The organism is Pseudomonas sp. zfem002 (assembly GCF_032621685.1).
In the GTDB taxonomy this organism is placed as follows: domain Bacteria; phylum Pseudomonadota; class Gammaproteobacteria; order Pseudomonadales; family Pseudomonadaceae; genus Aquipseudomonas; species Aquipseudomonas japonica.
In genome coordinates, this window is sequence record NZ_JAVYJH010000022.1 from 57672 (window position 1) to 113030 (window position 55359).

Annotated in this window: 53 protein-coding genes (2 of these 53 running past the window's edge); 27 read left to right on the forward strand and 26 right to left on the reverse strand. The window is 64.9% G+C overall.

Annotated elements, in window-relative coordinates; translation table 11 throughout:
* Nucleotides 1-6: the start of an adenosylmethionine decarboxylase gene (speD, locus tag RTI28_RS22630; protein WP_316922517.1), read on the reverse strand. The gene continues 354 nt to the left of window position 1, outside the view; only the first 6 of its 360 coding nucleotides appear in the window; the start codon lies at nucleotides 4-6; its stop codon lies beyond the left edge, outside the window.
* A 741-nt stretch (nucleotides 7-747) separates the two neighbouring features.
* Between speD and RTI28_RS22635 the strand changes: the two genes are divergently transcribed.
* Nucleotides 748-1470, forward strand: a complete 723-nt coding sequence (locus RTI28_RS22635; protein ID WP_316922518.1) for a carbonic anhydrase — start codon at nucleotides 748-750, stop codon at nucleotides 1468-1470.
* A 206-nt stretch (nucleotides 1471-1676) separates the two neighbouring features.
* Nucleotides 1677-3209, forward strand: coding sequence for a SulP family inorganic anion transporter (locus RTI28_RS22640; RefSeq protein ID WP_316922519.1), 1533 nt, complete (start codon nucleotides 1677-1679; stop codon nucleotides 3207-3209).
* 69 nt (nucleotides 3210-3278) lie between these two features.
* On the opposite strand, the gene RTI28_RS22645 is transcribed toward RTI28_RS22640, so the two are convergent.
* Entirely contained in the window at nucleotides 3279-3932 is a 654-nt protein-coding gene (locus RTI28_RS22645) for a hypothetical protein (protein WP_316922520.1), read from the reverse strand.
* Between the two features lie 368 nt (nucleotides 3933-4300).
* On the opposite strand from RTI28_RS22645, the gene coxB reads away from it, so the two are divergent.
* Genes coxB through RTI28_RS22665 form a run of 4 tightly spaced genes read left to right on the forward strand, consistent with a single transcriptional unit; the run spans nucleotide 4301 to nucleotide 8528 of the window.
* Nucleotides 4301-5428, forward strand: a complete 1128-nt coding sequence (coxB, locus tag RTI28_RS22650) for a cytochrome c oxidase subunit II (RefSeq protein ID WP_316922521.1) — start codon at nucleotides 4301-4303, stop codon at nucleotides 5426-5428.
* Between the two features lie 22 nt (nucleotides 5429-5450).
* Nucleotides 5451-7043: a cytochrome c oxidase subunit I gene (gene ctaD / locus RTI28_RS22655; protein ID WP_316922522.1), complete on the forward strand. Its 1593-nt coding sequence runs from the start codon at nucleotides 5451-5453 to the stop codon at nucleotides 7041-7043.
* A gap of 15 nt (nucleotides 7044-7058) precedes the next feature.
* Entirely contained in the window at nucleotides 7059-7628 is a 570-nt protein-coding gene (locus RTI28_RS22660) for a cytochrome c oxidase assembly protein (protein ID WP_316922523.1), read from the forward strand.
* A 12-nt stretch (nucleotides 7629-7640) separates the two neighbouring features.
* Complete coding sequence (locus tag RTI28_RS22665) at nucleotides 7641-8528, forward strand: cytochrome c oxidase subunit 3 (protein WP_316922524.1); 888 nt, start codon at nucleotides 7641-7643, stop codon at nucleotides 8526-8528.
* Between the two features lie 9 nt (nucleotides 8529-8537).
* Here the strand turns inward: RTI28_RS22665 and RTI28_RS22670 are convergent, their stop codons facing one another.
* Complete coding sequence (locus RTI28_RS22670) at nucleotides 8538-8741, reverse strand: twin transmembrane helix small protein (protein ID WP_042127616.1); 204 nt, start codon at nucleotides 8739-8741, stop codon at nucleotides 8538-8540.
* 60 nt (nucleotides 8742-8801) lie between these two features.
* Here RTI28_RS22670 and RTI28_RS22675 point away from each other — a divergent pair, with 60 nt between their 5' ends.
* From RTI28_RS22675 to RTI28_RS22695, 5 genes are read left to right on the forward strand one after another with little or no spacing between them, the layout of a single operon-like run.
* The gene (locus RTI28_RS22675) at nucleotides 8802-9548 is read left to right on the forward strand and encodes an SURF1 family protein (RefSeq protein WP_316922525.1); all 747 of its coding nucleotides are present in this window, start codon (nucleotides 8802-8804) and stop codon (nucleotides 9546-9548) included.
* Nucleotides 9514-10107, forward strand: a complete 594-nt coding sequence (locus RTI28_RS22680) for a hypothetical protein (protein WP_316922526.1) — start codon at nucleotides 9514-9516, stop codon at nucleotides 10105-10107. Before RTI28_RS22675 ends, RTI28_RS22680 begins: the two co-directional genes overlap by 35 nt.
* Nucleotides 10108-10116: 9 nt before the next feature.
* Nucleotides 10117-11199: a COX15/CtaA family protein gene (locus tag RTI28_RS22685; RefSeq protein ID WP_316922527.1), complete on the forward strand. Its 1083-nt coding sequence runs from the start codon at nucleotides 10117-10119 to the stop codon at nucleotides 11197-11199.
* On the forward strand, nucleotides 11184-12083 hold the full coding sequence (gene cyoE / locus RTI28_RS22690; RefSeq protein ID WP_316922528.1) for a heme o synthase: 900 nt from the start codon (nucleotides 11184-11186) through the stop codon (nucleotides 12081-12083). Before RTI28_RS22685 ends, cyoE begins: the two co-directional genes overlap by 16 nt.
* Nucleotides 12080-12712, forward strand: a complete 633-nt coding sequence (locus RTI28_RS22695; RefSeq protein WP_042127626.1) for an SCO family protein — start codon at nucleotides 12080-12082, stop codon at nucleotides 12710-12712. The genes cyoE and RTI28_RS22695 overlap by 4 nt, the downstream gene beginning before the upstream one ends.
* A 132-nt stretch (nucleotides 12713-12844) precedes the next feature.
* On the opposite strand, the gene RTI28_RS22700 is transcribed toward RTI28_RS22695, so the two are convergent.
* From RTI28_RS22700 to RTI28_RS22710, 3 genes are read right to left on the reverse strand one after another with little or no spacing between them, the layout of a single operon-like run.
* The gene (locus RTI28_RS22700) at nucleotides 12845-13618 is read right to left on the reverse strand and encodes a MetQ/NlpA family ABC transporter substrate-binding protein (protein ID WP_316922529.1); all 774 of its coding nucleotides are present in this window, start codon (nucleotides 13616-13618) and stop codon (nucleotides 12845-12847) included.
* Between the two features lie 55 nt (nucleotides 13619-13673).
* The gene (locus tag RTI28_RS22705; protein WP_042127630.1) at nucleotides 13674-14345 is read right to left on the reverse strand and encodes a methionine ABC transporter permease; all 672 of its coding nucleotides are present in this window, start codon (nucleotides 14343-14345) and stop codon (nucleotides 13674-13676) included.
* On the reverse strand, nucleotides 14345-15352 hold the full coding sequence (locus RTI28_RS22710) for a methionine ABC transporter ATP-binding protein (protein WP_316922530.1): 1008 nt from the start codon (nucleotides 15350-15352) through the stop codon (nucleotides 14345-14347). Before RTI28_RS22710 ends, RTI28_RS22705 begins: the two co-directional genes overlap by 1 nt.
* A 223-nt stretch (nucleotides 15353-15575) precedes the next feature.
* Here RTI28_RS22710 and katE point away from each other — a divergent pair, with 223 nt between their 5' ends.
* On the forward strand, nucleotides 15576-17714 hold the full coding sequence (katE, locus tag RTI28_RS22715; RefSeq protein ID WP_316922531.1) for a catalase HPII: 2139 nt from the start codon (nucleotides 15576-15578) through the stop codon (nucleotides 17712-17714).
* Between the two features lie 118 nt (nucleotides 17715-17832).
* On the opposite strand, the gene RTI28_RS22720 is transcribed toward katE, so the two are convergent.
* The 4 genes from RTI28_RS22720 to zur form a co-directional block, all read right to left on the reverse strand.
* Complete coding sequence (locus RTI28_RS22720) at nucleotides 17833-18549, reverse strand: PA5502 family lipoprotein (protein WP_316922532.1); 717 nt, start codon at nucleotides 18547-18549, stop codon at nucleotides 17833-17835.
* A gap of 101 nt (nucleotides 18550-18650) precedes the next feature.
* On the reverse strand, nucleotides 18651-19433 hold the full coding sequence (gene znuB / locus RTI28_RS22725) for a zinc ABC transporter permease subunit ZnuB (protein WP_316922533.1): 783 nt from the start codon (nucleotides 19431-19433) through the stop codon (nucleotides 18651-18653).
* The gene (gene znuC / locus RTI28_RS22730; protein WP_042127637.1) at nucleotides 19426-20193 is read right to left on the reverse strand and encodes a zinc ABC transporter ATP-binding protein ZnuC; all 768 of its coding nucleotides are present in this window, start codon (nucleotides 20191-20193) and stop codon (nucleotides 19426-19428) included. Before znuC ends, znuB begins: the two co-directional genes overlap by 8 nt.
* Nucleotides 20193-20675 (reverse strand): zinc uptake transcriptional repressor Zur, encoded by a 483-nt coding sequence (zur, locus tag RTI28_RS22735; RefSeq protein WP_316922534.1) that lies wholly within the window; start codon nucleotides 20673-20675, stop codon nucleotides 20193-20195. Before zur ends, znuC begins: the two co-directional genes overlap by 1 nt.
* 66 nt (nucleotides 20676-20741) lie before the next feature.
* On the opposite strand from zur, the gene RTI28_RS22740 reads away from it, so the two are divergent.
* Nucleotides 20742-21680, forward strand: a complete 939-nt coding sequence (locus RTI28_RS22740) for a zinc ABC transporter substrate-binding protein (RefSeq protein WP_316922535.1) — start codon at nucleotides 20742-20744, stop codon at nucleotides 21678-21680.
* 35 nt (nucleotides 21681-21715) lie between these two features.
* Here the strand turns inward: RTI28_RS22740 and RTI28_RS22745 are convergent, their stop codons facing one another.
* Together RTI28_RS22745 and RTI28_RS22750 are read right to left on the reverse strand one after the other, a co-directional pair.
* The gene (locus tag RTI28_RS22745) at nucleotides 21716-22666 is read right to left on the reverse strand and encodes a homoserine kinase (RefSeq protein WP_316922536.1); all 951 of its coding nucleotides are present in this window, start codon (nucleotides 22664-22666) and stop codon (nucleotides 21716-21718) included.
* A gap of 63 nt (nucleotides 22667-22729) precedes the next feature.
* A complete protein-coding gene (locus tag RTI28_RS22750) occupies nucleotides 22730-23017 on the reverse strand; it encodes a DUF2782 domain-containing protein (protein WP_316922537.1) in 288 nt (95 codons plus the stop codon).
* Between the two features lie 74 nt (nucleotides 23018-23091).
* Between RTI28_RS22750 and polA the strand changes: the two genes are divergently transcribed.
* Nucleotides 23092-25905 (forward strand): DNA polymerase I, encoded by a 2814-nt coding sequence (polA, locus tag RTI28_RS22755; protein ID WP_316922538.1) that lies wholly within the window; start codon nucleotides 23092-23094, stop codon nucleotides 25903-25905.
* Between the two features lie 291 nt (nucleotides 25906-26196).
* Here the strand turns inward: polA and yihA are convergent, their stop codons facing one another.
* A complete protein-coding gene (gene yihA, locus RTI28_RS22760; protein ID WP_316922539.1) occupies nucleotides 26197-26829 on the reverse strand; it encodes a ribosome biogenesis GTP-binding protein YihA/YsxC in 633 nt (210 codons plus the stop codon).
* A gap of 192 nt (nucleotides 26830-27021) precedes the next feature.
* On the opposite strand from yihA, the gene RTI28_RS22765 reads away from it, so the two are divergent.
* From RTI28_RS22765 to RTI28_RS22795, 7 genes are all read left to right on the forward strand, one after another.
* Nucleotides 27022-27312 (forward strand): c-type cytochrome, encoded by a 291-nt coding sequence (locus RTI28_RS22765; RefSeq protein WP_316922540.1) that lies wholly within the window; start codon nucleotides 27022-27024, stop codon nucleotides 27310-27312.
* A 46-nt stretch (nucleotides 27313-27358) separates the two neighbouring features.
* Nucleotides 27359-27976 carry a c-type cytochrome gene (locus RTI28_RS22770; protein ID WP_316922541.1) on the forward strand — a complete coding sequence of 206 codons (618 nt, stop codon included), beginning with the start codon at nucleotides 27359-27361 and terminating at the stop codon, nucleotides 27974-27976.
* A gap of 172 nt (nucleotides 27977-28148) precedes the next feature.
* The gene (dsbA, locus tag RTI28_RS22775) at nucleotides 28149-28778 is read left to right on the forward strand and encodes a thiol:disulfide interchange protein DsbA (protein ID WP_316922542.1); all 630 of its coding nucleotides are present in this window, start codon (nucleotides 28149-28151) and stop codon (nucleotides 28776-28778) included.
* 12 nt (nucleotides 28779-28790) lie between these two features.
* The gene (locus RTI28_RS22780) at nucleotides 28791-29654 is read left to right on the forward strand and encodes an endonuclease/exonuclease/phosphatase family protein (RefSeq protein WP_316922543.1); all 864 of its coding nucleotides are present in this window, start codon (nucleotides 28791-28793) and stop codon (nucleotides 29652-29654) included.
* Between the two features lie 14 nt (nucleotides 29655-29668).
* A complete protein-coding gene (locus RTI28_RS22785; protein ID WP_316922544.1) occupies nucleotides 29669-31645 on the forward strand; it encodes a diguanylate cyclase in 1977 nt (658 codons plus the stop codon).
* Between the two features lie 64 nt (nucleotides 31646-31709).
* Nucleotides 31710-32495: an N-acetylmuramoyl-L-alanine amidase gene (locus tag RTI28_RS22790; RefSeq protein WP_316922545.1), complete on the forward strand. Its 786-nt coding sequence runs from the start codon at nucleotides 31710-31712 to the stop codon at nucleotides 32493-32495.
* A gap of 81 nt (nucleotides 32496-32576) precedes the next feature.
* Complete coding sequence (locus tag RTI28_RS22795) at nucleotides 32577-34196, forward strand: EAL domain-containing protein (RefSeq protein WP_316922546.1); 1620 nt, start codon at nucleotides 32577-32579, stop codon at nucleotides 34194-34196.
* Here the strand turns inward: RTI28_RS22795 and RTI28_RS22800 are convergent, their stop codons facing one another.
* Both RTI28_RS22800 and algB read right to left on the reverse strand, forming a co-directional pair.
* On the reverse strand, nucleotides 34197-35984 hold the full coding sequence (locus RTI28_RS22800; protein WP_316922547.1) for an ATP-binding protein: 1788 nt from the start codon (nucleotides 35982-35984) through the stop codon (nucleotides 34197-34199).
* A complete protein-coding gene (algB, locus tag RTI28_RS22805; RefSeq protein ID WP_316922548.1) occupies nucleotides 35981-37327 on the reverse strand; it encodes a sigma-54-dependent response regulator transcription factor AlgB in 1347 nt (448 codons plus the stop codon). The genes RTI28_RS22800 and algB overlap by 4 nt, the downstream gene beginning before the upstream one ends.
* 324 nt (nucleotides 37328-37651) lie before the next feature.
* Between algB and RTI28_RS22810 the strand changes: the two genes are divergently transcribed.
* The 5 genes from RTI28_RS22810 to RTI28_RS22830 all read left to right on the forward strand — a co-directional run bounded on the left by RTI28_RS22810 (nucleotide 37652) and on the right by RTI28_RS22830 (nucleotide 42147).
* Nucleotides 37652-37924 (forward strand): hypothetical protein, encoded by a 273-nt coding sequence (locus tag RTI28_RS22810; protein WP_316922549.1) that lies wholly within the window; start codon nucleotides 37652-37654, stop codon nucleotides 37922-37924.
* Between the two features lie 45 nt (nucleotides 37925-37969).
* A complete protein-coding gene (locus RTI28_RS22815) occupies nucleotides 37970-38134 on the forward strand; it encodes a DUF1328 domain-containing protein (protein WP_042127667.1) in 165 nt (54 codons plus the stop codon).
* A 4-nt stretch (nucleotides 38135-38138) separates the two neighbouring features.
* The gene (locus tag RTI28_RS22820) at nucleotides 38139-38609 is read left to right on the forward strand and encodes an inhibitor of vertebrate lysozyme family protein (protein ID WP_316922550.1); all 471 of its coding nucleotides are present in this window, start codon (nucleotides 38139-38141) and stop codon (nucleotides 38607-38609) included.
* Nucleotides 38610-39343: 734 nt separating this feature from the next.
* Nucleotides 39344-40675, forward strand: coding sequence for a glutamate/aspartate:proton symporter GltP (gene gltP / locus RTI28_RS22825; RefSeq protein ID WP_316922551.1), 1332 nt, complete (start codon nucleotides 39344-39346; stop codon nucleotides 40673-40675).
* Nucleotides 40676-40917: 242 nt separating this feature from the next.
* Nucleotides 40918-42147, forward strand: a complete 1230-nt coding sequence (locus RTI28_RS22830) for a nucleoside recognition domain-containing protein (RefSeq protein ID WP_316922552.1) — start codon at nucleotides 40918-40920, stop codon at nucleotides 42145-42147.
* On the opposite strand, the gene RTI28_RS22835 is transcribed toward RTI28_RS22830, so the two are convergent.
* The 9 genes from RTI28_RS22835 to RTI28_RS22875 all read right to left on the reverse strand — a co-directional run bounded on the left by RTI28_RS22835 (nucleotide 42129) and on the right by RTI28_RS22875 (nucleotide 52368).
* Nucleotides 42129-42767: an ABC-type transport auxiliary lipoprotein family protein gene (locus RTI28_RS22835; RefSeq protein ID WP_316922553.1), complete on the reverse strand. Its 639-nt coding sequence runs from the start codon at nucleotides 42765-42767 to the stop codon at nucleotides 42129-42131. The two genes, RTI28_RS22830 and RTI28_RS22835, sit on opposite strands and share 19 nt — an antisense overlap.
* The gene (locus RTI28_RS22840) at nucleotides 42764-43702 is read right to left on the reverse strand and encodes an MlaD family protein (RefSeq protein WP_316922554.1); all 939 of its coding nucleotides are present in this window, start codon (nucleotides 43700-43702) and stop codon (nucleotides 42764-42766) included. Before RTI28_RS22840 ends, RTI28_RS22835 begins: the two co-directional genes overlap by 4 nt.
* Before the next feature lies 1 nt (nucleotide 43703).
* A complete protein-coding gene (locus RTI28_RS22845) occupies nucleotides 43704-44498 on the reverse strand; it encodes an ABC transporter ATP-binding protein (RefSeq protein ID WP_316922555.1) in 795 nt (264 codons plus the stop codon).
* The gene (locus RTI28_RS22850; protein WP_410479032.1) at nucleotides 44495-45637 is read right to left on the reverse strand and encodes an MlaE family lipid ABC transporter permease subunit; all 1143 of its coding nucleotides are present in this window, start codon (nucleotides 45635-45637) and stop codon (nucleotides 44495-44497) included. The genes RTI28_RS22845 and RTI28_RS22850 overlap by 4 nt, the downstream gene beginning before the upstream one ends.
* A gap of 54 nt (nucleotides 45638-45691) precedes the next feature.
* Nucleotides 45692-46711, reverse strand: a complete 1020-nt coding sequence (locus RTI28_RS22855) for a DUF5924 family protein (protein WP_316922556.1) — start codon at nucleotides 46709-46711, stop codon at nucleotides 45692-45694.
* Nucleotides 46712-46944: 233 nt separating this feature from the next.
* On the reverse strand, nucleotides 46945-48324 hold the full coding sequence (locus RTI28_RS22860) for a pitrilysin family protein (protein WP_316922557.1): 1380 nt from the start codon (nucleotides 48322-48324) through the stop codon (nucleotides 46945-46947).
* Nucleotides 48325-48361: 37 nt separating this feature from the next.
* A complete protein-coding gene (locus RTI28_RS22865) occupies nucleotides 48362-50020 on the reverse strand; it encodes a Na/Pi cotransporter family protein (RefSeq protein WP_316922558.1) in 1659 nt (552 codons plus the stop codon).
* A 193-nt stretch (nucleotides 50021-50213) separates the two neighbouring features.
* Nucleotides 50214-50990, reverse strand: coding sequence for a TerC family protein (locus RTI28_RS22870; protein ID WP_316922559.1), 777 nt, complete (start codon nucleotides 50988-50990; stop codon nucleotides 50214-50216).
* Nucleotides 50991-51057: 67 nt separating this feature from the next.
* Nucleotides 51058-52368, reverse strand: coding sequence for a CitMHS family transporter (locus RTI28_RS22875; RefSeq protein ID WP_316922560.1), 1311 nt, complete (start codon nucleotides 52366-52368; stop codon nucleotides 51058-51060).
* Between the two features lie 413 nt (nucleotides 52369-52781).
* Between RTI28_RS22875 and RTI28_RS22880 the strand changes: the two genes are divergently transcribed.
* The gene (locus tag RTI28_RS22880) at nucleotides 52782-53183 is read left to right on the forward strand and encodes a GFA family protein (protein ID WP_316922561.1); all 402 of its coding nucleotides are present in this window, start codon (nucleotides 52782-52784) and stop codon (nucleotides 53181-53183) included.
* 2 nt (nucleotides 53184-53185) lie between these two features.
* Here the strand turns inward: RTI28_RS22880 and RTI28_RS22885 are convergent, their stop codons facing one another.
* Nucleotides 53186-55144 (reverse strand): DUF4105 domain-containing protein, encoded by a 1959-nt coding sequence (locus RTI28_RS22885; RefSeq protein ID WP_316922562.1) that lies wholly within the window; start codon nucleotides 55142-55144, stop codon nucleotides 53186-53188.
* A protein-coding gene (locus tag RTI28_RS22890; RefSeq protein ID WP_042127693.1) for a DUF2388 domain-containing protein crosses the window boundary here: on the reverse strand, nucleotides 55141-55359 show its 3' portion. Its footprint extends 102 nt past the window's final position; 219 of the gene's 321 nt are visible here — the last part of the coding sequence; the start codon falls outside the window, past its right edge; the stop codon is at nucleotides 55141-55143. The genes RTI28_RS22885 and RTI28_RS22890 overlap by 4 nt, the downstream gene beginning before the upstream one ends.

Sequence of the window (55359 nt, forward strand, 5' to 3'; positions counted from 1 at the left end):
TTCCATGTCCCGTCATCTCCTTGAATAAATTAATTTGACCACTGGTGAGCAAGAGAGGGAGGAACCTCCCCCCCTCTCCCTTACTCAATCACCACATACAAAAGCCTTTGGTGGTGACGCCGGTTACTTTGGTTTCGAATAGTTCGATAGCAGACTTCATACTATATCCTTTTAGATTTTTTGGTTTTGGTTGCGTCGACGTCAATGGACGACGCAATTGAAGTTAGCTGAGTGCAGTTTTATCGCGAAACTTTCCCGTGTTACGGCATATGTCATTTTATTTCTGATATGTTTCTGCAAACATTTTGTTTGGCCTGCCGCATTCATTTCGCTCTACCTAGAGCCTTTCGGCAGGTGACCCTGTTCGGCTATAACCGCACTGTCTTAACGGGTTTAGGAATTTTCCTACTCAATTATTTTCTGATCTGCAGTGCACTTCCGTCGGAAACGCGAAGGGTTTTACCGCTGAAGCCCCCAGTCATTACTACGAGGCGCAGGGGGAAGAAAGATCAATTCGGAGATCAAGGAGGCTTCCGCTAGTGGCGATCTGATGGTGTCTATCTGGCTGGAACCCCCGTCCTAGAGCCTTCAAATTCAGTTTCAGTTAAGTTTTCACCCGTAGCGTAGGAATTCAGTCACGGCTTCTTGTGATTTCTCGCGTAAAGCTGTCATCCAAGTGACGTAAGCCTGTCTGAATCCAACCCGGTAAAATGGACTTACCTTCGAACCCGTCACAGAGGATCAATCATGTCTAACAAGGAACCCTCTCCGACCGGCCCGGCTGCTCCCGAAGCCGAGACTGCCGATGGCGCCCTGAAACATATCGTCGATGGCTTTCTGCATTTCCATCACGAGGTCTTCCCGCAACAGGAAGAGCTGTTCAAGAAACTGGCCAACGCCCAGAAGCCACGGGCCATGTTCATTACCTGCGCCGACTCGCGGATCGTTCCCGAACTGATTACCCAGAGCTCGCCCGGCGATCTGTTCGTCACCCGTAACGTGGGCAACGTGGTCCCGCCCTACGGGCAGATGAACGGCGGCGTGTCGACGGCGATCGAGTACGCGGTGATGGCGCTGGGCGTGCACCACATCATCATTTGCGGTCACTCCGATTGCGGTGCGATGCGCGCGGTACTCAACCCGCACACGCTGGAGAAGATGCCGACGGTCAAGGCCTGGCTGCGTCATGCCGAAGTGGCCCGGACCGTGGTCGAGGACAACTGCCATTGCGGCACCGAGCACGAGAGCATGCAGGTCCTGACCCGGGAAAACGTCATCGCCCAGTTGCACCACCTGCGCACCCACCCCTCGGTGGCCTCGCGCCTGGCGGCCGGTCAGTTGTATATCCACGGCTGGATCTACAACATCGAGACCAGCGAGATCTCCGCCTACGACGCCGAAAGCGACGCCTTCCTGCCGCTGACCCGCGGCCAGCCGATTCCAAGCGCTACCCCCAAAGGCCGTTTCTAAGCCTTTATCGCGACACCTGAACATCGCTGACTGACCCTCCACGGACCGCTGCCCGCGGTCCTGTGGACGGGTGTCGGCTGCCTTCGAAAACGTGTTGACAGCTTGCCACGACGTTGGCGGCCTGCGCCTGCCCGGGATCCGGGCGGGAGGCCGACGCCTGGGCACATGCGGCCAGAGGAACGGGCCGGGAAGAACAGGAGAACAGGATGAACATGACGCACTTCAAAGCGGCCTTGCCGCGGGATCTGTTGGCTTCGGTGGTGGTATTCCTGGTGGCGCTGCCGCTGTGCATGGGCATCGCCATCGCTTCGGGCATGCCTCCGGCCAAGGGCCTGGTCACCGGGATCGTCGGCGGTCTGCTGGTGGGCTGGCTGGCCGGTTCGCCGTTGCAGGTCAGCGGGCCGGCGGCGGGGCTGGCGGTACTGGTCTTCGAGCTGGTGCGCCAGCACGGGATGGCCATGCTCGGGCCGATCCTGCTGCTGGCGGGGTTGCTGCAACTGCTAGCCGGGCGCTTTCGCCTCGGCTGCTGGTTCCGGGTCACGGCGCCGGCGGTGGTCTATGGCATGCTCGCCGGGATCGGCGTACTGATCGTGCTGTCGCAGATCCATGTGATGTTCGACCACTCGCCCCTGCCCTCGGGCCTGGAAAACCTGCTGGGCTTTCCCGCGGTGCTGGCTGAGGCGCTGCCTGTGGAAAACCCCGGCAACGGCTGGCAGGCCGGGGCGCTCGGGTTGGGCACCATCGCCGTGATGTGGGGCTGGGAGCGCTGCAAGCCCCACGCCCTGCGCTTCGTCCCGGGTGCCTTGCTCGGGGTGAGCCTGATGACCCTGCTGAGCATCGCGCTGGCCCTGCCGGTGCAGCGCGTGGTGGTGCCGGACAACCTGAGCGAGGCCATCGACTGGCTGCAGCCGGCGGACCTGCTGGCCCTGGCCGATCCGGCGCTGCTGGTCGCGGCCTTCGCCCTGGCCTTCATCGCCAGTGCCGAAACCCTGCTCTCGGCGGCGGCGGTGGACCGCATGCACAGCGGCCAGCGTTCCGATTTCGACCGCGAACTGTCGGCCCAGGGGGTAGGCAACATGATCTGCGGCGTCCTCGGTGCGCTGCCGATGACCGGGGTGATCGTGCGCAGTTCGGCCAACGTGCAGGCCGGGGCCAGGACGCGCTTGTCGGCGGTGTTCCATGGTCTCTGGTTGCTGGCTTTCGTCGTGCTGCTGGGCAGCGTGCTGCAGCAGATCCCGGTGGCGAGCCTGGCCGGCGTGCTGGTGTTCACCGGGGTGAAACTGGTGGACCTGAAGGCCTTCCGCGGCCTGGGGCGCTATGGACGGATGCCGATGTTCACCTACGCGGCGACGGCGCTGGCGATCGTCTTCAGTGATCTGCTCACCGGTGTGCTGCTGGGCTTCGCCCTGACCCTGGTGAAGCTGGCGCTGAAGGCGGCGCGGTTGAAGATCAGTGTCGCCAGCCTGGAAAAACCGGGGCACATGGAGCTGCGCCTGAGCGGGGCGGCGACCTTCCTCAAGGTGCCGGCACTGACCCAGGCGCTGGATGGCGTGCCGCCAGGAACCACCTTGCACGTGCCGCTGGCCAACCTGAGCTACATCGACCATGCCTGCCTTGAGTTGCTGGAGGATTGGGGACGGGCCAATGCGGGCAGCGGCTCGCGGCTGATGATCGAGTCGCGGCGCCTGAAGCGGCGGGTCGAGGGGCGGTTGCGTACTACCGGGGGATTGGGCGCTTAGCGGTTGGGGCTGCTCTGCGGCCCTTCGCGACGCAGCGGCGCGAAAGGCGGCGAAGCAGCCGAAGGATGATCAGGCAGTCTGTTCCTGCCCCAGTTCCAGGCCGACGCCCAGTTGTCGCGACAGGCACGGCCAGCGCTTCCACGCCGCCCCCGTCGTCGGGCTGCTCAGCTTCTCGCGGTAGGCTTCCACCGACTCCAGGGCGAAGCTTGCGTCGTCGAGCATGTTGTCCAGCGAGTGATGCACCACTTCATCCAGCTGGTTGGCGAAGTCCTCGCCGATCAGCTGGTGGGCAATCAGGTTGGCTACCGTGGTATCCAGCGGAATCAGCGGCTGCTGGAAGTGCTTGATGTACAGGTCGTTGACTTCTTCTACCAGGCGGTGGGCCAGGTAGGCTTCGTCGAGCAGGCAATCGAGGCCGACATGGCCGTGCATGATCTGCGGTGGGGTAATGAAATACTCTTCGGCGATTTTCAGGACCGGCTTGATCTGCGACTCGATACCCGCTTCGCGGGCAACGGCGTTCGCGGCTTCCAGCATTTCCGGTACCTGGTCGATGTAGGCGTTGACGAAACGGTTCAACGCACCCTGAGCGTCCTGCTCGGGTAACTGGATCAACGGATGAAGATGAGGCAACTGGTGGATGAGCTGTTGTTGCAGTTGGCCGGTTTCGGATTCGTGTTGTTGGGCTCGGGTGATCTGCTCGCGCAATGCGGCAATGTTCATGACAACTCCAGGGACAAGCGATGACAAACGGAAGACACTAAGTTAGCCAAGTTTTTCTGTGCGCTAATACTCATTTCTCATAACCGATATGGCCCTTTGCATAACAGGGTTATATCGAATTGCCATCACCATTATAAGTCAATGTCTTACAGCATTTCGGGCGGATCGATTAAGGCCCGAAAGACGTTTGCAGAGAGCGCATTGCGTGGTCGAGACCCCTGTCTATACTCCGCTGTGAGTGAGTTTTGGCTGATGAGGCCCGCCTGAAGTGCAGCGGGGGGCCGCCGTCGAAGTCCGCAGTCTTGACGTCGTGCCCCCTTCCGCAGGTCCCGCCTCCGGGATAACAAGAACGATAAGGGGAACCCGCAATGATGCGACATCCACACGTCTGGATGGGCCTCCTGTTGTGGTCGCTATTCACCCCGGCGCATGCCGCCTGGACGGTGAACATGGCGCCGGGGGCGACCGTCGTCAGCAACGCCGTGTTCGATCTGCACATGACCATCTTCTGGATCTGCGTGGTGATCGGCCTCGTGGTGTTCGGGGCGATGTTCTGGTCGATGATCGTCCACCGCCGTTCCACCGGCCAGCAGCCGGCGCATTTCCACGAGCACACCTGGGTGGAAATCATGTGGACCGTGGTGCCTTTCCTGATCCTGGTGGCCATGGCCATTCCAGCGACCAAGACGCTGATCGAGATCTACGATGCCAGCGAATCGGACGTGGATATCCAGGTCACCGGCTACCAGTGGAAATGGCACTACAAGTACCTGGGCCAGGACGTCGAGTTCTTCAGCAACCTGGCGACGCCGGCCGAGCAGATCCACGGCAAGGCGCCCAAGGACGAACACTACCTGCTTGAAGTCGACCAGCCGCTGGTGTTGCCGGTGGGCGCCAAGGTGCGCTTCCTGGTCACCGCCGCCGACGTCATCCATTCCTGGTGGGTGCCGGCCTTCGCGGTCAAGCGCGACGCCATCCCCGGCTTCGTCAACGAAGCCTGGACCCGCATCGAGAAACCCGGCATCTACCGCGGCCAGTGCACCGAGCTGTGCGGCAAGGACCACGGCTTCATGCCGGTGGTGGTCGAGGTCAAGTCGAAGGCCGACTACGAGACCTGGCTCGGCGAACGCAAGGCCGAGGCGGCCAAGCTCAAGGAGCTGACCAGCAAGGAATGGACCCTGCAGGAGCTGGTCGAGCGCGGCGACAAGGTCTACCACACCACCTGCGTCGCCTGTCACCAGGCCGAAGGCCAGGGCCTGCCGCCGATGTTCCCGGCGCTGAAGGGCTCGAAGATCGCCACCGGGCCGAAAGAGGATCACTTGAGCATCGTCTTCCACGGCAAGCCCGGCACCGCCATGGCGGCGTTCGGCAAGCAACTCTCGGAAGTCGATATCGCTGCGGTCGTCACCTACGAACGCAACGCCTGGGGCAACAACAAGGGCGACATGGTCACGCCGAAAGACGTGCTGGCGATCAAGCAGGCGGAAAGCAAATGAGCCGCTTTTCAGGAGACAGGACATGAGCACAGTGATCGACGACCACGGTCATGCCGGGCATGACCACGCCCACGGCCCGGCCAAGGGCCTGATGCGCTGGGTGCTGACCACCAACCACAAGGACATCGGCTCGATGTACCTGTGGTTCGCCTTCTGCGCGTTTCTGCTGGGTGGTTCCTTCGCCATGGTGATCCGTGCCGAGCTGTTCCAGCCCGGCCTGCAGATCGTCCAGCCGGAGTTCTTCAACCAGATGACCACCATGCACGGCCTGGTGATGGTCTTCGGCGCGGTCATGCCGGCCTTCGTCGGCCTGGCCAACTGGATGATCCCGCTGATGATCGGCGCGCCGGACATGGCCCTGCCACGGATGAACAACTTCAGCTTCTGGCTGCTGCCGGCGGCGTTCCTGCTGCTGGTCTCGACCCTGTTCATGCCCGGCGGCGGACCGAACTTCGGCTGGACCTTCTATGCGCCGCTGTCCACCACCTATGCGCCGGAAAGCGTGACCTTCTTCATCTTCGCCATCCACCTGATGGGCATCAGCTCGATCATGGGCGCGATCAACGTCATCGCCACCATCCTCAACCTGCGCGCCCCCGGCATGACCCTGATGAAGATGCCGCTGTTCGTCTGGACCTGGCTGATCACCGCGTTCCTGCTGATCGCGGTGATGCCGGTGCTGGCCGGGGTGGTGACCATGATGCTGATGGACATCCACTTCGGCACCAGCTTCTTCAGTGCCGCCGGCGGCGGCGACCCGGTGCTGTTCCAGCACGTGTTCTGGTTCTTCGGCCATCCCGAGGTGTACATCATGATCCTGCCCGCCTTCGGCGCGGTCAGTTCGATCATCCCGGCGTTCTCGCGCAAGCCGCTGTTCGGCTACACCTCGATGGTCTACGCCACCGGGGCGATCGCCTTCCTTTCGTTCATCGTCTGGGCCCACCACATGTTCGTGGTCGGCATCCCGGTGGTGGGCGAGCTGTTCTTCATGTACGCCACCATGCTGATCGCCGTGCCCACCGGGGTGAAGGTGTTCAACTGGGTGAGCACCATGTGGGAAGGCTCGCTGACCTTCGAAACGCCGATGCTGTTCGCCATCGCCTTCGTCATCCTGTTCACCATCGGCGGCTTCTCCGGGCTGATGCTCGCCATCGCCCCGGCGGACTTCCAGTACCACGACACCTACTTCGTGGTCGCGCACTTCCACTACGTGCTGGTGCCCGGGGCGATCTTCGGCATCTTCGCCTCGGCCTACTACTGGCTGCCGAAGTGGACCGGATACATGTACGACGAAACCCTGGGCAAGCTGCACTTCTGGCTGTCCTTCGTCGGCATGAACCTGGCGTTCTTCCCCATGCACTTCGTCGGCCTGGCCGGCATGCCGCGGCGCATTCCCGACTACAACCTGCAGTTCGCCGACTTCAACATGATCAGCTCGATCGGCGCCTTCATGTTCGGCACCACGCAGTTGCTGTTCCTGTTCATCGTCATCAAGTGCATCCGGGGTGGCGTGCCGGCCCCGGCCAAGCCGTGGGATGGTGCCGATGGCCTGGAGTGGACGGTTCCGTCGCCGGCGCCGTACCACACCTTCCAGACGCCACCGGACGTGAAATAAAGGAGGGCCGCGGTCATGAGCGAGGGCATCTCGATCAAGCGCCTGGTCAGCCGCCTGCTGTTGCTGGCGGTGCTGATGTTCGCCTTCGGCTTCGCCCTGGTGCCGATCTACGACGTGATGTGCCGCGCCTTTGGCATCAACGGCAAGACCGGCGGCCAGTACCAGGGCACGCAGATGGTCGACCCGGAGCGTTCGGTGAAGGTGCAGTTCCTCTCCACCAACGCCATCGACATGGCCTGGGATTTCTACTCCAGTGCCGACCAGATCGACGTCAACCCGGGGGCGGTGAACCAGATGATCTTCGTCGCCCACAACCCGACCGACAAACCCATGACCGCCCAGGCCATCCCGAGCATTTCCCCGGCCGAGGCGGCGGCGTATTTCCACAAGACCGAATGCTTCTGCTTCAGCCAGCAGGTGCTGCAGCCGGGTGAGCGCATCGAGATGCCGGTGCGCTTCATCGTCGACCGCGACCTGCCCAGGGATGTGAAACACCTGACGCTTGCCTACACGCTGTTCGATATCACCGCTCGCCAACCGCCGGTCGCCCACGTGGCCAGCACGAACCCGCAGAGCGCCCGATAAGGAGAACAATCCATGGCCTCTCACGAGCACTACTACGTACCGGCGCAAAGCAAGTGGCCGATCATCGCCACCATCGGCATGTTCATCACGGTGTTCGGTCTCGGCACCTGGTTCAACGACATGAAGGCCGGGCGCCCGGACTCCCATGGCCCGCTGATCTTCTTCGTCGGCGCCCTGTGCCTGGCCTACATGCTGTTCGGCTGGTTCGGCGCGGTGATCAAGGAAAGCCACGCCGGCCTGTACAGCCCGCAGATGGACCGCTCGTTCCGCTGGGGCATGTCGTGGTTCATCTTCTCCGAGGTGATGTTCTTCATCGCCTTCTTCGGCACGCTGTTCTACGTGCGTCACCTGGCCGGACCCTGGCTCGGCGGCGAAGGGGCGAAAGGCGTGACGCACATGCTCTGGCCGAACTTCCAGTTCACCTGGCCGCTGTTGCACACCCCGGACCCGAAACTGTTCCCGCCGCCGAAGGAGGTCATCGATCCCTGGCACCTGCCGCTGATCAACACCATCCTGCTGGTCAGCTCCAGCGTGACCATCACCTTTGCCCACCATGCCCTGCGCAAGGATCATCGCGGTCCGCTGAAATTCTGGCTGGCCCTGACCATCGCCCTCGGCGTGGCGTTCCTCATCCTGCAGGCCTACGAGTACCACGAGGCCTACACCCAGCTGGGCCTGACCCTTGGCTCGGGGATCTACGGCGCGACCTTCTTCATGCTCACGGGCTTCCACGGTGCCCACGTGACCATGGGCACCCTGATTCTGTTCGTGATGTTGATGCGGATCCTGCGCGGTCACTTCAACGCGGACAAGCACTTCGGTTTCGAGGCGGCCAGCTGGTACTGGCACTTCGTCGATGTGGTCTGGGTGGGACTGTTCATCTTCGTCTACGTGCTGTGACGGGAGGCTTTACCAGGGCGCGTGCGACACCAGCTGGCCGCTGACGAAACCCCAGGTGATCAGGCCGAGGGTCACGGCGGCCAGGCAGACGCGAAGGGTCAGGGCTTTCAACAGGCGAGTGGACTGCCCGTCGTCCTTGACCAGAAACACCAGGCCGCTGAACAGACTGGCGATGGTAGCCAGCAACATCACAACGATCGCGGCTTTGAGCATGGCGAATACTCCGGGGGAAGTGATGCCTTTCAGTATAGCGACAGCCCTTGCGGGGGCCCGATGAGACCCTTTCGTCCCGGCCTGGTGCCGACCCTGGTGGTGCTGGCGTTGCTGCCGCTGCTGGTCGGCCTGGGTCTCTGGCAGCTTGGCCGCGCCGAGCAGAAGCGCGCGCTGCTGGAGGTCTATGCCGAGCGCGAAATAGAAGCGCCGGTGCCGGCCGGGCAATTGCCGGATGTGGCCGACCCGGCGTATCGCCGCGTGCACCTGCACGGCCATTTCGACGGCGACCACAGCCTGCTGCTGGACAGTCGCATGCGCGACGGCCAGGCCGGTGTCGAACTGCTGCAACCCTTCCTCGACGAACCCAGCGGACGCTGGTGGCTGGTCAACCGCGGCTGGCTGCCATGGCCGGACCGCCGCGTGGCGGTGAGTTTCGCCACCCCGCACGCCACGCTCGATTTGACCGCCTGGATCTACATCGCCCCCGGCGCCAGCTTCCTGCTGCGCGCCGATGCACCCGCCGGCGAGTTTCCGCGCCTGCTCAACAGCGCCGAGCCGACGCACCTCTGGGAACAACTGGCCCGCGACGGCTACGCCCACGAACTGCGCCTGGAGGCGGGTCCGGCCAGCTACCGGGTGGACTGGCCGCCGGTCGCCCTCGGCCCGGAAAAACACCTGGGCTACGCCGTGCAGTGGTTCGCCCTGGCGACGGCCCTGATCGCGCTCTACCTGTACTTCGGATGGCATCGACACGATAAAAAGGAGAAATCGCATGGGAGTCGCCACGGGACCACTCGACATGTCTGACGGCAAGGCCCCGCGTGGCCGGGCCAGGGGGCGCCTGCAACTGATCCTGATCCTGCTGGTGGTGATCGGGCCGATGATGCTCGCCACCGGCATGTACAAACTGCAGTTCTGGGTGCCGGACGGTCGCAGCTATCACGGCGAGATGATCGGCAACGGCCAGACCCTCGCCGACCTCGGTGTGCAGGCCGAGGACGCGCGCTGGCAACTGCTGGTCAGCGCGCCGAAGGACTGCGCGGTGGATTGCCAGCAGCTGGTCTACCTGGCGCGGCAGATCAATATCGGCCTGGGTCGTGACGCCAGCCGCGCCGCGCATGCCCTGGCCAGCGTCGAGCCGGTGAGCGGCGACTACCTGGCCAGGCTGCAGAGCGAATACCCGCAGCTGCAGCGCTATCCGCTGGACGCCCTGCGCTATGGCGCGCTGGCGCCCAAGCGCGACGAGGCGCAGCTGTGGATCGTCGATCCCCACGGCAACCTGGTGCTGCGCTACGACGCGCGGGTCAAGGGCAAGGATGTGCTCAACGACCTGCGCCACCTGCTCAAACTGTCCAATATCGGTTAGGAGCGCGCCATGACCCGACCTGGATATCGCCTCGCCGTGTTCGCCACCGGGCTGGCGCTGCTGGTGGTGCTGCTCGGTGCCTACACCCGCCTGACCCACGCCGGTCTCGGTTGTCCGGACTGGCCGGGTTGCTACGGTTTCATCAGCGTGCCGAAGACCGAGGCGCAGCTGGCCCATGCCGAGCTGCATTACCCCGATTCGCCGGTGGAGGCGCACAAGGGCCGCAACGAGATGGTCCACCGCTACTTTGCCGGCACCCTGGCCCTGGTCATCGCTATGCTGGCGGTACAGGCGCTGCGCCGCCACGGGCGTGACGGCCAGCCCTATCGCCTGCCGCTGCTGGTGCTCGGGGTAGTGTTCGTGCAGGCGGCGTTCGGCATGTGGACGGTGACCCTGCAACTGTGGCCGCAGGTGGTCACTGCGCATTTGCTGGGCGGCTTCGCGACCTTGAGCCTGTTGTTTCTCCTTAGCCTGCGGCTGTCCCGTGCCTATATGCCATTGCCCGGGCTGCCGCGGCGGTTGCGCCGCCTGGCGGCGCTGGGGTTGCTGCTGGTAATCGGCCAGATCGCCCTGGGCGGCTGGGTCAGCGCCAACTACGCGGCGGTGGCCTGCATCGACCTGCCGACCTGCCATGGCGAGTGGTGGCCGCAGGCGGACTTCGCCAACGGCTTCCACCTGACCCAGCATATCGGCCCCAACTACCTCGGCGGCCAGCTCGACAGCGAGGCCCGTACCGCGATCCATATCACCCACCGGCTCGGTGCGCTGATCGTGACCTGCGTGCTGCTGACCCTGGCCTGGCAGCTGCACCGCTTCGGCCTGCGCCGCCTGGCCAGGCTGGTGGTCGCGGCGCTGCTGCTGCAGGTCGCCCTGGGCGTCAGCAACGTGCTGTTCCACCTGCCGCTGGCGGTGGCGGTGGCGCACAACGCCGGTGGCGCCGGGCTGCTGCTGAGCATGGTCCTGGTCAACTACCGCACGCGCCTGGCCATGCAGCCGCGGGCACGGCGGGTCAGCCCTGGCTGGCGCCTCACGCCGCTGCGCCTGGCGGGTGACGTTCACTATCTGGGAGACAATCCATGGCAGCGCTTCTGAGCGAAAGCCAGGCCCGCGCCGGCTGGCGCGATTACCTGGAACTGACCAAGCCCAAGGTGGTGGTGCTGATGCTGATCACCTCGCTGGTCGGCATGTTCCTCGCCACCCGCGCGGGTGTGCCGTGGACCGTGCTGCTGTTCGGCAACCTCGGCATCGGCTGCTGCGCCGGCGCGGCGGCGGCGGTCAATCATGTGGTGGACCGGCGCATCGACGCGCTGATGGCGCGCACCCACAAGCGTCCGCTGGCCGAGGGCAGGGTCGCGCCGCTGCCGGCGCTGCTGTTCGCCTTGCTGCTGGCGCTGCTCGGAATGGCCCTGCTGCTGGCCTTCACCAATCCCCTCACCGCCTGGCTGACCCTGGCCTCGCTGCTGGGCTACGCGGTGATCTACACCGGCTTTCTCAAGCGCGCCACGCCGCAGAACATCGTGATCGGCGGCCTGGCCGGGGCGGCGCCGCCGCTGCTCGGCTGGGTGGCGGTCAGCGGCCACCTGAGCGCCGAACCGCTGCTGCTGGTGCTGATCATCTTCGCCTGGACCCCGCCGCATTTCTGGGCCCTGGCCATCCATCGCAAGGCCGAATACGCCAAGGCCGACATCCCCATGCTGCCGGTGACCCATGGCGAGCACTACACCAAGGTGCACATCCTGCTCTACACCTGTGCATTGCTTGCGGTGAGCCTGCTGCCGTTCGCTATCCATATGAGTGGGCCGCTCTATCTCGCCTGCGCCGTGCTCCTGGGGCTGCGCTTCCTGCAGTGGGCCTGGGTGTTGTACCGTGGCGTTCGGCCGCACGCGGCGATCAAGACCTTCAAGTACTCTGTCTGGTACCTGTTCCTGCTCTTCATCGCGCTGCTCGTAGACCACTACCTGTTGTTGAATCTATGACTCGAACCCAGAAAACCGTCTTCATCCTCGTCGCCCTGGTCGCATTGATTCTCGGGCTTACCATCAACAAGGTGCTCAATGGCCGCAGCCAGGGCAATCCGGCCGAGCTGATCGATGCCGGCATCATCCTCCTGCCGCAGAGCCGCGCGGTACCCGAGCTGGAAATGAGCGACGCGGACGGCCAGCCGGTGCGGGTCGACCAGCTGAAGGGCAAGTGGTCGCTGGTGTTCTTCGGCTACACCTTCTGCCCGGACATCTGCCCGACCACCCTGGCGCAGTTGCGCCAGGTGAAGAGTGAATTGCCGAAGGAGGCGCTGGAGCGCATGCAGGTGGTGCTGGTCAGTGTCGACCCGAACCGCGACACGCCGGCGCAGCTCAAGCAGTACCTGGGCTATTTCGACAAGGATTTCCGCGGCCTGACCGGCTCGCTGGACGCCACGCAGAAACTGGCCAATGCCCTGAGCATTCCGTTCATTCCGGCCGATACCAGCAAGCCGGGGTATACCGTGGATCACAGCGGCAACCTGGCGATCATCGGGCCGGATGGAGCGCAGCGGGGGTTCATTCGGGCGCCGTTCAACAACCAGAAGCTGGTGGCGCAATTGCCGGGGTTGGTGAAGCGGGATTGAGACACCGTAGGAGCGCGGCTTGCCCGCGAAAGGACCGCATGGCGGTCCCCAATCTCGAATTCCAGGACCGCTATGCGGTCCTTTCGCGGGCAAGCCACGCTCCTACGGGATAGCGTGGCGGCCGCGAATGCATCAGAACGCCGGAATCACCGCGCCCTTGTACTTCTCGACGATGAACTGCTTCACCTCTGGCGAGTGCAGGGCACTGACCAGCTTCTGCAGGGCCTGGGAGTCCTTGTTGTCAGGACGGGCCACCAGGATGTTCACGTAAGGCGAGTCGCTGCCTTCGATGACCAGCGCGTCCTTCTCCGGGTTCAGCTTGGCTTCCAGCGCGTAGTTGGTGTTGATCAGCGCCAGGTCGACCTGGGTCAGCACGCGCGGCAGGGTGGCGGCTTCCAGTTCGCGGATCTTCAGGCCTTTCGGGTTCTCGGCGATGTCCTTCGGCGTCGACAGGATGTTCGCGGCGTCCTTCAGCTTGATCAGACCGGCCTTCTGCAGCAGCAGCAGGGCACGACCGCCGTTGGTGGCGTCGTTCGGGATCACCACGTTGGCACCGGACGGGATCTCGTCCAGCTTCTTGAACTTGCTCGAGTAGGCGCCCAGCGGCTCCAGGTGCACGCCGGCCACGCTGACCAGGTTGGTGCCCTTGCCCTTGTTGAATTCATCCAGGTACGGCTGGTGCTGGAAGAAGTTGGCGTCCAGGCGCTTTTCCGCGACCTGCACGTTGGGCTGGATGTAGTCGGTGAAGACCTTGACCTTGAGGTCCACGCCTTCCTTGGCCAGGGTCGGCTTGATGAACTCGAGGATCTCGGCGTGCGGCACCGCGGTGGCGGCGACGCTCAGGGTTTCCGCAGCGTTGGCGGAAATGGCCGCGAAGGCGGCGACAGCAGCAAGCAGTTTTTTCATTCCATCACTCCTTGAGGGGGCCCTGCGACCCCCGGTGTGTCGGTCACGCCGACCCTTATTTACGAGAAAAATGCACAACCAGTTTGTCGCCGACGCTCTGCAGAACTTGAACCAGGATCAGCAGCAGGACCACGGTGACGATCATCACGTCGGTCTGGAAACGCTGGTAACCGAAGCGGATCGCCAGGTCACCGAGGCCGCCCGCGCCCACCACACCGGCCATGGCGGTGTAGGACACCAAGGTGATGGCGGTGACGGTGATGGCGGCGAAGATGCCCGGCCGGGCCTCCGGCAACAGCGCGTTCATGATGATCTGCCGGGTGCTGGCGCCCATCGACTGGGTCGCCTCGATGATGCCGCGGTCCACTTCGCGCAGCGCGGTTTCCACCAGGCGCGCGAAGAAGGGCGTGGCCCCCACCACCAGCGGCGGGATGGCGCCCTGGACACCCAGCGAGGTGCCGGTGATCAGCACGGTGATCGGGATCATCACGATCAGCAGGATGATGAACGGCAGCGAGCGCAGGATGTTCACCACCAGCGACAGCAGGGCGTAGATGCCCTTCTGCTCGAACATCTGCCGCGGGCCGAACATGAACAGCAGCACGCCCAGCGGCAGGCCCAGCAGCACGGTGAAGAACAGCGAGCCGAACAGCATGATGAAGGTGTCGCCGGTGGCCAGCCAGATCTCGGACCAGTCGACGTTGGCGAAGAAACTCAGGGCGTCCATCAGCGCAGTACCTCCATATGAACGTCGGCCGCGCTGAAGCGGGCGAAGGCGGCGTCCATGTCGCCGCCGGTGACGGCCAGGGTCAGCTGCCCGTAGGGGGTGTCCTTGATGCGGTCGATGCGTCCGGCGAGGATGCTGTAGTCCACACCCGTCTCACGGGCGACGGTACCCAGCAGCGGCGCGTAGGTGGCGTCGCCCTGGAAGGTCAGGCGGACGATGCGGCCCGGGACATGGGCGAAGTCGTCGCGCTGTTCGGCTTCGTCGATCTGCTCGTCTTCCTGGACGAAGCGCCGGGTGGTCGGGTGCTTCGGATGCAGGAACACCTCGGCCACCGGGCCCTGCTCGACGATGCGCCCGGCATCCATCACCGCGACCTGGTCGCAGACGCGACGGATCACGTCCATTTCATGGGTGATGAGGACGATGGTCAGCTTCAGTTCGCGGTTGATTTCCGCCAGCAGTTGCAGGACCGCGGCGGTGGTCTGTGGATCGAGGGCGCTGGTGGCCTCGTCGCACAGCAGGATCTTCGGCCGGGTCGACAGGGCGCGGGCGATGCCGACGCGCTGCTTCTGCCCGCCGGACAGTTGCGCCGGGTATTTCTTCGCATGCTCGGCCAGGCCGACCCGTTGCAGCAGCTCGGCAACACGCGCGTCGATTTCCTTGCGCGACAGCTCGCCGGCCAGGGTCAGCGGCAGGCCGACGTTATCGGCGACGGTCTTCGAGGCGAGGAGGTTGAAGTGCTGGAAGATCATCCCGACCTGCTGGCGGAAACGGCGCAGGTGGCTGGCGTCGAACGCGGTGACGTCTTCGCCGTCGACGATGATCTTGCCGCCGCTGGGGGCTTCTAGGCGGTTGATCAGGCGTAGCAGGGTGCTTTTGCCGGCACCGGAGTGGCCGATCAGGCCGAACACCTGGCCGTTGTCGATGCTCAGGCTGGTGGGGTGCAGCGCGGGAATGTCCCTACCGCCGACGCGGTAGGTCTTGTGGACTTGTTGGAACTCGATCACGTAGCGAACCTTGTGGGGCGCATTGAATGGGATCAGCGGTTAGCCGGTCGCGCATTTTAGCCTGTTCGCTTAGAGGTTCTTAGCATTTATTTCGTAATCGCCCAATGCCGCCGGCATAACACGATCAGTGGTCAATCCGATGGAACGCCGGCCAGTCCCCTTCAGTCACTAGCAAAACAGCCCGCAACGGGCGAACCGCGATGAACGGATGAGGACCTACGCCATGCCCAGCAAGAAACAGGCGCCCAAGGAAAGCCAGCTCGCCGGAACCCGGACGCCCGACCGGGCCAATACCAACGCCAAGCTGCAGAGCCTGGAGAACGTGCGCAGCGACGCCACCGGCCAGGCCCTGCGCAGCAACCAGGGCGTGAAGATCGCCGACAACCAGAACAGCCTGAAAGCCGGTGCCCGCGGCCCGTCGCTGCTGGAAGACTTCATCATGCGCGAGAAGATCACGCATTTTGACCATGAGCGCATTCCGGAGCGCATCGTCCATGCCCGTGGCACCGGTGCCCATGGCTACTTCCAGTCCTACGGCAATCACGCCGAACTGACCAGGGCCGGCTTCCTCCAGGACCCGGAGAAGATCACCCCGGTGTTCGTGCGTTTCTCCACCGTACAGGGCCCGCGCGGCTCCGGCGACACGGTACGCGACGTGCGCGGCTTCGCGGTGAAGTTCTTTACCGACGAAGGCAACTTCGACCTGGTGGGCAACAACATGCCGGTGTTCTTCATCCAGGACGCGATCAAGTTCCCCGATTTCGTCCACGCGGTGAAACCCGAGCCGCACAACGAGATCCCCACCGGTGGCAGCGCCCACGACACCTTCTGGGATTTCGTCTCGCTGGTGCCGGAGTCGGCGCACATGGTCATCTGGGCGATGTCCGACCGGGCCATCCCGAAAAGCCTGCGGACCATGGAAGGCTTCGGCGTGCACACCTTCCGCCTGATCAACGGCGAGGGCGTGGCCAGCCTCGTCAAGTTCCACTGGAAGCCGAAACAGGGCGTGCTCTCGCTGCTCTGGGACGAGGCGCAGAAGCTCGCCGGCAAGGACACCGACTACCACCGTCGCGACCTCTGGGAAGCGATCGAGACCGGCAACTATCCGGAGTGGGAGCTGGGCGTGCAGATCGTCCCGGAGGCCGACGAGCACAAGTTCGACTTCGACCTGCTCGACCCGACCAAGCTGATTCCCGAGGAGCTGGTGCCCGTCACCCCGCTGGGCAGGATGGTGCTCAACCGCAACCCGGACAATTTCTTTGCCGAGGTCGAGCAGGTGGCGTTCTGTCCGGGGCATATCGTGCCGGGCATCGACTTCAGCAACGACCCGCTGCTGCAGGGCCGGCTGTTTTCCTATACCGACACACAGATCAGCCGCCTGGGTGGGCCGAACTTCCACGAGATCCCGATCAACCGGCCGCTGGCGCCGAACCACAACGGTCAGCGCGATGCCATGCACCGGGTGACCCTCGACAAGGGGCGTGCCGCCTACGAGCCCAACTCCATCGATGGCGGCTGGCCGAAGGAAACCCCGCCGGGGCCGCGTGACGGTGGTTTCGAGTCGTACCAGGAGCGCATCGATGCACGAAAGATCCGCCAGCGCAGCGAGTCGTTCGGCGATCACTTTTCCCAGGCGCGGCTGTTCTTCCACAGCCTGAGTGCCAACGAGCAGCAGCATGTCGTCAATGCCTACAGCTTCGAGCTGGGCAAGGTCGAGCGCGAGGAGATCCGTGTCCGCGAGGTGAACGAGATTCTCGCCAACATCGACCTCGAGCTGGCGGCCAAGGTCGCGGCCAACCTGGGCCTGCCGGCGCCGAAGGGCGGGACCGTGAAGGTACCGAAGCTGTCGCTGAAGGCTTCGCCGGCGCTGAGCCAGTTGAATCACCCGGGCGAAGGCGTGAAGGGCCGCAAGGTGGCACTGCTGGTGGCGGATGGTGTCGATGGCGCGCTGGCCGACAAGCTGACCAAGGCGCTGGAGGCGGAAAGTCTGCAGATCAAGGTGCTTGGCCCGACTTCCGCGCCGGTGAAGACGGCGGATGGCAAGACGCTGGCGGTGGATGCCTCGATGGAGGGGCTGCCTTCGGTGGCATTCGATGCGGTCTGGGTGGCGGGTGGCAAAGGGGTGGTGGAGGTGCTCAAGGCCGATGGCACGGCGGTGCACTTTGTCCTCGAGGCCTACAAGCACCTCAAGCCGGTTGCCGGCGACAAGGAGGCCAGGGCCTGGTTCGATGAGCTCAGGCTGAAGGCCGATGCGGGGTTGCTGGCGGGCAGCGATGCGAAGACCTACAAGGCCTTCGTCGAGGCCATCGGCAAGCATCGGATATGGTCGCGGGAGGCGGCGGTGAAGGCCATTCCGGCTTGATAAATCCACTGGGGCTGCTTTGCAGCCCTTCGCGAGCAAGCTCGCTCCCACAGGATCGTGCGCAGGCCTTGTGGGAGCGAGCTTGCTCGCGAAGGGCCGCAAAGCAGCCCCAAAAATCTTACTCGGTGCGATGCGGAGTGAGCACTACCTGCGCCGGCTGGCTGCGCTGGATTTCATGACGCTGCTGCAACTCGAAGGACGGGTCCCGCTTGTTCACCCGCTTCTCCAGCAAGGTCGATAGCCACGGATAGTCCGCCTTGCGCGGCACCTGGAACAGCACCTCGCACTGGTAATTCACCACATCGGCGGCAATGTCATCGAGTTGCCGACGCAGCTTGCCGATCTCGCGAATCTCCAGGGCAATTACCGTGCTGGGCGCGGTCGGGTCGATGAGCTTGGCCTTGGGCTTGGACTCGGCGGCCTTCAACGCCGCTTCGGCGCGCTCCAGCTCGGCCTTGCGCGCCTGGGCGATGGCACCGTTGACCCCGCCGGTCAGCGCCGGGGCCTTGGGCATCAGCGCGCGGGCGCGGCTCAGGGCGGTGGCCGCGGCGTTGACGTCACCCTTCTGCAGCACTATCTGGCTGCGTTGCAGGTAAGCCTCGGCGAGCTGGCGCTGGTATTGCTCCAGGCGGCTGTCGTCCGCTGCCTGCCCCTGCAGTGTGGCCAGTTGCTCCTCGGCGGTGGCCAGCTCGTTGCTGGCGATGCTCTGCTGCAACTGCTGCCAGGCATCTGGCGCGGCGGGCACGGCGGGGCTTTCCGCCGGCTTGCTGGCGCAGGCGGACAGAATCAGGGAAAACGCGGCAAGGAGCAGATAACGGGAGGCGAACGGCTTCATTCCTACGACTCTCTATTTGCGCGAAAAACGAGCAAGTCTACACCCAGTCCAAGGTCGGAAACATCATTCCTTCACGCTCGCTCGTGCGATCCACGCCCCGCTCAGCGTCGGGGCAGGGCCAGGCTCAGCAAGAATAGCACCGCGGCACAGACCACGATCGAGGGGCCGGCGGGGGTGTCCTTGAACCAGGACAGGGCCAGGCCGCCGCACACCGCGACCACGCCGATCAGGCTGGCGCCGAGGGCCATCTGCTCCGGCGAGCGGGCATGGCGCTGGGCCGCGGCGGCGGGAATGATCAGCAGCGAGGTGATCAGCAGCACGCCGACGATCTTCATCGCCACGGCGATCACCACTGCGATCAGCAGCATCAGGGCCAGGCGCAGGCCGGCCACCGGCAGGCCTTCGACCCGCGCCAGCTCCTCGTGCACGGTCACCGCCAGCAGCGGCCGCCACAGGCCGACCATCAGCAGCAGTACCGCGGCGCTGCCGCCGAGGATCCAGCCGAGGTCTGTCGGGCTGATCGCCAGCAGGTCGCCGAACAGGTAGGCCATCAGGTCGATGCGCACGTCGTGCATGAAGCTCAGCACCACCAGGCCGAGGGACAGGGTGCTCGGCGCGAGGATCCCGAGCAGGGTGTCGGAGGCTAGCGGCTGGCGCTGCTGCAGGGTGACCAGGAGGATCGCCAGCAGCAGGCAGCCGACGGTCACCGCCAGCGCCGGGCTGATGTCGAGCATGAAGCCCAGGGCCACGCCGAGCAGCGCGGCGTGGGACAGGGTGTCGCCGAAATAGGCCATGCGCCGCCAGACCACGAAGGAGCCGAGCGGACCGGCGACCACGGCCAGGGCCAGGCCTGCGAGCAGGGCGTAGAGCAGGAAATCAGCCATGCTTGCAGTTTTCTCCGTGGACATGGGGCGTGACCACCGAGCCGTGCAGGTCGTGGCTGTGGTCGTGATGGTGGTGGTAGATCGCCAGGCTCGGCGCGTTGTTGCCGAACAGCTCGACGAAGGCCGGGTCGCCGCTGACCTGCTCCGGGTGCCCGGAACAGCAGACATGGCGGTTGAGGCAGACCACCTGGTCGGTGGTGCTCATCACCAGGTGCAGGTCGTGGGACACCATCAGCACGCCGCAGCGATGGCGATCGCGCAGGCGCGTGATCAGGCTGTACAGCTCGGCCTGGCCGGCGACATCGACGCCCTGCACCGGCTCGTCCAGCACCAGCAGCTCCGGCTCGCGCAGCAGCGCGCGGGCCAGCAGCACGCGCTGCATTTCACCGCCGGAGATGGTCTGGATCGGGCTGTCGATCACCTGTTCGGCGCCGACTTCCTCCAGCGCGGCCAGCGCCGCGGCACGGTCCACGCCAGGGACCAGGCGCAGGAAGCGCAGCACCGAGAGCGGCAGGGTCGCGTCCACCTGGAGTTTCTGCGGCATGTAGCCGATGCGCAGCTTCGGCTTGCGCCAGACGCTGCCGCTGCCCGGCTTGAGCAGGCCGAGCACGGCACGCACCAGGGTGGTCTTGCCGGCGCCGTTGGGGCCGATCAGGGTGACGATCTGCCCTGGCTCGACGGTCAGGTCGATGCTGTCGAGGATGGTCTGCCCGGAAATGGCGACGCCCACCTGCTGCAGGCGGATCAAGGCGTTGCTCATCAGGCGCTCCGGCAGTTGCCGCAGAGACCGACCACCTCGACGGTCTGCGCCTCGACGCTGAAGCCGACGTCATTGGCGCTGGCGACGATGGCGTTGCTGATCGTCGCCTGCTCCAGCTCGATCGCCACGTGGCAGTTGCGGCAGATCAGGAACTGGCCCTGGTGCGCATGCTCGGGGTGGTTGCAGCCGATGAAGGCGTTGAGTGAGGCGATACGGTGCACCAGGCTGTTTTCCAGGAGGAAATCCAGCGCCCGATAGACGGTCGGCGGCGCCGCGCGACGGCCGTCCTGTTCGCTCAGCACGGCGAGGATGTCGTAGGCACCCAGCGGCTTGTGGCTCTGCCAGACCAGTTCCAGCACCCGCCGGCGCAGGGCGGTCAGGCGCAGCCCCTGGCGTGCGCACAGGGCATCGGCTTCGGCCAGGGCGGTGTGAACGCAATGGGAATGATCGTGTGGGCGGCTGGCCAGGGGAGTATTGGGCATGGGCGGCGACGGTTCTGGTGAGAGACGTTATTATGTTACCTGTTCTTGCATCAATGAGCGCTCATCGTGTCCCGATTTTTTGCCCTTTTTGTCGCTTTTGTCTCAACGCTGGTCGTGCTGGCTCCGGCCCGCGCCGAGGTCCGGGTACTGACCAGCATCCAGCCGCTGCAACTGATTGCTGCGGCGGTTCAGGACGGCGTCGGCCGGCCGGAAGTGCTGCTGCCGCCGGGCGCTTCGCCCCACCATTACGCGCTGCGCCCGTCCGATGTACGGCGGGTGGCCGAGGTCGATCTGCTGTACTGGATCGGCCCGGACATGGAAGGTTTCCTGCCGCGCGTCCTGGGCAGTCGCGGCAAGCCCAGCGTGGCGGTGCAGAGCCTGCCGGGGATGAGCCTGCGTCACTTCGGCGAGGACAGCCACTCCCACGAGGAACACGAAGAGCACGGCGACGACCCTGACGAGCACGATCATGACCACCGTCCCGGCAGCCTCGATGCGCACCTGTGGCTGTCGACGGTCAACGCCCGGGTGATCGCGGCGCGCATGGCCAGCGACCTGAGCGCGGTCGATCCGGCCAACGCGGCGCGTTACCAGAGCAACCTGAAGGCCTTCGGCGAGCGTCTCGACGCGCTGGACCAGCGCCTCAAGACGCGCATGGCCGGGGTGGCGGGCAAGCCGTTCTTCGTTTTCCACGAGGCGTTCGACTACTTCGAGTCGACCTATGGCCTCAAGCATGCCGGGGTGTTCAGCGTGGCCGCGGAAGTGCAGCCGGGGGCCCAGCATGTGGCGGCGATGCGCAAGCGTCTGCAGGAAGCGGGCAAGACCTGTGTGTTCAGCGAGCCGCCGCTGCGCCCGCGTCTGGCCGAGACCCTGACGGCCGGGTTGCCGGTGAAACTGGCCGAGCTGGATGCGCTGGGCGGGACCCTGGCGGTGGATGCCAAGGGCTACGAGACGCTGCTGGATAACCTGGGGAATGGCCTGGCGGGGTGCCTGGAAAGCCTGTAGCGCCTGGGTTGGGGCTGCAAAGCAGCCCCAATGGATCAAAGTGCGAACGGCAACATCACTTCGACATTCTGTCGCGCCGCCAACCGCACCTCGAACTCCGCCGGATCATGGATCAGCACATCCATCCCGGCGAACGATTCCGCCGCGATCAAGCGCGACAGCCAGAACCTCACGCACGCCACCCGCAACATCACCGGCCACAGCTCGGCTTCCGCCGCGGTGAACGGTCGCAGCGCCGCGTAGGCACCCAGGAAGGCCCGGGCGAGTTGCGCGTCGATGTTGCCGGCCTCGTCGCAGCACCAGTCGTTCAGGGTGATCGCCAGGTCGTACAGCATCGGGCCGGAGCAGGCGTTGTAGAAGTCGATCACCCCGGTCAGGTGGGTGCCTTCGAACATGGTGTTGTCGCGGAACAGGTCGGCATGCACGTTGGCCCGTGGCAGCGCCATGATCCGCGCATGATTGACGCTGATCTCCTCCAGGCTGCCCTTGAGCAGCGCCTGCTGTGCAGGCGTCAGGCGCGCCATCAGCTCGTTGCCGGCTTCCAGCATCCAGTCCAGGCCACGGTCGGTCTTGCGTTCCAGCACCTTGTCGCGGGTCGCCAGGTGCAGATGAGCCATGAACTCCGCGATCTGCACGCAATGCTGGGCATTCGGCGCCTTGATGTGCCTGCCCGCCAGGCGCGGTTGCAGCAGCGCCGGCTTGCCGGCCAGTTCGCGCAGGGCCACGCCGTCGGTAGTACGCAGGGCGTAGGGCACCGGCAGGTCGGCTTCGTGGAGCACATCGAGCAGTTCGATGAAGAACGGCAGGTCCTGGATCGGTCCGCGCTCCACCAGCGTCAGTACGAACTCCCCCTGTTCGAGGCTGATGAAGAAGTTGCTGTTCTCGGTACCGGCGGCGATGCCCTGGAAGTCCAGCAGGCGGCCCAGTCCATAGGGGGCCAGAAAGGTTTCCAGCTCGGGCCGGGTCAGGGGGGTGAACACAGACATGGTCAAAAACGGCTCATGCAGGCACGTCCTCGCGACGTGCCGGGTGGATGTTAAAGGCCCGCATCACCACTCGAAGATCTTCCACGAAGGAATCAGCATGTCGGGCTGGTCGGACCGGATGAAATTGGCGTCGCTACCGTCGGCACGCACCAGGAAGTACGGCTTGCCGTTCTTCGGTGTGACCTTGATCGCGTACAGGAAGCCGTTCTGACGGTATTCCTGAATGGTTTTGTCACCTTCCTGGCGAATGGTTACTTCCGGCTCGGCGGAGGGTGCATCGTCCGCTGCCAGGGCGACGACAGGCGTGGCAACCAGCAGGCCGAGCAACAACAGGCGATTTAATGTACCCATGATAACCTTGTCCCTTTGTCGTCAATGATCCGGACATTCTAGCGCCGGGCCCGTCGAAAAGGTTGATTCCGCTCATGAGCCAAACCCCCCTCGTCCTGGTGGACGGTTCTTCGTACCTCTACCGTGCCTTCCACGCGCTGCCGCCGCTGACCACCTCGAAGGGCATGCCGTCCGGTGCGGTCAAGGGTGTGCTGAACATGCTCAGGAGCCTGCGCAAGCAGTATCCGGACAGCCCGTTTGCCGTGGTGTTCGACGCCAAGGGCGGGACCTTCCGCGACGAGCTGTTCGCCGACTACAAGGCCAACCGCCCGAGCATGCCCGACGACATGCGCGTGCAGATCGAACCGCTGCACGCCGCGGTGCGCGCCCTGGGCTTCCCGCTGCTGTGCGTGGAGGGTGTCGAGGCCGACGACGTGATCGGCACCCTGGCCCGCAGCAGCGCCGCGGCGGCCCGTCCGGTGGTGGTCTCCACCGGCGACAAGGACATGGCCCAACTGGTGGACGAGCACGTTACGCTGGTCAACACCATGACCGGAACCGTGCTGGATATCGAAGGCGTAAAAGGGAAATTCGGCGTCGCTCCGGAGCAGATCATCGACCTGCTGGCGCTGATGGGCGACACCGCGGACAACATCCCCGGGGTCAAGGGTGTCGGCGAGAAAACCGCCGTCGGCCTGCTGATCGGCGTGAATGGCGGCATCAAGGAACTCTACGACAACCTCGACCTGGTCCCGACCCTGCCCATCCGCGGCGCCAAGACCCTGCCGGCCAAGCTCCTGGAAAGCAAGGAGCTGGCGTTCCTGTCCTATCAGCTGGCGACCATCAAGTGCGACGTCGAGCTGAATGTCGGTCTCGAAGACCTGCACCTGGGCGAGCCGGACCGCGACAAGCTGCTGGAGCTGTACACCCTGCTGGAATTCAAGGGCTGGATCGACGAGCTCGAGCGTGAGGCCCGGCGTGCCGCGCAACCGGCTCCGGCGGCGGTGCTGGACCTGACCGTGGCTGCGGTCAGTGAGGAGGCGGTGGTGGTGGCCGAAGTCGTGGTGCCGGTCGAGCCCGTGTACGAGACCATCCTCGACCAGGCCCGTTTCGACGCCTGGCTGGAGAAACTCAAGAACGCCCCGCTGTTCGCCTTCGATACCGAAACCACCGGCATCGACGCGCACCAGGCGCAGCTGGTCGGGGTGTCCTTTGCGGTGAAGGCCCATGAAGCGGCCTATGTCCCGCTCACCCACAGCTACGCCGATGCCCCGGTTCAGCTGGACCGCAACGCGGTACTGAAGGCCCTGAAGCCGCTGCTGGAAGACCCGACCAAACTCAAGGTCGGCCAGCACGCCAAGTTCGACATGAACATCCTGGCCAACTGCGCCATCGACGGCGACCAGGCCAACGGTATCAGCGTGCGTGGCATCGCCTTCGACACCATGCTCGAATCCTACGTGCTCAACGCCACGGCGACCCGCCACGACATGGACAGCCTGGCCAAGAAGTACCTGGACTACACCACGGTGAAGTTCGAGGACATCGCCGGCAAGGGCGCCAAGCAAGTGACCTTCGACCAGATCCACCTGGACAAGGCCGGTCCCTATGCCGCCGAAGACGCCGACGTGACCCTGCGCTTGCACCAGGCCCTGTTCCCGCAGTTGCAGGCGATCCCGAGCCTGGCCAGCGTCCTGACCGATATCGAGATGCCGCTGGTGCCGGTACTGGCGCGCATCGAGCGCCAGGGCGCGCTGGTGGATCCCGAGCTGCTGAAGATCCAGAGCCAGGAACTGGGCGACAAGATGGCCGAACTGGAGCGCGAGGCCATCGAGCTGGCGGGCGAACCGTTCAACCTGGGTTCGCCGCGTCAGCTGGGCGCCATCCTCTATGACAAGTTCGGCCTGCCGGTACTGAAGAAGACCGCCAAGGGCCAGCCGTCCACCGCCGAGGAAGTGCTGGACGAACTGGCCGAAGAAGGTTATCCGCTGCCGCGGGTGCTCATGCAGTACCGCTCGCTGAGCAAGCTGAAGAGCACCTACACCGATCGCCTGCCGGAGCAGATCAACCCGCGTACCCAGCGGATCCACACCTCCTACGGCCAGGCGGTGGCAGCCACCGGGCGGCTGTCGTCCAGCGATCCGAACCTGCAGAACATCCCGGCGCGCACTGCCGAAGGCCGGCGCATTCGCCAGGCCTTCATCGCACCGCCCGGCTACAAGCTGCTGGCGGCCGACTACTCGCAGATCGAGCTGCGCATCATGGCCCACCTGTCCCGCGACGAAGGCTTGATGAGCGCCTTCCGCGACGGCCTGGACGTGCACACCGCGACGGCCGCGGAAGTGTTCAACGTGGCGCTGGACCAGGTGACGTCCGACCAGCGCCGCAGCGCCAAGGCGATCAACTTCGGTCTGATCTACGGCATGGGGGCGAAGAAACTCGGCAAGGACATCGGCGTCGAAACCAAGCAGGCCAAGGCCTATATCGATGCCTACTTCGCCCGCTACCCAGGGGTTCGCGAGTACATGGAGAGTACCCGCAAGCAGGCTGCGGAACAGGGCTTCGTGGAAACCCTGTTCGGTCGCCGCCTGTACCTGCCGGCGATCAACTCCAGTCGTCCGGTGGAGCGCGCCGGGGCCGAGCGCACGGCGATCAACGCGCCGATGCAGGGCACCGCGGCGGACATCATCAAGCGCGCCATGGTCGCCGTGGACAACTGGCTGGAAAGCTCCGGACTGGATGCCCGGGTCATTCTCCAGGTGCACGACGAACTGGTGCTGGAAGTGCGCGAGGATCTGGTCGAGCGCGTTCGCGAGGAAATCCGCCCGCACATGAGCAACGCCGCGCAACTGGACGTGCCGTTGCTGGTGGATGTGGGTGTGGGGGCGAACTGGGACGAAGCGCACTGATCTTGCAGGGAACTGCTGCGACATAAGGTCGCGGCATTGCCCGACTGAAAAGGTCGGGCATTAAGAGATTTCCTACTTATCGCAAATAGTTTCAACGCCCCCGGAACTAATCCGGTGAACCGACACTCAGAGGTACTGAATGGCTGGTGAAGCCCTTCAATGCTCCTATGTTGTGTTAAGTGTTGGCAGATATCCGAACCCCGCCCTAGCGGTTCGGAACTTGAACCCCGAACTTCCCCCTCCCCATACGAAGTCCGGGGTTTTTTTTGCCCGGAATTTGCCGGGCAGCCCTTATTCCGCGGGCTTGTCAGCCAGTTCCAGCCAGCGTGCGAGGACGCCGTAGGCTTCTTCCAGGCCCTGGCGCTTGGGTGCCGAGAACAGCTGGATGGTGATGCTGTCGCCCCAGCCCTTGCGGATTTCCGACTGCACCTTGAGCAGGGTGTTCTTGGCCGCGCCGAAGGTCAGCTTGTCGGCCTTGGTCAGCAGGATGTGCATCGGCATGCCGCTGGCTTTCGACCAGTCGAGCATCATCTTGTCGAAGTCGGTCATCGGATGGCGCACGTCCATCATCAGGATCAGACCCTTCAAGGCCTCGCGGCTGCCCAGGTAGGCCTCCAGGTGGCGCTGCCAGTGCTGCTTGAGCGGAATCGGCACTTTCGCATATCCGTAGCCCGGCAGGTCGACCAGACGCCGATCGTCGTCCAGACTGAAGAAGTTCAACAACTGGGTCCGGCCCGGGGTTTTCGAAGTGCGCGCCAGGCTGGCGTGGGTCAGGGTGTTGAGCGCGCTGGACTTGCCGGCGTTGGAGCGCCCGGCGAAGGCGACTTCGTAGCCTTGGTCAGGCGGACACTGGTCGACCTTGGCGGCACTGAGGGCGAATCTTGCCGTCTGGCAAAGTCCGAGGATGGGGTTTTTGACTTGCATGGGATGTCCGAAGTGAGCGTTGCCCGGGGTGGGTGCGGCAGGTGGTGTCGTTTCCGTTTCGGCAACGGGAGTATATAATGCCCTAGATTTTGTGTGCGCATTATCCCAGCGTAGGACGATGTGCACGGGGGCCCAGACTTTAAAGGTTGCGCAACAGAACGCAATGAGTCCCCAACCCTGAAGGGTCGTTCGATGACGAAATGGCTGCTTGCAATCGGTGTCTTGATACCGTTTTCCAGCGCTCAGGCTACACAGGATCCCGAGGCGTTGTACAACCGCACGTGTGCGGCCTGTCACGCCGGGCAGCTGCCACAGGCCCCGCAAGCGGGTGACCGTGCAGCCTGGGAGCCAAGGCTGGCGCAGGGTATGGAGATATTGGTCGGGCACGTAACCCGGGGTTTCAAGGCTATGCCACCGCGTGGATTGTGCATGGACTGCAGTGCCGAGGACTACCAGGCACTCATCCGCTGGATGAGCCGGTAGGCCCGATACATAACTCTTTCACCCTTAGCCGTAGTTGGATTAGCTGATGAACAAACTTATCGTGAGTCTGCTGTTGACCCTGGGCGTTACAGGCGGCGCCAATGCCGCTGGCACTATCGTTGGCGATGCGGCTGCCGGACAGGCAAAAACGGCCGTTTGCGGGGCTTGTCACAGCCCGGACGGCAACAGCATGGCCCCGAACTTCCCCAAACTTGCCGGTCAGGGTGAGCGTTACCTGATCAAACAGCTCAACGACATCAAGTCGGGCAAGCGCACCGTCCTGGAAATGACCGGCCTGCTGACCAACCTCAACGATCAGGATTTCGCCGATATCGCCGCCTACTTCGCCAGCCAGAAAGGCAGCGTTGGCGCCGCCGACCCGGCGCTGGTCGAACGTGGTCGCGCGCTGTTCAACGGCGGTGACCTGCAGAAAGGCCTGCCGGCATGCACCGGCTGCCACTCGCCGAACGGCGCTGGCCTCGCCGCGGCCGGCTTCCCGCACCTGGGCGGGCAGCACGCGCAGTACGTCACCAAGCAACTGACCGACTTCCGCGAAGGCGACCGCAGCAACGATGGCGATGCCACCACCATGCGCACCATCGCCTCCAAGCTGAGCAACAAGGACATCCAGGCACTGGCCAGCTACATCCAGGGTCTGCACTGATCCGGGCAGGCACGTTAACGCTGCGTTAATGGCGCGTCGCAAACATGAAAAGGGTGGCTTCGGCCGCCCTTTTTTATGGTTTCTGCCGTTACACTTACGAACTCGAACCCGCCTTGGCCTGTCAGAAGACACGTCGTTCAAGGGCGACTCAAAGACTGCTCAGGAGTAAAGCATGCGTAATCTGATTCTCAGCGCCGCGCTGGTGGCCGCCAGCGTCTTCGGTATGACTGCCCAGGCCGCGGAGCCGGTCGCGGGCAAGGAATACATCGAGCTGAGCAACCCGGTGCCGGTGTCCCAGCCCGGCAAGATCGAGGTCGTCGAGCTGTTCTGGTACGGCTGCCCGCACTGCTATCACTTCGAGCCGACCATCAACCCGTGGATCGACAAGCTGCCCGCCGACGTCAACTTCAAGCGCGTGCCGGCCATGTTCGGCGGCCCATGGGATGCCCACGGCCAGATGTTCCTGACCCTCGAAGCCATGGGCGTCGAGCACAAGGTCCACGCCGCGGTGTTCGATGCCATCCAGAACCAGCACAAGCGCCTGACCAAGCCCGAGGAAATGGCCGAGTTCCTGGAAACCCAGGGCGTGGCCAAGGACAAGTTCCTCGCCACCTTCAACTCGTTCGCCATCAAGGGCCAGGTCAACCAGGCCAAGGAACTGGCGAAGAAGTACGAAATCACTGGCGTTCCGAGCATGGTGGTCAACGGCAAGTACCGCTTCGACCTGGGCACCGCCGGCGGTCCGGAAGGCGTGCTGAATGTCGCCGACCAGCTGATCGCCAAGGAGCGCGCCGCGAAGTAAGCGGCGACTGCCATGGCACGCTGGAGAAGCGAGCGGGTCGTCGGTCTGTGCGACCCGCGAGTCAACGAGCACCATGTGGGCGAGGACAACCTGCCCCGGGACGGTCGCCTGCGCCTGCTCAGCTTCAATATCCAGGTCGGGATCAGCACCGAGCGTTACCGTCACTACGTGACCCGCAGCTGGCAGCACCTGCTGCCGCACACCGGGCGCGCCGGCAACCTGCAGAAGATCGGCCAACTGCTCAACGACTTCGATCTGGTCGCCCTGCAGGAGGCCGATGGCGGCAGCCTGCGTTCGGGCTACGTCAACCAGGTCGAGCACCTGGCCCATCTCGGCGCCTTCCCCTACTGGTACCAGCAGCTCAACCGCAATCTCGGGCGTTTCGCCCAGCACAGCAATGGCGTGCTCAGCCGCCTGAAACCGCACCTGCTCGAAGATCACCCGCTGCCCGGCCCGGCCGGACGCGGGGCGATCCTGGTCCGTTTCGGCGAAGGTGAGGATGCCCTGGTCGTGGTCATGATGCACCTCGCCCTGGGTGCCAGGACCCGTGCCCGGCAACTGGCCTATATCCGCGAACTGATCGGCGGCTATCGGCACCAGGTGCTGATGGGCGACATGAACACCCACGCCACTGATCTGCTGCAGCACTCGCCCCTGCGCGACCTCGGCCTGATCGCGCCGCAGGTCGAAGCGACTTTCCCCAGCTGGCGACCGCAGCGCTGCCTGGATCACATTCTGTTGAGCCCCAGCCTGACCCTGGAGCGCGTCGAGGTTCTTTCCCAGCCGATTTCCGATCATTTGCCGGTCGCGGTTGAGATTCGTTTGCCTGATGCACTGACTGTGGATACGCTTCCGGTTTTGCGTCAGTCCCCCTGATTGCGGGCCCGGGCATGAGCGACGAAGCACAGCGCTGGAAAGAGAAATACCTCAAGAGCATCGAACAGCAGGAAAAGCTGGAACGCCGTTGGGAGGCTCGCCTCGACCTGCTGCGTCGCGGTCTCGTGCGCAGCACCCTGGCCGCCGAAGGCAGCGATCGGGTGGTCGACGAGTGCATGAAGGAAATGCGCGATGTCATCCGCACCGACAACATGGACGCCGCGCTAGCCGGCCTGATCCCCCGTCTGGAAAAGGCCGTGCTCGATTCCGAGCAGCGCCGTGCGACCCGGGTATCCCAGGTGTCCACCGCGCTTGCCTCGCTGGTCAACCAGTTGCAGGTGCTGTCGCTGCCCAGCGAAGTGCGGCGGCCGCTGAAGAAACTCGGCAAGCAGGTCGAAGCCCGTGCCAGCCAGTCGCGGGAAGTCCCGCTGCTGTTGAGCGAACTGAGCAAGTTGCAGGCCGAGGCGCTGGGTGCACTGACCCATCCGGAAGAGCACAACCGGCCTGGCTTCCTGCAACGTCTGTTCGGTGGGCGTGATGCCGTTGCCGAGCCTGCCGCGGAATACGCTGCGCAGGACCAGGTGCAGCCCGTGGTCGCGCGTCAGGCCGAGGCGCTTGCCATCGCCGATGTCGATGAACTGAAGCCGGCGCCTCGTGCGCTCGACATTCCCGAGTCGCGGCATGCGGGCCCGGCGCTGGTCGAAGCCGAGCCGATGGTGCTGATCGAGCCGGTACGCGAGGAGCCCGCCGCGGTCGAGGTCGCGCCGAGCGTTGCCGAGCCTGAGCCCCAGGCCGAGGCGCAAACCGAGCCGCCCCCCGCTGCCGTTGATGCCGACGCCGACGCCGTGGAACCCGGCGAGCCCGAACCCGAGCCCGAAGAAGCCGCCGAAGCGCAGATGACCCCGGAGGAACTGCTGTATTCCCTCCCGGACGGCACCGAACCGACCTACAGTTCGGTCGCGGCCCATATCGAGGACACCCTCCTCGGCCTGCTCGACGACCTCAGCCTGCCCGAGCGCCATCGGCCCCAGGCGGAGTCGATGCGCGAACGCCTGGAGCATGGCCTGAACTGGTACGAGCTGCTGCCGGTGCTGGACGACCTGGCGGTGCTGATGCTGGCGATCACCGACAGCGGCCAGCACGAATTCGAAGCCTACCTGCAACAGCTCAACGAACGCCTGGAGTCGTTCCAGAGCCATCTGCAGGAAGCCAGCGAAGGCCATGCCGACAACCAGTCCGCCGAACGCGACCTGAACAGCCAGTTGCGCGAGCAGGTCGACGGCCTGCACAGCAGCGTGCAGGGCGCGGCCGACCTGGACAGCCTCAAGCATGTGCTGGAAGGCCGTCTCGAAGGACTGCTCGGCACCATGGACGAGCATCAGCAGCAGCGCGATCAGCGTGAGCAGGAAATGGCCACGCGGCTCAAGGGCTTGTCCGAGCGGGTCGCGCACATGGAGCAGGAAGCCCAGGGCTACCGCGAGCACCTGGAAGAGCAGCGGCAGAAAGCCCTGGTCGATCCGCTGACCGGCTTGCCCAACCGCGCGGCCTGGTCCGAGCGTCTGGACCTCGAACTCGGTGAGTGGCAGGAAAAAGGCGGTCACCTGCTGATGGCGATCCTCGACCTCGACCATTTCAAGCGCATCAACGACAGCTACGGCCACCTGGCCGGCGACAAGGTGCTGAAGATCGTCGCCAATGAATTGCGCAAGCGCCTGCGCGCGCGGGATTTCATCGCCCGTTTCGGCGGCGAGGAATTCGTCCTGCTGATCCCGCAGACGGCGCTTGCCGGTGGTCTACAGTTGGCGGAAAGCCTGCGCGCGGCGGTGGAGGCCTGTCCGTTCCACTTCAAGGGCGAGCGGGTGACCATCACGCTGTCGGTCGGCATCACCGCGTTCCGTCCCGGCGAACGCAGCGATGTGGTCCTCAAACGCGCCGACGAGGCCCTGTACCGTGCCAAGCATCTGGGCCGCAATCGCGTCGAACAGGGCTGAGCGGCCTTTCCTGGGGTACGTTATGCTATTGCATTGCAGACTTTTCAGGCGTTGCCCCTTTTCCATGAAAGCGTTTTTCTCCGTTCTCCTGCTCGCGGTCCTGGCAGGTTGCAGCAGCGGCCCGCAATTGCGCGTGGACCGCAGCCATACCTCGGTCAACCAGGACAGCCGCATCCAGTTCGTCATCCTGCACTACACCAATGCCTCGCTGGAGCGTTCGCTGGCCTTGCTGACCCACGGCGAGGTCAGCAGCCATTACCTGATCGGCGATGACCGTGATGCCACCGTCTATCAACTGGTCGATGAAAACCGGCGCGCCTGGCATGCCGGCGACAGCCAGTGGGAAGGCCGTACCTGGCTGAACTCGACCTCGATCGGTATCGAAATCGTCAATCCCGGCTACACCGACACCCCCACCGGGCGGGTCTGGCATCCGTACAGCGAGGCGCAGGTGCAGTCGTTGATCCTGCTGCTCAAGGACATCGCCCAGCGCAACGCCATCCAGCCGCGGCACATCATCGGCCACAGCGATATCGCTCCGCTGCGCAAGCTCGACCCGGGTCCGATGTTCCCGTGGAAGCGCCTGGCCGACGAGGGCCTGGGCATCTGGCCGGATGCGCGAGCGGTGGCGCAGCAGCAGGCGCGCTTCGCGGTGAATCCGCCAAGCATCACCTGGTACCAGCAGCAACTGGCGCGTTTCGGCTATGCCATCGAGCAGACCGGGGTCTACGACGTGGCTACCCGGCATGTCATCGCCGCCTTCCAGATGCGTTTCCGCCCGCAGCGTTTCGACGGGCAACCCGATGCCCAGACCGCGGCGATGCTGCAGGTGCTGAACAACACGCGCTGAATTCCGTCAAAACCCCGCCAAACGGGCAGGCTGACTTCGCGGACTGTTGCTATACCTCTGGTATTCAACGGGATATTTCCGATGTCACCTGCCCAGCTGCTGCGCGGCCTGTTATATCGACCCTGGCTCCTGGCAACGCTGGCAGCCTCGGCGAGCGCCATTTTGCTGTTGTTAGGCAGTCTGGGCGTGGCCATGCACCAATTGCAGGTCAATGAAAGCGAGCAGATGAACGCCCGTGGCGAGCGTTTCCTCGAGCGTCTGGAGCAGATCTTCGGCCAGTTGCGCCAGGGCGTCGACCAGCTCCAGGCGCAGCCGACCCGCGGTTGCAGCTTCGAAATGCTCTCTGCCCTGCAACAGGTCGCGTTCAATAACCGTTTCGTCTTCGAGGCGGCGTACCTGGACAATCACCAGATCTGTTCCAACCGCCTCGACGACCGCACCTTCGAATCCCTCCCGCCTCCGGATATCCAGGGCCCTACCTACAGCTACTGGCTGAACACCAGCACCGAGCCGGACGACAATCGCGCCGCCCTGATCCTCGGGCGCGGCCCCTTTCGCGTGTCCACCTCGCGCGGGCACCTGACCGATGTGGTCGACCTGCCCGCCGGCGGCAGTCTGCTGGTGGTCCTCGACCGTGGCCGGCGTGCGGTACCGGTACTGGGCGCGGTGCAACCCTGGCCTCCCGAGGGGGTCGCCTGGCCTCCGGTGTCGAACGATGCGCTGATCGAGCTGCCCGATCGCCTGCTCTATCGCATGCCGACGCGGTCCCCCGATTACCAGCTGGTCCTGATCGCGCCGCGCAGCACCCAGCCGCTGAAGCTCAGCGGCGCGCTCTGGCTGCTGTTTCCCGGCAGCCTGCTGCTGGCCTGGTGCATTGGCTGGGCGGTGCTGCAACTGGTGCAACAGAGCCGTTCGATGAGTTCGGAGCTGCAGGGCGCGCTGCGTCGCGGTGAACTGCAGGTGCTGTATCAACCGATCTTCGAGCTGAACAGCCGCCGCTGCGTCGGTGCCGAAGCCCTGGTGCGCTGGCGGCGCCCGGACGGCACCCTGACCAGCCCGGAGCTGTTCATCCCGCTGGCGGAGAACACCGGGCAGATTCGCCAGATCACCGATTTCGTCCTGCAGCGGGTCTTCGATCAGTTGGGGCAGTTGCTGCGAGCCAATCCGCAGCTGTACATCTCGGTCAACCTGGCCGCCTGCGACGTGATGGTGCCGCGCATCGGCCGAGTCGCCGCGCGCCTGCTGGCGGCCCACCATGTCGCGGCCAGCCAGATCGCCTTCGAAGTCACCGAGCGCGGGCTGATCGACGTGGTGGTCGCCCGCGACAACCTGCAGGCCCTGCGCGCGGTGGGGCATCAGGTGCTGATCGACGACTTCGGCACCGGCTATTGCAGTCTCGCCTATCTGCAGACCCTGCCGGTGGATTGCCTGAAGATCGACAAGGCCTTCATCGATGCCCTCGGCCATGACGCCGCCAGCAGCGGCGTGGCCCCGCACATCATCCGCATGGCCCATGCCCTGCAGCTGCGGGTGATCGCCGAGGGCATCGAGTACGAGGACCAGGCCCTGCTGCTCAACAGCGAAGGGGTGAACTACGGCCAGGGCTGGCTGTTCGCCCACCCGCTGAATGCGCGGCAGTTCGTCGAGCTGATTACCCGCGGACGCCGCCGCGGGCCGCGGCGAATCGACGATGAGGCCTGATCAGACCGGCAGCGTCATGTAGAACTGGGTGCCGTGTTCCGGTCGTGAATAGACGCCCATGCGCCCGCCGTGCAACTGCACGATTTCCTTGCACAGGGCCAGGCCCAGTCCCGCCCCGCCTTTCTTGCGGCCGACCTGGACGAAGGGTTCGAAGATTCGTCCTTGCTGGCTGTAGGCGATGCCTTCGCCGCTGTCCTCGACACTGATGATCACCCGCTCGCCATGCCGGCGCGCTTGCAGGCGAATGCGCCCGCCGCTGCCGGTGTGGCGGATGGCGTTGTCCAGCAGGTTGTCGAGGACCCTGTCGAGCTGGGCGATATCGGCCTGGATCCTGGGCAGCGGCGTGCCCAGTTCCAGCTGCAGGTCGATCTGCCGGGTCGCGGCGGCCTCGGCATGGCGGGTCCGCGCGCGCTCGAGCAACTCGTCGAGCGCGCAGACGCTGCGCTCCAGTTTCTGCTGGCCGCTCTGGTAGCGAGAGAAGTTCAGCAGGTCGTTGATCAATTGGGTCAGGCGCTGCATTTCTTCGCCGATGGTGTCGAGCAGATCGCCCTCGCGGGATTGCTCGGGAAACCTGACCCGTTCGCGCAGCAGGCCGAACGCCATGTGCATGCCGGTCACCGGTGTGCGCAGCTCGTGGGAGGCGCGCAGGACGAATTCGCTGCGCACCCGTTCGAAGGCGCGCTGCTCGGTGACGTCGTGGAGCACCATCACCGCGCCGAGGATCTGCCCGTCCGGGTGGCACACCGGGGTCAGGCTGTAGGTGAGGACGCGGGTTTCCTTGTCGATTTCCAGGTGCAGGTCTTCCGGCACCCGCTCCAGGCTGCCGCCGCGCAGGACCAGGTGCAGTTGCTGGTCCAGCTCGGGGCGTTGCAGGGCTTCGCCGAGGCGGCTGCCGGCGCGCGAATCGTCCCAGCCCAGCTGGCGCTGGGCCACCGGGTTGAGGTGTTCCAGGCGGCCCTGGCGGTCGATGATCAGCAGGCCGTCGTCGATGCTGTCGAGCACCGCCTGCAGGCGTTGCTGGCCGGCCAGCAGTTCGTCGACATTGGTCGCCTGGTGCGCGCGCAGGGCCTCGGCCATCAGGCTGAAGCGCTTGCTCAGCTGGTTGATTTCCAGGGCCGAGGTCACCGGCAGGGTCACGTCGAAATTGCCCAGGCCAACCTGGTCGGCGGCGCTGGCCAACGCCTCGATCGGCTGGCCGAAGCGCCGGGCGATACCGTGGGCGGTGAGAAAACCCAGGGCCAGCACGGCGAAGCCGATCAGCCCGAGGGCGCCGGACATCAGCACCGCGCGATCGCGGGACACCTTCTCGGCGCTGCGGATCTGCTCCACGGCTTGCTTGTGCGCGCCGATCAGGGTCGCGCGCAGGGCGCTGAACGCCTGGCCCAGGGGTTCGTCGACGCTCAGGCTGCGCGCCGGCGCAGCGCTTTCGCGCAGGCGCGCGAGAAAATTCTGAAACTCGGTGTTGGCCCGGGAAAAGTCCTTGCTGCCCTCGACCTGCTCCTCTTGCCGCAGGCCTTCGTCGAGCAGTTGCTGGAACTGCTCCTGCAGGTGGGTGAGGACCTGCGGGTCGGCGCTGTCGTCGAGGATCTGGGTCAGTTGCTCGCTGAGGTTCTGCCGCAGCTTCAGACCCATGTCGAGGACGAAGGCGTTGTTGCGGATCAGCGCCTGCTGCGAGCTGGCCATCTGCTGCACGCTGACCAGACTGAGCAGCAGGCCGAGCAGGGCCACGCTCATCAGCGCGGAAATACTGAGGAAAAGCCGCGTGCGCAGCTTCATCGCCCACTTCATAAGTTGTACTGCTTGCGCTTGCGGTACAGGGTCGAGGCATCGATGCCGAGGGTCTTGGCGGCCTGGTCGAGGGTGTCGCTGGTCGCCAGTACCGCGCCGATGTGCGCGCGTTCCAGTTCATCCAGGCTCAGCGCGGCGCCGATGCGCGGGGCATTGCTGGTGGGTTGCTCGGCCATGCCCAGGTGGCTGATTTCCACCTTTTCCTGGGGACAGATGATGCTGGCCCGCTCGATCACGTTACGCAGTTCGCGGATGTTGCCCGGCCAGCGATAGTTGAGCAGCGCCGCGCGGGCTTCGTCGCTGAAGGCCCGGGCCGGTCGCGAGTACTCCTTGACGAAGCGGGCGAGGAAGCGCTCGGCCAGGGTCAGGATGTCCTCGCTGCGTTCGCGCAGCGGTGGCAGGTGCAGGGTGATGACATTGAGGCGGTACAGCAGGTCTTCGCGGAAGCGGCCCTCGCGGACCATGTCTTCTAGGTTCAGGTTGGTGGCGGCGAGGATGCGCACATCGGCGCGACGGGTCACCGGATCGCCGACCCGTTCGTATTCCTTGTCCTGGATGAAGCGCAGCAGCTTGGGCTGCAGGGTCAGGGGGAAGTCGCCGATCTCGTCGAGGAAAAGGGTGCCGCCGTCGGCCTGGTTGACCCGCCCCAGGGTGCTCTCGCTGGCACCGGTGAAGGCGCCCCGGCTGTGGCCGAACAGCTCGCTTTCCATCAGCTCCGCGGTCAGCGACGGGCAGTTGATGGTGACGCAGGCCTTGCGCGCACGCTTGCTCCAGCCATGGATGGCACGGGCCAGCTCGCCCTTGCCGGTGCCCGACTCGCCGAGGATCAGAATGTTGGCGTCGGTGGTCGCCACCTGGCGCGCGGTTTCCAGCACCACCATCATCGCCGGGCTGTGGGAGTCCAGGCCGTCCTTGGGTTTGCGCACCTCGCCTTCCAGCGCCTCCAGGCGCGCCGACAACTGCCGTACCTCCAGTTGCTTGGCCGTGGCCAGGCGCAACTGGTCGGGGCTGCACGGTTTGACCAGGTAATCGGCAGCGCCCGCCTGGATCGCATCCACGGCGGTGTCCACGGCGGAGTGGGCGGTGACGATCACCACGCGCATCCATGGCGCCTGGATGCGCATCTGCGCGAGGACGTCGAGGCCGTTGTCCTCACCCAGGCGCAGATCGAGGAAGCACAGGTCGAAGACCTGGCGCTGCAGCAGCGTCTCGGCCTGCGCGGCGCTGTTGGCCGTGGCAACGGTGTAGCCCTCGTCTTCCAGGCAATAACGGAAGGTCCGCAAGATCGCGGACTCGTCGTCCACCAGCAGAATGCGGCCTTGAGGGTCCGGGGCTGACTCCATTTTCCTGCGCTCCTTGGGAATTATCTTGGTTAGTGTCGGAAAAATCGGGCAAGTTGCATGGTCGATTCTGATTCATTCCTTTCCATGCATGCTAGCTCGCGGTTTCCGACCGTCCGTCGGGGATCTGGCCGCGAGAAACACCTCGTTCGTCATGCAAAACGCACGACCGCGCAAGGCGGCATCGTGCAGGATGCGCTTCGGCTGTTTTCGGAAGAAATTCTAACTATCTGATTTGTAAGGATAAATCAGATTTCAAAAGGCTGGCATGCAGGCTGCAATGACCCTTCCAGGTCATAACAAGATGCAGCAAGAGGAGCCCGGCACATGAAACGTACCCCCGCCGCCCTGGTGCTTATATCGCCACATCATTTGCGTCAGGCGCTGTTTCTGCTCCTGGCGCTGCTGTTGACCCTGGTCGCCGGGCAGTTGCATCACGCCTGGCAGGCCAGACAGGTCGACAGCCAGCTCGCTGTCCAGGTCGTGCGCATTCATGAAAGCCGCGCGCTGCCCTTGCAAACCGCCCCCGTCATGGGCTCACGGGCACTTCCGGCCGCCAGCGTCGACACCACGGCGCCGCGTGAACGCTGGGTGTTCTGAGCCGCGGATGAGCAGGACCTTTTCCAAAACAGAAGGAGAATCACCATGTTGAGTTGGGCCATCACCTTCCTGATTATCGCCATTGTCGCTGCCGTGCTGGGCTTCGGTGGTATCGCCGGCGCCGCTACCGGTATCGCGAAGATCCTCTTCATTATCTTCCTGGTGCTGTTCGTGGCTTCCTTCTTCTTTGGTCGTCGCGGTCGAGGCTGAATCAATGAAAGGCGTGATACGAAACGCCCTGGCCGTCGCCCTGTTGCTGGGCGGCGGTTCGGTGGCAATGGCGGCCAATGACGGCCAGGTCCGGGCCAGCGAACTGCTCGGTTCGGACCCCGAGTATCGGCAAACCTGGCAGGACGTGGTCAGGAAAGAGGAACGCTTGCCGGATTGGGTGATCAATCTGAGCGGGGTTTCCGAGCACCAGATGTCCGCGGTCGAGGAAGACGGCGACAAATACCTGGTGGGACCGGTCTGCGAAAGCGCCGGCAAGTGCCTGAACAAGCGTCTGATCGTGGCCTTCAGTTGGGACAAGGACAAGGCCTACGGCATGTTGGTGGAAGTACCGGAAGGGCTGCCCGCCGACAAGTCACCGACCCGCCACGCCGACTATCGCTGGCTGGGCAAACCCGACGAGGGCATGCAGGCCATGCTCAGGGAGCAGCTCAAACGTGATCCGAACTGGTACTGAGGCGCCGCCGGGCGTGTCGGTGCTTTAGAGGAAGCTGAACCTTTCTCCCTTTCAGCTTTCCATGCTGCGCTCACCCGAGGAGGGTGGGCGCATGACCAAGGGGCCGGGCCGCTCTGATTGTTGCAGGATCGGAGGGGCCTAGGGGTACAAGGAGTGCCTCCGCCGAGGGCCGGGTCAGGCAAGCAAGGCCGGGAACGAGTCCGTCAGGGTGTCCTGCAGGTCGGGATACCTGCGACGGACTGTCCCGGCAGCATACCTCCGCATTTTCGGTGTTGACCTTTGCGATAGATGGCAAATCGGTCACCCGCTCGTCTGTCCGGGAAAATATTTTTCGGATTTTCCCTACGGCTCAAAGATCATTTTCACCCATTCGGATTGTCGAACACTGACACATCCTGTTGTCGGTATACCGTGTGAATCTGCCGAAATATGGCGGATCGGTCCTATTCGGAATTCCGAACAACGCTTTGCCAACCTGCTGAGACGCAGGTTTTTTCATAAAAAGATCATGCCGATTCGGCATAGGTCACTCGTTTACGGCATTAGACTGAGCCCCCTCCCGCCTGAATAGTTGCGCCTTTTTTCGCCAGCCAGCGTTCGTTTCCGTTCGCTCGCGACGACCTTCTGCGGTGCCCTTGACTGTTGCCGAAGAAGTTTCCTGATTGGCTTATAGCCTCTCTGGAACGCTGGTTACAGCGCAATGCCCGTGTCCACTTGAAGAAAAAGGTAATGACATGAAGAAGGCAAAACTAAGCCTCGCCTGGCAGATCCTCATCGGTCTCGTCCTGGGTATCGCCATCGGTGCCCTGCTGAATCACTTCAGTGCGGAAAAGGCATGGTGGATCAGCAACGTGTTGCAGCCTGCCGGTGACATCTTCATTCGCCTGATCAAGATGATCGTCATCCCGATCGTGATTTCCTCGCTGATCGTGGGTATCGCCGGGGTTGGCGACGCGAAGAAACTTGGCAGTATCGGCCTTAAGACCATCATCTACTTCGAGATCGTCACCACCATCGCCATCGTGGTCGGCCTGGTCCTGGCCAACCTGTTCCACCCGGGCGCCGGCATCGACATGAGCACCCTGGGCACCGTGGACATCTCCAAGTACCAGGCCACCGCGGCCGAGGTTCAGCACGAGCATGCGTTCATCGAGACCATCCTCAACCTGATCCCGTCGAACATCTTCGCGGCGCTGATGCGCGGTGAAATGCTGCCGATCATCTTCTTCTCGGTGCTGTTCGGCCTGGGCCTGTCGAGCCTCAACGCGGAAATCCGCGATCCGCTGGTGAAGACCTTCCAGGGCGTGTCCGAAGCCATGTTCAAGGTCACCCACATGATCATGAACTACGCCCCGATCGGTGTATTCGCCCTGATCGCCGTGACCGTCGCCAACTTCGGCTTCGCCTCGCTGCTGCCGCTGGCCAAGCTGGTGCTGCTGGTGTACTTCGCCATCGCCTTCTTCGCCTTCATGGTGCTGGGCCTGGTGGCGCGCCTGTTCGGCTTCTCGATCATCAAGCTGATGCGCATCTTCAAGGACGAGCTGGTCCTGGCCTACTCCACCGCCAGCTCGGAAACCGTGCTGCCACGGGTCATCGAGAAGATGGAAGCCTATGGCGCGCCGAAGGCCATCTGCAGCTTCGTGGTACCGACCGGCTATTCGTTCAACCTCGACGGTTCGACCCTGTACCAGAGCATCGCGGCGATCTTCATCGCCCAGCTGTACGGCATCGACCTGTCGATCAGCCAGCAACTGCTGCTGGTCCTGACCCTGATGGTCACCTCCAAGGGCATCGCCGGCGTGCCGGGCGTTTCCTTCGTGGTCCTGCTGGCGACCCTGGGCAGCGTGGGTATTCCGCTGGAAGGCCTGGCCTTCATCGCCGGTGTCGACCGCATCATGGACATGGCGCGTACCGCGCTGAACGTGATCGGCAATGCCCTGGCGGTACTGGTGATCGCGCGCTGGGAAGGCATGTACGACGCCGAGAAAGGCCAGAAGTACTGGAACTCGCTGCCGCACTGGCGCAGCAAGGAAGCGGCGCCGGCTGGCAAGACCGTCAATTCCTGAGCCTTGCTGGATGAACAAAGCCCCGACTCGTCGGGGCTTTTTTATTGGCTTCACGACACCCCCCTGTAGGAGCGTGGCTTGCCCGCGAAGGACCGCGTCAGCGGTCCCCGACAGCAACGCCATTGGGGACCGTTCCACGGTCCTTCGCGGGCAAGCCTCGCTCCTACAGTCGCCGCGCGCCTGCACGGACTTCTGCGCATGGCTTCCGCTATCATTCAGCCCATCTTCAAGGGGACATTCGAATGCTCAACGGCCTTTGGCTCGGTTTTTTCGTGGTGGCGGCCATTTCCGCCCTGGCGCAGTGGCTGGCAGGGGGTAACGCAGGAATCTTCGCGGCGATGGTGGAAAGCATTTTCGCCATGGCCAAGCTCTCGGTCGAGGTGATGGTGCTGCTGTTCGGCACCCTGACCCTGTGGCTGGGCTTTCTCAAGATCGCCGAGCAGGCCGGTATCGTCGAGTGGCTGGCCAAGGTCCTCGGCCCGCTGTTCCGCCGCCTGATGCCGGAAGTCCCGCCCGGGCACCCGGCCCTCGGCCTGATCACCCTGAACTTCGCCGCCAACGGCCTGGGCCTGGACAACGCCGCCACGCCCATCGGCCTCAAGGCGATGCGCGCGTTGCAGGAGCTGAACCCCAGCCCGACCACTGCGACCAACGCGCAGATCCTCTTCCTGGTACTCAACGCCTCGTCCCTGACCCTGCTGCCGGTGACCATCTTCATGTACCGCGCCCAGCAAGGCGCCATGGACCCGACCCTGGTGTTCCTGCCGATCCTGCTCGCCACCAGTTGCTCGACCCTGGTCGGCCTGCTCTCGGTGGCCATCGTCCAGCGCCTGCGCCTGTGGGACCCAGTGGTGCTGGCCTACCTGGTGCCGGGCGCGCTGCTGCTCGGCGGGTTCATGGCGCTGCTGGCGAGCATGTCGGCCGCGGCCCTGGCCAGCCTGTCGTCGATCCTCGGCAACCTGACCCTGTTCGGCCTGATCATGTTGTTCCTGCTGATCGGCGCGCTGAAGAAGGTCAAGGTGTACGAAACCTTCGTCGAAGGCGCCAAGGAAGGCTTCGACGTGGCCAAGAACCTGCTGCCCTACCTGGTGGCGATGCTCTGTGCGGTTGGCGTGCTGCGTGCCTCCGGGGCGCTGGAGTTCGGCCTCGACGGCATCCGCCACACGGTGGAATGGCTGGGCTGGGACACCCGCTTCGTCGACGCCCTGCCCACCGCGCTGGTCAAGCCGTTCTCCGGCAGCGCGGCGCGCGCCATGCTGATCGAGACCATGCAGACCCACGGGGTCGACAGCTTCCCGGCGCTGGTGGCGGCCACGGTGCAGGGCAGTACCGAGACCACCTTCTACGTGCTGGCGGTGTACTTCGGTGCGGTCGGCATCCAGCGCACCCGCCACGCCGTGGGCTGTGCCCTGCTCGCCGAGCTGGCCGGGGTGCTGGGCGCCATCGGCGTGTGCTACTGGTTCTTCGCCTGATTGCCTGAAGCCCGCGGGTACTGCTCGCCCTGCTTCAGGGTCCAGTCCAGCAGTTGCGCACTCAGCCGGTCGGTGGCCTGACCCAGCCCGGCGACCACCGCCGGTACGCTCTTGTCGGGCTGTGGCTGGCGCACCTCGAAGATGCGGCTGGCGATCATGCGCTGGCTGCGTCCGTCCACCAGGCGCGCATCGAGACGCACGACCACGTCGATGCCCGCGGCCGTGTATTCGCTCTGGAAGGCCTGCAGCTCGCCCACCAGTTCGAAATCCGATTGCAGGTTGCTGTCGTCGGCGCTCAGGCGCGGCACCCGCCCGTCACGCTGGAAGGCATCGAGGAGGCGGTTGCGCAGCAGCGCCGGGGCCGGATCGGTCCAGCGCGCGCCCTTGTAGCTGCTGAGCACGTTGCCCTGCGGTACCACGGCGATGCGCGGCACGTTCAGCGCATCGCTGGTGATCGGCTTGTTGACCCGCAGCGACCAGCTCACCGGCGCCGCGCCGGATGGCGTCACGGCCGCGGCCGGCAGGCGGTAGACATCGGCGTTCTCGGCCTTGGGCAGGATCGAACAGGCACTGCTCAAGCTGATCAACAGGGCCAGGGACAGGCGGCTGGCGAGGCTCATGGCTCGAACTCCTTGCTTTGGTCACGGCCGAGCAGGTAGCCGCTGGGGTTGGCCTCAAGGCGGCGGGAGATGGCCTTGAGCGAATTGAGGGTGTCGCGCAGTTCGCGCAACGCCGGGGACAGGTCGCGGAAACCCTGGGCGCCGCTGTCGAGGGCTTCGCGATTGCTTTCCAGCAGGGCGTTGAGGGTCGTGGTGCTCTGCGCCAGGGACTTCATGGCCTGATCGGCGCTTTGCGCGATATCCGCGCCACGGCTGCCGAGCAGCTGGTTGGCGTTGCGCATCAGCTCACCGGTCTGTTGCAGCGCGGTGCCGGCCTGCTGGCCGAGGGTCGACAGCTGCCGGATCGCCTGGCTGATGTCCTCGCGCTGGGCAGCGACCGCGCCGGTGGTCTGTTCGAGGTTTTCCAGGGTGGCGCCGAGGCGGTTGACGTTGTCTTCGGAGAACAGCCGGTTGGCGTTGTGCAGCAGCAGGTTGATGTTGGTCACCAGGTCGCTGCTGTTGGTCAGCAGGCGGGCGATCGGCGACGGCGAGGCGACGATCACCGGCAGCTTGCCGCCCTTGCCCACCAGCGGCGGGCTGTCCGGGGTGCCGCCGCTGAGCTGGATCAGCGAGGTGCCGGTGACCCCGGTGAGCGTCAGCTTGGCCTGGGTATCCTGCTTGACCGGGGTGTCGGCGTTGAGGCGGATATGCGCCAGCACCCGGCGCGGGTCGTTGGGGTCCAGGCGCAGGTTCATCACGTCGCCCACCTTGATCCCGCTGTACTGCACGGCACTGCCGCGGGACAGGCCGGTCACCGCCTCGTTGAACACCACCTCGTAGTCCTTGAACGTCGCGTCGACGCTGGACTTGGCCAGCCACAGGCCGAAGAGCATGGCGCCAGCCACCACCAGCACGGTGACCATCCCGATCAGTACATGATGCGCGCGGGTTTCCATCTCACTTCTCCTTCAGCGCTGTCGCGGCCGCGTAGGCCGCACGGCCACGCGGGCCATGGAAATACTCGTGAATCCACGGGTCATCGGTCGCCGCCACGGTGTCGATCGGCGCGGCCACCAGCACTTTCTTCTGCGCCAGCACGGCAATGCGGTCGCTGATGGTGTAGAGGGTGTCCAGGTCGTGGGTGATGAGGAACACGCTCAGGCCCAGGGCATCGCGCAGGGTCAGGATCAACTGGTCGAAGGCCGCGGCGCCGATCGGGTCGAGGCCGGCGGTGGGTTCGTCGAGGAACAGGATGTCCGGGTCCAGGGCCAGCGCCCGGGCCAGGGCGGCGCGCTTGATCATGCCGCCGGACAGCGAGGCGGGAAACTTGTCCGCCGCCGACTGCGGCAGGCCGGCCAGGGCCAGCTTGACCCCGGCCAGGTGCTCGGCGTCGTCGCGGCTCAGGCCGGCGTGCTCGATCAGCGGCAAGGCAACGTTCTCGGTCACGGTCAGCGAGGAGAACAGCGCGCCCTTCTGGAACAGCACGCCGAAACGCCGTTCGATCAGCGAGCGCTGCTGCGCGTCGGCGCTGGACAGGTCTTCACCGAACACCCGCACCTGGCCTTCGTTGGGCCGGCGCAGGCCGACGATGCTGCGCAGCAGCACCGACTTGCCGCTGCCGGAGCCGCCGACCACGGAGAGGATCTCGCCACGGTACAGGTCGAGGTCGAGGTTCTCGTGCACGCTCTGCGCGCCGAAGCGGTTGCACAGGCCGCGGACCTCGATGACTTTTTCCCGGGTGTCGTCGCTCACCAGCCCATCTCCATGAAGAACAGCGCGGCCACGGCGTCGAGCATGATCACCACGAAAATCGACTGGACCACCGCCGAGGTGGTGTGGGCGCCGACCGACTCGGCGCTGCCGCTGACCTTGAAGCCCTCCAGGCAGCCGATGGCGGCGATCAGGAAAGCGAAGAACGGCGCCTTGAGCAGGCCGACGAGGAAGTGCTGCACGCCGATATCGCTTTCCAGCAGCGAGAGGAACATGGCCGGCGAGATGTCCAGCGACAGCGCGCAGACCACGCCACCGCCGACGATGCCGCAGAGCATGGCGAGGAAGGTCAGCAACGGCAGGGCGATCAGCAGCGCCAGGACCCGCGGGATCACCAGCAGCTCCACCGGATCGAGACCGAGGGTGCGGATCGCGTCGATCTCCTCGTTGGCCTTCATCGAGCCGATCTGCGCGGTGAAGGCGCTGGCGGTGCGACCGGCCATGAGGATGGCGGTGAGCAGCACGCCGAATTCCCGCAGGAAAGAGAACGCCACCAGGTCCACGGTGAAGATGCTGGCGCCGAAGCTGGCCAGCACCGTGGCGCCGAGAAAGGCCACCACGGCGCCGACCAGGAAGGTCAGCAGGGCGACGATGGGCGCGGCGTCGAGGCCGGTCTGTTCGATATGGGCGACCACCGAAGTGACCCGCCAGCGCCGCGGCTGCAGGGCGCGACGGGCCAGGGTGGCGATGATCAGGCCGATGAAGCCGAGCAGCTGGCGGCTGTCCTGGTACAGGGTGTCCACCGCCGCACCGATGCGCGCCAGGAGCTGGGTCAGCACCGGGATCTGGACATGGCGCGGCGGGATGCAGAACGCCTCGAGCGACCCCTGCACGCTGTGCAGCAGCTTGCGGCTGGCCGCCGGTAGCGGGCTGTCGGCTTCCAGCTGGGCCAGGCGTTGCGGGCCGAGCAGTTCCACCAGCAGCGAGGCGCCGGCGGTGTCGAGCTTGCCGAGCTGGCTCAGGTCCACTGCGGTGTCCTGGTCGTATTGGCCGCCGAGGGCGGCGGCGCTGTGCTTGAGGCTGGCGTAGTTGCTCAGGGTCCAGTCACCGCTGAGCCGCAGGCAGCTCGGGCTGCTGCGGGTATCCAGGGTGACGCTGGCGGGGATGGCGTTGCTGGTCATAGGCTCCAGGCGTTCCTTCGGCACGTCGCTGCGCAGCCTCAGAGCATAGCGCCACTACGTGGCAGGTGCTTGACCGTCGTCTATGACAGTGAAGCGCAGGACACCGATGACCTGGCCGTCCTCGGTCAGCACCCGCACCTGCCAGCGCCCCACCGGGTTGGCCGGGAACACCTGCTTGTGGGTCCAGGCGCGATAGCCCTCCTTGCGCCCGCCGTTGATGTCCAGGGCGATGCGGTCGACCTCTTTGCCGTTGAATTGCCAGACATGGTAGATCCGCTCGTTCAGCCCGCGCGGGGCCTTGATCGCGGTGTAGGCGTAGAGCCCGGCGCCGCGGATCTGGCTGGCGGCGACTTGCTTGAGGCTTTCGCCGGGCGTGCGGTTCTGCACCTCGGTGCTGATCGCCACCTCGGTCATCCACAGGGTCGCCGGCGGCACCCAGGAGCGCAGCAGCCAACCGGCGCCGCCGACCGCCAGGGTCACCAGGACCAGGGCCACGCCGCGGCGCCAGTGCCGGATCGGGAAGCTGCTGACCAGGCTGGGGAAGGACAGCAGCATGGCCGTGCCGAGGGCCAGCTTGAAGCTTTGCGCGGTGGTCAGGTGGAGGATGATCGGCAGCGCGGTGAGCAGCGCCGCGAACAGGGTCAGGGTGTGCAGGGCCATGAACAGCCAGCGCCGTGGTGCCAGCCACTTGTAGTACAGCGGGTCGGTGATCGACACCAGGCCGGCGGCACCGAGCAGTCCGGTGAAGATCAGCTGGCCGCTGTTCCAGGTGGTGGTGACGAAGAAGAACGGCAGGGTGAAGAACAGGCTTTCCTGGTGGATCATCTGCGTCGCGTAGCGCAGCAGGGGCTGCGGGATCTCGCGCTTGAAGGTGCGGCTGAACAGTTCGGTGAAGGTGTTTTCCAGCATCAGCCAGACCCAGCTCACCAGCATCAGGATGGCCACCCAGCTGGCCAGGCTTTCCTGGCGGTCGACGAGGATGAAACTGCCGATACCGGAGATGAAGCCACCGAGCGCGATGACCCCGGGGTAGCGCTGGATCAGTTCGATGATGCGCTGGATGTAGATGGGCATTTGCGGAGTACGTGAAGGGCTGAAAAATATGGTTACAAGGATACCGGGTTTTTGATCCTCGAACGTGTGTCCCGTTGGGGACCGCTACGCGGTCCTTCGCGGGCAAGCCACGCTCCTACGGGGGCAAGCCGCGTTCCTGCGGGCACGCCGCGTTCCTACTGGGGCACGCATCATTCCGTAGGAGCGTGGCTTGCCCGCGAAGGCCTGCAAGGCAGGCCCGAAACCACCACACCCTATATTGTTGACCTGCGCCGATACCAGATCCCCCCACCGACCACCACCAGCAACACCCCCAGCACCCCCGCCCAGAACAGCTCGTCATACCCCAGCAACGGTTTCTCCACCCTCACCCACCCGGGCGCCTTGAACAGCAGGCGCATGGCCTGGTTGGCCTCGTCCAGGCTCACCCCGCGCATGCGCTGCGCCGGATCGACGAAACGCCCGTCGGCATAGCCGTTCAGCGCCCCCCAGTAGTAATCCGCCAGGGCACTGTTGCCCTGGGTGGTCCAGGCCTCGCGGGCGATGGCCGCGGCCTTGACCCGCTCGAAGGTGCGCGGATCCAGTCCGTCCTCGCGCAGGCGTTCGAGCAGGTCCCGGACCACGGCTTCGGCCTGGGCCACCTGGTCTCGCTCCAGATCGGCATTGAGGCTGAGCAAGCCGCTGTCGCCAAAGGTCTCGCGCTGGCTCCAGGGCCCATAGGACAGCCCATGCCTGAGCCGCAGCTCGTCGTACAGCGCCCAGTCCAGATAGCGCTGCAGCAGCTCCAGGGTTTCGTCGTGCTCGCTGTCCAGCACCGGCTCCAGGAACAGCCAGCTCAAGCGCGTGCTGTTGCCCAGCACGCCGTGGATCAGGGTGCGCTCGGCTTCGGCCTGGCGGGTGACCCCCGCCAGTGTCCGGCGCTCGACCGGTTCCACCGGTTCCAGCTCGCCATAGCTGCGCTCCAGATAGGCCGGCAGTACCCGGTCGAGCCCGCCGACGACGATCAGGGTCATGTTGTTCGACGCATACCAGCGCTTGCGCACCTCCTCCACCTGCTCCACGGTCATGTCCTCGACATCGGAGCGTTCGGCGCATTTCAGCCCCAGTTCCACCGCCAGTTGATCGCTGGAGCGCTGGCCGAGGTCCTGGCGGTCGAGCCAGCGTTGCAGGTGCGTGTAATGCCCACCGTCCTCGCGCTCGACGATGCGTTTCGACAGGGCCAGGGCATCGTCGTCGATGCGCGTCTGCTGAATGATCGCCAGCAGCAGGTCGAGGACCTTGCGCTGGTTGCGCGCAGGGGCCTCGATGACGAAGGTGGTGTCGGCGCTGCTGGTGTAGGCGTTCCATTCGCCGCCGAGCGCCTGCATGCGTTTCTCCAGGCCACCCTCGCCGTCGTCGTCGATGCCGCTGAACAGCAGGTGTTCGAGCAGGTGCGGCAGTTCCTTCTGCGCGCAGGGGAAGTCATCGAAGCCGATGCCCACCACCAGGCGGATCGACACATGGTCGCGCTCGTAGCCGGGTTTGAGCAGCACCTGCAGGCCGTTGGGCAGCAGGTAGCCCTCGACCTGGTTGCGATCGAGGGCAAAGCCGGGGGCACAGCCCAGCAACAGGCAGACGAATATCAGGCAACGCATGAACGACTTCCTTGAATCGGTTCGAGGTGGCACGGGGTCACGGTGAATGGATTTCGTCCGGCACGCTGTCGATGAGCAGCGCGCCCGTGTCATGACCACCGAGTACCACATAGGCACTGCCGCAGAACAATGAATTCAATCTTCTCATGTCGGCGATCAGCTCCAGGTGCAGGGCGCTGGTCTCGATGCTTTGTACCACCTTGCGCTGCAGGCGGCTGACGTGGGCATGGGCCAGGCGCCGTTCCTGGGCACGGAAACGGCGTTTTTCCCGCAACAGCTGGCGCGCGCTTTCCGGGTCGGCGCTGAGAAACACCGACAGCCCCAGGCGCAGGTTGGCCAGCAACTGGCTCTGCAGGCCGGTCAGTTCCTCCAGGCCGACCTGGGAGAACTCGCGGCGCTGCGAGGTCTTCTGCTGCTGGATCTTGCGCAGCATGCGTTCGATCAGGTCGCTGGCCATCTTCAGGTTCAGCGCCAGTTCGATGATTTCGGCCCAGCGCTGGCTGTCCTGCTCGCTGAGGTCCTCGCGGGGCATCTGCGCCAGGTACAGCTTGATCGCGTTGTACAGCGCCTCGACATCGTCGCCGAGGATACGCACCTCCTGGGAGACCGCCGTGTGGGTGCCACGCAGCACGCCGTTCATCGACTCCAGCATGCTGTCCACCAGATCACCCAGGCGCAGGGTCTCGCGCACCGCGTTGGCCAGGGCCAGGCTGGGGGTGGCGAGGGCCGCTGCGTCGAGGTGGCGCGGGGTGGTGTGGCCATTGGTTTCCGGGCGCTCCGGCAGCAGCCAGGCGCAGGCCCGCGACATCAGGCCGACGGTGGGCAGCAGGGTCAGGCAACGCAGGCTGTTGTAGAGCAGGTGGAAGCCGATCACCAGCTCCGCGGGACGGAAGTTCAGGCTGTCCATCCACTCGACCAGCGGATGCAGCAGCGGAATGGTCACCAGCAGGCCGATCAACTTGTACAGCAGGCTGCCCAACGCCACCTGGCGTCCGGCGCTGTTGCGCATGCTGGTGCCGATGAAGGCCAGCAGGCCGCTGCCGATATTGGCGCCGATCACCAGGCCGATCGCCACCGGCAGGCCGATCACCCCGGCCCCGGCCAGGGTCGCGGTGAGCAGCACCGCGGCCAGGCTGGAGTAGGAAATCATCGCGAACAGGGCGCCGATCAGGGCGTCGAGCAGGATATCGCCGGTCAGCGAGGCGAACAGGACCTTGACCCCCTGCGCCGTGGTGATCGGCGTGGCCGCTTCGACGATCAGCTGCAGGGCGAGGATGATCAGGCCCAGGCCGATGCCCACCCGCCCGAGCTGGCCGGCGCGGGTCTGCTTGCGCGAGAGGAAGAAGATCACGCCGAGGAAGATCAGCAGCGGCGACAGCCATGACAGGTCGAGGGTCAGCACCCGCGCCATCAGCGCGGTACCGACGTCGGCGCCGAGCATGATCGCCAGGGCCGGGGTCAGGGCCATCAGCCCCTGGCCGACGAACGAGGTGACCAGCATCGCCGTGGCGTTGCTGCTCTGCACCATGGCCGTGACCAGGATCCCGGCGATGAACGCCAGTGGCCTTCGCGCCATGTTCTGGCCGATGACGCGGCGCAGGTTGGAACCGTAGACCCGCAGGATGCCGGTACGGACGATGTGTGTGCCCCAGATCAGCAGGGCGACGGCTGACAATAGATTGAGCAGGGTCAGCATGCTGGGCCCCCTGTTTTCCGTGCCCCAGCGGGGCGAATGAATGACGCTCGGAGCCTGGCCGTGGAGACGGCGATTGTTTCCAGTGCTCCCTTTAAGCTTTAGTCCGGCACACGCCATGGCGCCAGCGCGTTTGTCACTGATCCACAATGAAAAAAGGCCCCGGAAGGGGCCTTGATTCAGTGACTGGCCAGTATTACTGACCCGGGATGTCCTTGCGAAGTTTCACCGGCTCGCTCGGTTGCTGGTCGCGCTTCTTCGCCATGGCGGTGCGCATGCGGATGTTGATCGCTTCCACGGCCAGCGAGAAGGCCATGGCGAAGTAGACGTAGCCCTTCGGCACGTGGACTTCGAAGGCCTCGGCGATCAGCACCGTACCGACCACGATGAGGAACGACAGGGCGAGCATCTTCAGCGACGGGTGTTTCTCGATGAAGTCGCTGATGGCCTTGGCGCAGAGCATCATCACCAGCACGGCGACGATGATCGCGGCGATCATCACCGGGACGTGGGACACCATGCCCACCGCGGTGATCACCGAGTCCAGGGAGAACACGATGTCGATGATGGCGATCTGGATAATGGTGTAGAAGAACTTGCCGCCCTTGCCGGCGCTTGGCTCGTCCTGGGTTTCGTCCTCGCCCTCGAGGCCGTGGTAGATCTCCTGGGAGCTTTTCCACAGCAGGAACAGGCCGCCGAAGAACAGGATCAGGTCGCGCCCGGAAATGCCCTGGCCGAACACGTGGAACAGGTCATCGGTCAGGCGCATGACCCAGGTGATCGAGAGCAGCAGCATGATCCGCGTGACCATGGCCAGGGCCAGGCCGAAGATCCGCGTGCGTTGCTGCATGTGCTTGGGCATGCGGCTGACCAGGATCGAGATCATGATGATGTTGTCGATCCCGAGCACGATTTCGAGTGCGGTCAGAGTGAAAAAGGCAACCCAGATTTCCGGGCTGGTCAGCCATTCCATGTTTGTTCCTTCGAGCGTAAGGCGTCGCGCGCCGGATCAGGCGCGCGAACGGGTTGAGGTGGTTCGTTTACTGGAGGCTGCTGAACAGCGGGAAAATGCCCATGAGCAGCGCGGCGAACATTATGCACAGGCAGACTAGCACCGCCCACTTCAAGGTGAAGCGCTGGTGGTCGCCGAACTCGATACCGGCCAGGGCGACCAGCAGATAGGTCGAGGGTACCAACGGGCTGAGCAGGTGCACCGGCTGGCCGACGATCGAGGCGCGGGCCATTTCCACCGGCGAGATGCCGTAGTGGCTGGCCGCTTCGGAAAGTACCGGCAGAACGCCGTAGTAGAAGGCGTCGTTGGACATGAAGAAGGTGAACGGCATGCTCACGATCGCCGTGATCACCGCCAGGTACGGGCCCAGGGCCTCCGGAATCACCGCCAGCAGGCTTTTCGACATGGCTTCGACCATGCCGGTGCCGGAGAGGATGCCGGTGAAGATACCGGCGGCGAAGATCAGCCCGGTCACCGCCAGCACGCTGCCGGCGTGGGCGGCGACGCGGTCCTTCTGCTGCTGCAGGCACGGATAGTTGACGATCATCGCGATACTGAAGGCGATCATGAACAGTACCGGCAGCGGCAGCAGGCCGGCGATCAGCGCGACCATCAGGGCGGCGGTCAGGGCACCGTTGAACCACAGCAGTTTCGGACGACGGGCATCCGGGTACTGCGACACGGTGATTTCGCTGTGGTCGACCTCGTCGCCCGGCAGGTGCAGCTCGCCGAGACGGGCGCGTTCACGCTTGCCGTACATATAGGCGATGACCAGGATGGCCACGACGCCGGCGAGCATGGCCGGGATCATCGGTACGAAGATGTCCGACGGATCGACGTGCAGGGCGCTGGCGGCGCGAGCGGTCGGGCCGCCCCAGGGGGTCATGTTCATCACCCCGCCGGCGAGGATGATCAGGCCGGCCATGATCCGCGGGCTCATGCCCAGGCGGCTGTACAGCGGCAGCATGGCCGCGCAGCAGATCATGTAGGTGGTGGCGCCGTCACCGTCGAGGGACACGACCAGGGCCAGCACCGCGGTGCCGACCGAGACTTTCAGCGGGTCACCCTTGACCAGCTTGAGGATCTTGCGCACGGCCGGGTCGAACAGGCCGGAGTCGATCATCAGGGCGAAATACAGGATGGCGAACATCAGCATGACGCCGGTGGGCGCGAGCTTGCTGATGCCCTCCAGCATCATCGGGCCGATCTTGGCGGAGAAGCCGCCGAACAGGGCGAACAGGATCGGTACCAGGATCAGCGCGATCAAGGCCGACAGGCGCTTGGTCATGATCAGGTACATGAAGGTGATGACCATGGCGAAGCCGAGGAAGGTCAGCATGGGAGTACTCCAGGCGTGGTGCGTCGGGATGGGGACGTGACGGACGGATCAGCGCAGGGGGCGCCGGGTCTGGAGTAGCGAGGGAAACTGCAGGCGCGAGAAGGTACGGAAGGACATCGGAATCACCATTGTTTTTGTTGATCAGGCCGGGCTCCATTGAAGTCAGGATGCCCTGGCACGCCGGTCGCTATGCCGGTGGTGAGGCGATGCTAAGGGGCTAAGCTTTCAGCCAGCTTTCGAGGACTGAAAGCTGACCAGTGGTGTTTTCGGGATCGCGCTGCGGTCCTTTCGCGGGCAAAGCCACGCTCCTACGGCATATTTGCGGATCACGGCGTGCGCGCTTTCCCGGTAGGAGCGTGGCTTGCCCGCGAAAAGGTCGTAAAGCGGCCCCCAAACTCAAGGAGAACCTGAAAATGAACCAATCCCAAGAAGGCGGCTGCCACTGCGGCGCCCTGCGCTACCGGGTCGAGGGGCCGCTGACCGACGTTGCCCACTGCCACTGCTCGATCTGCCGCAAGGTCTCCGGCGGCCTGCTGGTCACCTGGGCCACGCTGTCCTGCGCCGCTTTCCAGTGGCTGAGCGGTACGCCAAAGCGCTACGACTCGTCCGCCAGTTGCGTGCGCTACTTCTGCAGCCGCTGTGGCGCGCACCTGGCGTTGACCACCGACCTGAGCCCGGAAACCATCGACATCACCATCGCCACCCTGGATGACCCGAGCGCCGTCCGCCCCGACCGCCACATCTGGACCGAAAGCCGCCTGCCCTGGCTGCATCTGGACGAACACCTGCCCGGCGAGGCCCACGAGACGCTCTGAGGTCAGGGCAGCTCCAGCCCGCCCGCCGCCTTGTGCAGGGCGCGCAGGTGGTCGCCGATCAGTTTGGTATTGGCCTCCACCGCGCGGATCTCCGCGTCGCGCGCCGGGTCCAGCAGGGCGCGGGCTTCCTTGTCGAGGTCGGTGCTCAGGCGCTGCAGCTGGGCCTGGCGCTCGCTGCTGCTTTCCTCCAGTTCGCGCCGCTCCTCGGTCTGGGGCAAACCGTAGCCACCCTGCCCCAGCAATTCCGCGGGTCGGCTGAGGAAACCACTGTTGGCGAGGATCTGCTGCAGGGTCTTGTTGGCCTTGTCGACGCTGCCGTCGTTGCGCGAGCGGCCGCCAAGGTAGCGCTGCTTGACCTCGTCCTGGGCCAGCAGCAATTGCCGGCGCAGCGCCGCCTGCTCCAGCAGCAGCATGGCCGCGCTGGTGCGCAGGTCGGCGCGTTCGAACCAGGTCCGGCGCCGTTCGGCGCGCTGCTCCAGCCAGGCCTCGACGCTGACCTGGGGCACCGGCAGCTGCTGTTTGAGGACCTGGAACATGGCCTCGAAACGATCGCGATACGAATCGAAGCGATAGCCCAGGCGCAGCGCCTCGCGCGGGTCGTCCAGCACGCTGGTGTCGGCCAGGCCGCGGCCCTTGAGCACTTCCAGCAAGCCGTTGGGCATGATGTTGTCGAGACTGGTCAGGCGCGGGTTGGCAGTGCCGCTGCGCAGCAGCTTGAGGGTTTCCACCGCACAGTTGTTGGACAGGAAGTAATAGTTGCCGTCATAGCTCCAGTGCATTTCCAGGGCCTGGCGCACCAGGTTCTCCAACTCCTCGCGCGACAGTTTCAGCGGCACTGAGGACAGGCTGCGCAGTTCGGTCTTGGTGTATTCGTCGATGACCTGGCCCAGGGGCAGCACGAACAGGCGCGACGGATAGGCACCGACCAGGCCGTCCCAGCTGGACAGTTGCACGTCGTTGACGAACGCGCGGTACGACAGCACCAGGTGCTGGTCGAGGTCGAGCCGGCAGTCCGGGCCCCGCGGCCGGCCGGGCGCGCAGATCACCAGGCGCAGCATGCTGTGGCCCCAGCGGCTGACCCAGTTCTGGTTGGCCTCGGCCAGCAGGTAATCCACCGAATACACCCGCTCCGGGTCGATCTGGCCCAGCGGTTGCCGGGCGAAATCATTGCCTGCGTTCAGGTACGGCAAGGCCGTCTCGCACGGGGGATGCGCCGGACTCCAGGCGAAATGCTCGCTCAGGTAGGCATGCAGCGCCGGGCGGCGGCAGGCGTAGGTCGGGTCGAGCAGAAAGTACTCCATGTTGACCGCGACGAACTCCTTCGGGCTGCTCAGCTCGTAGCTGTCCGGGGTCCGTACATCCTGATGATTGGCCTGCTCGCGCTCGCCACGACGGCCGACGTACTGCGGCCAGCCGGCGATATCGAGGAAACGCGGGTCGTCGCTGAGGGTGAAGCGCCGCTCCGGCTGGCCGCGGCATTCGTCGCGCAGGCCGACCGCGCCCTGGCTCTGCGCCTGGCGCCGGCACTGGACGATCAGGCGGCGCTGGTCCGCCGGCCACAGGCGGGCGCGGTCATAGATATGGGTGAGCTCATGGAGGACGGTGGCCAGCAGCTCCTCGCGCACCGTGCCGTGCGGCCGGCCGGTCTGCTCGGTCGCGGCGCTGCCGTCGGTCAGGCCCGGCAGCAGGCGGCGGTTGAGTTGCAGGGTCGCGACCAGCGAGGCCTGGCCGTAGGCGTCCTCCGGCATGCTGGCGCTCCAGCTGACCACGACGGTGCGCTCGAGCCGGGCCTTGAAACCGGGCGGGAGCTTTTGCAGGGCTTCATCGAGCAGTGCCTGGCTGGCCTGCCGTTGCGCCGTGCTCAGGCCATCGTCCTGCAAGCGCAGTTGCAAGTCGGCCATGGCGGGCAGGCCGAGCAGCGCGAGCACGCCGCCCAGCAGCCAGGCACGCAAGGGCTTCACAGCGCGAGGATGGCTTCGGCCAGGACCTGGTCACTGGCCTGACGTGCTTCGGGCACGCGCTGGCGCAGGGTGTCGAATGCGGCTTCCAGTTGCGCGCCACGGATGTCGCCGTTGCTGGCGACGAAGCTGGCGGCATCGTCACGGGCCTCGCGGACGACTTTCGAATCGCGGATCGAGGTGGTGGTGTCGGACGTGAAATCGATCGAGCGGCCGAA

What these genes read in the sequence shown, in the direction of transcription:
- RTI28_RS22800 (WP_316922547.1), bottom strand. Translation starts at nt 35,984, where the DNA reads ATGAAGTGGGCGATGAAGCTGCGCACGCGGCTTTTCCTCAGTATTTCC.
- RTI28_RS22670 (WP_042127616.1), bottom strand. Translation starts at nt 8,741, where the DNA reads ATGCTCAAAGCCGCGATCGTTGTGATGTTGCTGGCTACCATCGCCAGT.
- RTI28_RS22860 (WP_316922557.1), bottom strand. Translation starts at nt 48,324, where the DNA reads ATGCGTTGCCTGATATTCGTCTGCCTGTTGCTGGGCTGTGCCCCCGGC.
- RTI28_RS22830 (WP_316922552.1), top strand. Translation starts at nt 40,918, where the DNA reads ATGCTCAACGGCCTTTGGCTCGGTTTTTTCGTGGTGGCGGCCATTTCC.
- RTI28_RS22875 (WP_316922560.1), bottom strand. Translation starts at nt 52,368, where the DNA reads ATGCTGACCTTCCTCGGCTTCGCCATGGTCATCACCTTCATGTACCTG.
- RTI28_RS22795 (WP_316922546.1), top strand. Translation starts at nt 32,577, where the DNA reads ATGTCACCTGCCCAGCTGCTGCGCGGCCTGTTATATCGACCCTGGCTC.
- RTI28_RS22645 (WP_316922520.1), bottom strand. Translation starts at nt 3,932, where the DNA reads ATGAACATTGCCGCATTGCGCGAGCAGATCACCCGAGCCCAACAACAC.
- cyoE (WP_316922528.1), top strand. Translation starts at nt 11,184, where the DNA reads ATGGCAGCGCTTCTGAGCGAAAGCCAGGCCCGCGCCGGCTGGCGCGAT.
- znuC (WP_042127637.1), bottom strand. Translation starts at nt 20,193, where the DNA reads ATGAGCAACGCCTTGATCCGCCTGCAGCAGGTGGGCGTCGCCATTTCC.
- RTI28_RS22685 (WP_316922527.1), top strand. Translation starts at nt 10,117, where the DNA reads ATGACCCGACCTGGATATCGCCTCGCCGTGTTCGCCACCGGGCTGGCG.
- katE (WP_316922531.1), top strand. Translation starts at nt 15,576, where the DNA reads ATGCCCAGCAAGAAACAGGCGCCCAAGGAAAGCCAGCTCGCCGGAACC.
- coxB (WP_316922521.1), top strand. Translation starts at nt 4,301, where the DNA reads ATGATGCGACATCCACACGTCTGGATGGGCCTCCTGTTGTGGTCGCTA.
- RTI28_RS22815 (WP_042127667.1), top strand. Translation starts at nt 37,970, where the DNA reads ATGTTGAGTTGGGCCATCACCTTCCTGATTATCGCCATTGTCGCTGCC.
- polA (WP_316922538.1), top strand. Translation starts at nt 23,092, where the DNA reads ATGAGCCAAACCCCCCTCGTCCTGGTGGACGGTTCTTCGTACCTCTAC.
- RTI28_RS22880 (WP_316922561.1), top strand. Translation starts at nt 52,782, where the DNA reads ATGAACCAATCCCAAGAAGGCGGCTGCCACTGCGGCGCCCTGCGCTAC.
- gltP (WP_316922551.1), top strand. Translation starts at nt 39,344, where the DNA reads ATGAAGAAGGCAAAACTAAGCCTCGCCTGGCAGATCCTCATCGGTCTC.
- ctaD (WP_316922522.1), top strand. Translation starts at nt 5,451, where the DNA reads ATGAGCACAGTGATCGACGACCACGGTCATGCCGGGCATGACCACGCC.
- zur (WP_316922534.1), bottom strand. Translation starts at nt 20,675, where the DNA reads ATGCCCAATACTCCCCTGGCCAGCCGCCCACACGATCATTCCCATTGC.
- RTI28_RS22750 (WP_316922537.1), bottom strand. Translation starts at nt 23,017, where the DNA reads ATGGGTACATTAAATCGCCTGTTGTTGCTCGGCCTGCTGGTTGCCACG.
- RTI28_RS22745 (WP_316922536.1), bottom strand. Translation starts at nt 22,666, where the DNA reads ATGTCTGTGTTCACCCCCCTGACCCGGCCCGAGCTGGAAACCTTTCTG.
- RTI28_RS22870 (WP_316922559.1), bottom strand. Translation starts at nt 50,990, where the DNA reads ATGGAATGGCTGACCAGCCCGGAAATCTGGGTTGCCTTTTTCACTCTG.
- RTI28_RS22720 (WP_316922532.1), bottom strand. Translation starts at nt 18,549, where the DNA reads ATGAAGCCGTTCGCCTCCCGTTATCTGCTCCTTGCCGCGTTTTCCCTG.
- RTI28_RS22700 (WP_316922529.1), bottom strand. Translation starts at nt 13,618, where the DNA reads ATGAAAAAACTGCTTGCTGCTGTCGCCGCCTTCGCGGCCATTTCCGCC.
- RTI28_RS22850 (WP_410479032.1), bottom strand. Translation starts at nt 45,637, where the DNA reads ATGACCAGCAACGCCATCCCCGCCAGCGTCACCCTGGATACCCGCAGC.
- RTI28_RS22640 (WP_316922519.1), top strand. Translation starts at nt 1,677, where the DNA reads ATGAACATGACGCACTTCAAAGCGGCCTTGCCGCGGGATCTGTTGGCT.
- RTI28_RS22820 (WP_316922550.1), top strand. Translation starts at nt 38,139, where the DNA reads ATGAAAGGCGTGATACGAAACGCCCTGGCCGTCGCCCTGTTGCTGGGC.
- RTI28_RS22770 (WP_316922541.1), top strand. Translation starts at nt 27,359, where the DNA reads ATGAACAAACTTATCGTGAGTCTGCTGTTGACCCTGGGCGTTACAGGC.
- RTI28_RS22785 (WP_316922544.1), top strand. Translation starts at nt 29,669, where the DNA reads ATGAGCGACGAAGCACAGCGCTGGAAAGAGAAATACCTCAAGAGCATC.
- RTI28_RS22695 (WP_042127626.1), top strand. Translation starts at nt 12,080, where the DNA reads ATGACTCGAACCCAGAAAACCGTCTTCATCCTCGTCGCCCTGGTCGCA.
- RTI28_RS22865 (WP_316922558.1), bottom strand. Translation starts at nt 50,020, where the DNA reads ATGCTGACCCTGCTCAATCTATTGTCAGCCGTCGCCCTGCTGATCTGG.
- dsbA (WP_316922542.1), top strand. Translation starts at nt 28,149, where the DNA reads ATGCGTAATCTGATTCTCAGCGCCGCGCTGGTGGCCGCCAGCGTCTTC.
- RTI28_RS22680 (WP_316922526.1), top strand. Translation starts at nt 9,514, where the DNA reads ATGGGAGTCGCCACGGGACCACTCGACATGTCTGACGGCAAGGCCCCG.
- algB (WP_316922548.1), bottom strand. Translation starts at nt 37,327, where the DNA reads ATGGAGTCAGCCCCGGACCCTCAAGGCCGCATTCTGCTGGTGGACGAC.
- RTI28_RS22855 (WP_316922556.1), bottom strand. Translation starts at nt 46,711, where the DNA reads ATGCCCATCTACATCCAGCGCATCATCGAACTGATCCAGCGCTACCCC.
- RTI28_RS22840 (WP_316922554.1), bottom strand. Translation starts at nt 43,702, where the DNA reads ATGGAAACCCGCGCGCATCATGTACTGATCGGGATGGTCACCGTGCTG.
- yihA (WP_316922539.1), bottom strand. Translation starts at nt 26,829, where the DNA reads ATGCAAGTCAAAAACCCCATCCTCGGACTTTGCCAGACGGCAAGATTC.
- znuB (WP_316922533.1), bottom strand. Translation starts at nt 19,433, where the DNA reads ATGGCTGATTTCCTGCTCTACGCCCTGCTCGCAGGCCTGGCCCTGGCC.
- RTI28_RS22705 (WP_042127630.1), bottom strand. Translation starts at nt 14,345, where the DNA reads ATGGACGCCCTGAGTTTCTTCGCCAACGTCGACTGGTCCGAGATCTGG.
- RTI28_RS22780 (WP_316922543.1), top strand. Translation starts at nt 28,791, where the DNA reads ATGGCACGCTGGAGAAGCGAGCGGGTCGTCGGTCTGTGCGACCCGCGA.
- RTI28_RS22635 (WP_316922518.1), top strand. Translation starts at nt 748, where the DNA reads ATGTCTAACAAGGAACCCTCTCCGACCGGCCCGGCTGCTCCCGAAGCC.
- RTI28_RS22790 (WP_316922545.1), top strand. Translation starts at nt 31,710, where the DNA reads ATGAAAGCGTTTTTCTCCGTTCTCCTGCTCGCGGTCCTGGCAGGTTGC.
- RTI28_RS22810 (WP_316922549.1), top strand. Translation starts at nt 37,652, where the DNA reads ATGAAACGTACCCCCGCCGCCCTGGTGCTTATATCGCCACATCATTTG.
- RTI28_RS22835 (WP_316922553.1), bottom strand. Translation starts at nt 42,767, where the DNA reads ATGAGCCTCGCCAGCCGCCTGTCCCTGGCCCTGTTGATCAGCTTGAGC.
- RTI28_RS22765 (WP_316922540.1), top strand. Translation starts at nt 27,022, where the DNA reads ATGACGAAATGGCTGCTTGCAATCGGTGTCTTGATACCGTTTTCCAGC.
- RTI28_RS22665 (WP_316922524.1), top strand. Translation starts at nt 7,641, where the DNA reads ATGGCCTCTCACGAGCACTACTACGTACCGGCGCAAAGCAAGTGGCCG.
- RTI28_RS22675 (WP_316922525.1), top strand. Translation starts at nt 8,802, where the DNA reads ATGAGACCCTTTCGTCCCGGCCTGGTGCCGACCCTGGTGGTGCTGGCG.
- RTI28_RS22660 (WP_316922523.1), top strand. Translation starts at nt 7,059, where the DNA reads ATGAGCGAGGGCATCTCGATCAAGCGCCTGGTCAGCCGCCTGCTGTTG.